The sequence below is a fragment of the Streptomyces sp. NPDC008317 genome, assembly GCF_042955955.1.
GTDB lineage: Bacteria > Actinomycetota > Actinomycetes > Streptomycetales > Streptomycetaceae > Actinacidiphila.
On record NZ_JBIBFQ010000001.1, the window covers coordinates 1,143,910 to 1,200,796 of the forward strand.

Annotated in this window: 50 protein-coding genes, 1 tRNA gene, 3 pseudogenes and 1 riboswitch (2 of these 55 running past the window's edge); of the genes and pseudogenes, 25 read left to right on the forward strand and 29 right to left on the reverse strand. The window is 71.9% G+C overall.

Going from position 1 to position 56,887, the window contains the following annotated elements; translation table 11 throughout:
* The 3 genes in view from kdpA to ACFY9V_RS04810 are tightly spaced (each overlapping or abutting the next) and all read right to left on the reverse strand, a layout consistent with a single transcriptional unit that may run on beyond the window.
* A protein-coding gene (gene kdpA, locus ACFY9V_RS04800) for a potassium-transporting ATPase subunit KdpA (protein WP_391159447.1) crosses the window boundary here: on the reverse strand, positions 1-244 show its 5' end (the start). Its footprint begins 1,421 nt before the window's first position; only the first 244 of its 1,665 coding nucleotides appear in the window; the start codon lies at positions 242-244; its stop codon lies off the left edge, out of view.
* Positions 244-333 carry a K(+)-transporting ATPase subunit F gene (gene kdpF, locus ACFY9V_RS04805; RefSeq protein ID WP_188283652.1) on the reverse strand — a complete coding sequence of 30 codons (90 nt, stop codon included), beginning with the start codon at positions 331-333 and terminating at the stop codon, positions 244-246. Before kdpF ends, kdpA begins: the two co-directional genes overlap by 1 nt.
* Positions 330-464: a hypothetical protein gene (locus ACFY9V_RS04810; RefSeq protein ID WP_355336243.1), complete on the reverse strand. Its 135-nt coding sequence runs from the start codon at positions 462-464 to the stop codon at positions 330-332. Before ACFY9V_RS04810 ends, kdpF begins: the two co-directional genes overlap by 4 nt.
* Positions 465-854: 390 nt before the next feature.
* On the opposite strand from ACFY9V_RS04810, the gene ACFY9V_RS04815 reads away from it, so the two are divergent.
* From ACFY9V_RS04815 to ACFY9V_RS04840, 6 genes are all read left to right on the forward strand, one after another.
* Positions 855-1,664 (forward strand): hypothetical protein, encoded by an 810-nt coding sequence (locus ACFY9V_RS04815; RefSeq protein ID WP_391159450.1) that lies wholly within the window; start codon positions 855-857, stop codon positions 1,662-1,664.
* Positions 1,665-1,705: 41 nt separating this feature from the next.
* The gene (locus ACFY9V_RS04820; protein WP_355336247.1) at positions 1,706-1,906 is read left to right on the forward strand and encodes a hypothetical protein; all 201 of its coding nucleotides are present in this window, start codon (positions 1,706-1,708) and stop codon (positions 1,904-1,906) included.
* A gap of 113 nt (positions 1,907-2,019) precedes the next feature.
* Positions 2,020-2,424, forward strand: a complete 405-nt coding sequence (locus tag ACFY9V_RS04825; protein WP_391042774.1) for a nitroreductase/quinone reductase family protein — start codon at positions 2,020-2,022, stop codon at positions 2,422-2,424.
* Between the two features lie 224 nt (positions 2,425-2,648).
* Complete coding sequence (locus tag ACFY9V_RS04830) at positions 2,649-2,960, forward strand: hypothetical protein (protein WP_355336251.1); 312 nt, start codon at positions 2,649-2,651, stop codon at positions 2,958-2,960.
* A 131-nt stretch (positions 2,961-3,091) separates the two neighbouring features.
* Positions 3,092-4,372 (forward strand): hypothetical protein, encoded by a 1,281-nt coding sequence (locus ACFY9V_RS04835; protein ID WP_391159452.1) that lies wholly within the window; start codon positions 3,092-3,094, stop codon positions 4,370-4,372.
* 450 nt (positions 4,373-4,822) lie between these two features.
* A complete protein-coding gene (locus ACFY9V_RS04840) occupies positions 4,823-5,758 on the forward strand; it encodes a hypothetical protein (RefSeq protein WP_391159454.1) in 936 nt (311 codons plus the stop codon).
* A gap of 81 nt (positions 5,759-5,839) precedes the next feature.
* Here ACFY9V_RS04840 and ACFY9V_RS04845 read toward each other — a convergent pair whose 3' ends face one another.
* Positions 5,840-6,475, reverse strand: a complete 636-nt coding sequence (locus ACFY9V_RS04845) for an N-acetylmuramoyl-L-alanine amidase (protein WP_391159591.1) — start codon at positions 6,473-6,475, stop codon at positions 5,840-5,842.
* Positions 6,476-7,154: 679 nt separating this feature from the next.
* Positions 7,155-7,327: riboswitch (cyclic di-AMP (ydaO/yuaA leader) on the forward strand.
* A gap of 290 nt (positions 7,328-7,617) precedes the next feature.
* On the opposite strand from ACFY9V_RS04845, the gene ACFY9V_RS04850 reads away from it, so the two are divergent.
* Positions 7,618-8,742 (forward strand): peptidoglycan DD-metalloendopeptidase family protein, encoded by a 1,125-nt coding sequence (locus ACFY9V_RS04850; RefSeq protein ID WP_391159456.1) that lies wholly within the window; start codon positions 7,618-7,620, stop codon positions 8,740-8,742.
* A 106-nt stretch (positions 8,743-8,848) separates the two neighbouring features.
* Here the strand turns inward: ACFY9V_RS04850 and ACFY9V_RS04855 are convergent, their stop codons facing one another.
* The gene (locus ACFY9V_RS04855; protein ID WP_391159458.1) at positions 8,849-9,397 is read right to left on the reverse strand and encodes a hypothetical protein; all 549 of its coding nucleotides are present in this window, start codon (positions 9,395-9,397) and stop codon (positions 8,849-8,851) included.
* 215 nt (positions 9,398-9,612) lie between these two features.
* On the reverse strand, positions 9,613-9,915 hold the full coding sequence (locus ACFY9V_RS04860) for a hypothetical protein (protein WP_355336261.1): 303 nt from the start codon (positions 9,913-9,915) through the stop codon (positions 9,613-9,615).
* A 482-nt stretch (positions 9,916-10,397) separates the two neighbouring features.
* Between ACFY9V_RS04860 and ACFY9V_RS04865 the strand changes: the two genes are divergently transcribed.
* From ACFY9V_RS04865 to ACFY9V_RS04875, 3 genes are all read left to right on the forward strand, one after another.
* The gene (locus ACFY9V_RS04865) at positions 10,398-11,669 is read left to right on the forward strand and encodes a histidine kinase (RefSeq protein WP_391159460.1); all 1,272 of its coding nucleotides are present in this window, start codon (positions 10,398-10,400) and stop codon (positions 11,667-11,669) included.
* Positions 11,670-11,680: 11 nt separating this feature from the next.
* Entirely contained in the window at positions 11,681-12,328 is a 648-nt protein-coding gene (locus ACFY9V_RS04870) for a response regulator (RefSeq protein WP_391042790.1), read from the forward strand.
* Between the two features lie 444 nt (positions 12,329-12,772).
* Positions 12,773-13,864 carry a hypothetical protein gene (locus ACFY9V_RS04875; protein ID WP_391159462.1) on the forward strand — a complete coding sequence of 364 codons (1,092 nt, stop codon included), beginning with the start codon at positions 12,773-12,775 and terminating at the stop codon, positions 13,862-13,864.
* Between the two features lie 199 nt (positions 13,865-14,063).
* Here ACFY9V_RS04875 and ACFY9V_RS04880 read toward each other — a convergent pair.
* Positions 14,064-14,402: pseudogene (locus ACFY9V_RS04880) on the reverse strand (TMEM175 family protein); the annotation flags it as partial.
* A 75-nt stretch (positions 14,403-14,477) separates the two neighbouring features.
* On the reverse strand, positions 14,478-15,197 hold the full coding sequence (locus tag ACFY9V_RS04885) for an HNH endonuclease (RefSeq protein ID WP_391159465.1): 720 nt from the start codon (positions 15,195-15,197) through the stop codon (positions 14,478-14,480).
* Positions 15,198-15,350: 153 nt separating this feature from the next.
* On the opposite strand from ACFY9V_RS04885, the gene ACFY9V_RS04890 reads away from it, so the two are divergent.
* Positions 15,351-16,544, forward strand: coding sequence for a DNA (cytosine-5-)-methyltransferase (locus tag ACFY9V_RS04890; protein ID WP_355336269.1), 1,194 nt, complete (start codon positions 15,351-15,353; stop codon positions 16,542-16,544).
* Here ACFY9V_RS04890 and ACFY9V_RS04895 read toward each other — a convergent pair.
* From ACFY9V_RS04895 to ACFY9V_RS04925, 7 genes are all read right to left on the reverse strand, one after another.
* Positions 16,479-16,928: a DNA mismatch endonuclease Vsr gene (locus ACFY9V_RS04895; protein WP_391159467.1), complete on the reverse strand. Its 450-nt coding sequence runs from the start codon at positions 16,926-16,928 to the stop codon at positions 16,479-16,481. The two genes, ACFY9V_RS04890 and ACFY9V_RS04895, sit on opposite strands and share 66 nt — an antisense overlap.
* Before the next feature lie 127 nt (positions 16,929-17,055).
* Positions 17,056-18,012, reverse strand: a complete 957-nt coding sequence (locus ACFY9V_RS04900; protein WP_391159470.1) for a NaeI family type II restriction endonuclease — start codon at positions 18,010-18,012, stop codon at positions 17,056-17,058.
* A 107-nt stretch (positions 18,013-18,119) separates the two neighbouring features.
* Positions 18,120-18,266, reverse strand: coding sequence for a hypothetical protein (locus ACFY9V_RS04905; RefSeq protein ID WP_391159473.1), 147 nt, complete (start codon positions 18,264-18,266; stop codon positions 18,120-18,122).
* A gap of 217 nt (positions 18,267-18,483) precedes the next feature.
* Positions 18,484-19,977 (reverse strand): PrsW family glutamic-type intramembrane protease, encoded by a 1,494-nt coding sequence (locus tag ACFY9V_RS04910; protein ID WP_391159474.1) that lies wholly within the window; start codon positions 19,975-19,977, stop codon positions 18,484-18,486.
* Positions 19,978-20,291: 314 nt separating this feature from the next.
* A complete protein-coding gene (gene trmB, locus ACFY9V_RS04915; RefSeq protein WP_391159478.1) occupies positions 20,292-21,209 on the reverse strand; it encodes a tRNA (guanosine(46)-N7)-methyltransferase TrmB in 918 nt (305 codons plus the stop codon).
* A gap of 157 nt (positions 21,210-21,366) precedes the next feature.
* Positions 21,367-22,617: an L-2-hydroxyglutarate oxidase gene (gene lhgO, locus ACFY9V_RS04920; protein WP_355336277.1), complete on the reverse strand. Its 1,251-nt coding sequence runs from the start codon at positions 22,615-22,617 to the stop codon at positions 21,367-21,369.
* A gap of 278 nt (positions 22,618-22,895) precedes the next feature.
* Positions 22,896-24,311, reverse strand: coding sequence for an MFS transporter (locus tag ACFY9V_RS04925; protein WP_188283634.1), 1,416 nt, complete (start codon positions 24,309-24,311; stop codon positions 22,896-22,898).
* A gap of 970 nt (positions 24,312-25,281) precedes the next feature.
* Between ACFY9V_RS04925 and ACFY9V_RS04930 the strand changes: the two genes are divergently transcribed.
* The 5 genes from ACFY9V_RS04930 to ACFY9V_RS04950 all read left to right on the forward strand — a co-directional run bounded on the left by ACFY9V_RS04930 (position 25,282) and on the right by ACFY9V_RS04950 (position 33,100).
* The gene (locus ACFY9V_RS04930; protein ID WP_391159480.1) at positions 25,282-27,591 is read left to right on the forward strand and encodes an asparagine synthase-related protein; all 2,310 of its coding nucleotides are present in this window, start codon (positions 25,282-25,284) and stop codon (positions 27,589-27,591) included.
* 968 nt (positions 27,592-28,559) lie between these two features.
* The gene (locus ACFY9V_RS04935) at positions 28,560-29,771 is read left to right on the forward strand and encodes a DNA polymerase III subunit delta' (RefSeq protein WP_391042814.1); all 1,212 of its coding nucleotides are present in this window, start codon (positions 28,560-28,562) and stop codon (positions 29,769-29,771) included.
* 391 nt (positions 29,772-30,162) lie between these two features.
* Positions 30,163-31,257 carry a hypothetical protein gene (locus ACFY9V_RS04940; protein WP_391159482.1) on the forward strand — a complete coding sequence of 365 codons (1,095 nt, stop codon included), beginning with the start codon at positions 30,163-30,165 and terminating at the stop codon, positions 31,255-31,257.
* 96 nt (positions 31,258-31,353) lie between these two features.
* A complete protein-coding gene (locus ACFY9V_RS04945) occupies positions 31,354-32,919 on the forward strand; it encodes an alpha/beta fold hydrolase (protein WP_391120290.1) in 1,566 nt (521 codons plus the stop codon).
* 107 nt (positions 32,920-33,026) lie between these two features.
* Positions 33,027-33,100 (forward strand) — tRNA-Thr (locus ACFY9V_RS04950).
* A gap of 127 nt (positions 33,101-33,227) precedes the next feature.
* Here the strand turns inward: ACFY9V_RS04950 and ACFY9V_RS04955 are convergent.
* From ACFY9V_RS04955 to ACFY9V_RS04975, 5 genes and pseudogenes are all read right to left on the reverse strand, one after another.
* A pseudogene (locus ACFY9V_RS04955) lies at positions 33,228-33,608 on the reverse strand (tyrosine-type recombinase/integrase); the annotation flags it as partial.
* Between the two features lie 468 nt (positions 33,609-34,076).
* Positions 34,077-34,664: a CYTH domain-containing protein gene (locus ACFY9V_RS04960; RefSeq protein WP_391159483.1), complete on the reverse strand. Its 588-nt coding sequence runs from the start codon at positions 34,662-34,664 to the stop codon at positions 34,077-34,079.
* Between the two features lie 24 nt (positions 34,665-34,688).
* Positions 34,689-35,264, reverse strand: a complete 576-nt coding sequence (locus ACFY9V_RS04965) for an SAM-dependent methyltransferase (RefSeq protein ID WP_391159486.1) — start codon at positions 35,262-35,264, stop codon at positions 34,689-34,691.
* A pseudogene (locus ACFY9V_RS04970) lies at positions 35,234-35,532 on the reverse strand (transposase family protein); the annotation flags it as partial. The gene ACFY9V_RS04965 and the pseudogene ACFY9V_RS04970, both read right to left, overlap by 31 nt.
* A gap of 398 nt (positions 35,533-35,930) precedes the next feature.
* On the reverse strand, positions 35,931-37,547 hold the full coding sequence (locus ACFY9V_RS04975) for an RHS repeat-associated core domain-containing protein (RefSeq protein ID WP_391159489.1): 1,617 nt from the start codon (positions 37,545-37,547) through the stop codon (positions 35,931-35,933).
* Positions 37,548-37,645: 98 nt separating this feature from the next.
* Here ACFY9V_RS04975 and ACFY9V_RS04980 point away from each other — a divergent pair, with 98 nt between their 5' ends.
* Positions 37,646-38,239 (forward strand): hypothetical protein, encoded by a 594-nt coding sequence (locus ACFY9V_RS04980; RefSeq protein WP_391159491.1) that lies wholly within the window; start codon positions 37,646-37,648, stop codon positions 38,237-38,239.
* A gap of 11 nt (positions 38,240-38,250) precedes the next feature.
* On the forward strand, positions 38,251-38,445 hold the full coding sequence (locus tag ACFY9V_RS04985) for a hypothetical protein (protein WP_391159494.1): 195 nt from the start codon (positions 38,251-38,253) through the stop codon (positions 38,443-38,445).
* Positions 38,446-38,603: 158 nt separating this feature from the next.
* Here ACFY9V_RS04985 and ACFY9V_RS04990 read toward each other — a convergent pair whose 3' ends face one another.
* Positions 38,604-38,900 (reverse strand): hypothetical protein, encoded by a 297-nt coding sequence (locus ACFY9V_RS04990; RefSeq protein ID WP_391159495.1) that lies wholly within the window; start codon positions 38,898-38,900, stop codon positions 38,604-38,606.
* A gap of 283 nt (positions 38,901-39,183) precedes the next feature.
* Between ACFY9V_RS04990 and ACFY9V_RS04995 the strand changes: the two genes are divergently transcribed.
* Positions 39,184-39,945 carry a DUF1524 domain-containing protein gene (locus tag ACFY9V_RS04995; RefSeq protein WP_391159497.1) on the forward strand — a complete coding sequence of 254 codons (762 nt, stop codon included), beginning with the start codon at positions 39,184-39,186 and terminating at the stop codon, positions 39,943-39,945.
* A gap of 354 nt (positions 39,946-40,299) precedes the next feature.
* Here ACFY9V_RS04995 and ACFY9V_RS05000 read toward each other — a convergent pair whose 3' ends face one another.
* Both ACFY9V_RS05000 and ACFY9V_RS05005 read right to left on the reverse strand, forming a co-directional pair.
* The gene (locus tag ACFY9V_RS05000) at positions 40,300-40,470 is read right to left on the reverse strand and encodes a hypothetical protein (protein ID WP_391159500.1); all 171 of its coding nucleotides are present in this window, start codon (positions 40,468-40,470) and stop codon (positions 40,300-40,302) included.
* A gap of 116 nt (positions 40,471-40,586) precedes the next feature.
* A complete protein-coding gene (locus tag ACFY9V_RS05005) occupies positions 40,587-42,515 on the reverse strand; it encodes a vWA domain-containing protein (RefSeq protein WP_391159503.1) in 1,929 nt (642 codons plus the stop codon).
* 318 nt (positions 42,516-42,833) lie between these two features.
* Here ACFY9V_RS05005 and ACFY9V_RS05010 point away from each other — a divergent pair, with 318 nt between their 5' ends.
* Complete coding sequence (locus ACFY9V_RS05010; protein WP_391159506.1) at positions 42,834-43,085, forward strand: hypothetical protein; 252 nt, start codon at positions 42,834-42,836, stop codon at positions 43,083-43,085.
* Between the two features lie 389 nt (positions 43,086-43,474).
* Positions 43,475-45,418, forward strand: coding sequence for a TIM-barrel domain-containing protein (locus tag ACFY9V_RS05015; protein ID WP_391159508.1), 1,944 nt, complete (start codon positions 43,475-43,477; stop codon positions 45,416-45,418).
* 196 nt (positions 45,419-45,614) lie between these two features.
* Here ACFY9V_RS05015 and ACFY9V_RS05020 read toward each other — a convergent pair whose 3' ends face one another.
* The 4 genes from ACFY9V_RS05020 to ACFY9V_RS05035 all read right to left on the reverse strand — a co-directional run bounded on the left by ACFY9V_RS05020 (position 45,615) and on the right by ACFY9V_RS05035 (position 48,547).
* Positions 45,615-46,043, reverse strand: coding sequence for an SH3 domain-containing protein (locus ACFY9V_RS05020; RefSeq protein ID WP_355336303.1), 429 nt, complete (start codon positions 46,041-46,043; stop codon positions 45,615-45,617).
* A 225-nt stretch (positions 46,044-46,268) separates the two neighbouring features.
* Positions 46,269-47,027: an SDR family oxidoreductase gene (locus tag ACFY9V_RS05025; RefSeq protein ID WP_391042875.1), complete on the reverse strand. Its 759-nt coding sequence runs from the start codon at positions 47,025-47,027 to the stop codon at positions 46,269-46,271.
* Between the two features lie 115 nt (positions 47,028-47,142).
* Positions 47,143-48,108 (reverse strand): alpha/beta hydrolase fold domain-containing protein, encoded by a 966-nt coding sequence (locus ACFY9V_RS05030; RefSeq protein ID WP_391159510.1) that lies wholly within the window; start codon positions 48,106-48,108, stop codon positions 47,143-47,145.
* A 121-nt stretch (positions 48,109-48,229) separates the two neighbouring features.
* Positions 48,230-48,547: an antibiotic biosynthesis monooxygenase gene (locus ACFY9V_RS05035; protein ID WP_355336309.1), complete on the reverse strand. Its 318-nt coding sequence runs from the start codon at positions 48,545-48,547 to the stop codon at positions 48,230-48,232.
* A gap of 143 nt (positions 48,548-48,690) precedes the next feature.
* On the opposite strand from ACFY9V_RS05035, the gene ACFY9V_RS05040 reads away from it, so the two are divergent.
* The gene (locus ACFY9V_RS05040; RefSeq protein ID WP_391159512.1) at positions 48,691-49,620 is read left to right on the forward strand and encodes an AraC family transcriptional regulator N-terminal domain-containing protein; all 930 of its coding nucleotides are present in this window, start codon (positions 48,691-48,693) and stop codon (positions 49,618-49,620) included.
* A 71-nt stretch (positions 49,621-49,691) separates the two neighbouring features.
* Here the strand turns inward: ACFY9V_RS05040 and ACFY9V_RS05045 are convergent, their stop codons facing one another.
* Both ACFY9V_RS05045 and ACFY9V_RS05050 read right to left on the reverse strand, forming a co-directional pair.
* Positions 49,692-51,482: an exo-alpha-sialidase gene (locus ACFY9V_RS05045; protein ID WP_391159515.1), complete on the reverse strand. Its 1,791-nt coding sequence runs from the start codon at positions 51,480-51,482 to the stop codon at positions 49,692-49,694.
* 303 nt (positions 51,483-51,785) lie between these two features.
* On the reverse strand, positions 51,786-52,541 hold the full coding sequence (locus ACFY9V_RS05050) for an FCD domain-containing protein (RefSeq protein WP_355336437.1): 756 nt from the start codon (positions 52,539-52,541) through the stop codon (positions 51,786-51,788).
* Between the two features lie 392 nt (positions 52,542-52,933).
* On the opposite strand from ACFY9V_RS05050, the gene ACFY9V_RS05055 reads away from it, so the two are divergent.
* The 3 genes from ACFY9V_RS05055 to ACFY9V_RS05065 form a co-directional block, all read left to right on the forward strand.
* Positions 52,934-54,550 carry an ABC transporter substrate-binding protein gene (locus ACFY9V_RS05055; RefSeq protein ID WP_391159516.1) on the forward strand — a complete coding sequence of 539 codons (1,617 nt, stop codon included), beginning with the start codon at positions 52,934-52,936 and terminating at the stop codon, positions 54,548-54,550.
* A 128-nt stretch (positions 54,551-54,678) separates the two neighbouring features.
* On the forward strand, positions 54,679-55,629 hold the full coding sequence (locus ACFY9V_RS05060; RefSeq protein ID WP_391159519.1) for an ABC transporter permease subunit: 951 nt from the start codon (positions 54,679-54,681) through the stop codon (positions 55,627-55,629).
* Position 55,630: 1 nt separating this feature from the next.
* Positions 55,631-56,887 carry the 5' portion of an oligopeptide/dipeptide ABC transporter ATP-binding protein gene (locus tag ACFY9V_RS05065; RefSeq protein ID WP_391159521.1) on the forward strand. The gene runs 888 nt beyond the window's last position, so the window shows 1,257 of its 2,145 coding nt (coding positions 1-1,257); its start codon is at positions 55,631-55,633; its stop codon lies off the right edge, out of view.

Sequence of the window (56,887 nt, forward strand, 5' to 3'; positions counted from 1 at the left end):
GCTGGAATGCGAAGAGGAAGAGCACGGACACCACGGAGAACGCCAGCACGCCCCGCAGATACGCCGACCACTTCTGGTCCGCGTCGCCGTCGACACCGCCGAGCCGGTAGATGCCGCGCTCGACGCGCAGGTGCTTGGCGGTGGTGAGGATGCGGGCGATGTAGTCGCCCAGCGGGCGGTAGGACAGCGCCAGTGCCGCGATCAGGACGGTGATCTGGAGCCAGCCCGCGAGAGTGTCGTTCACTAGAACTTCTCCGGGAAGATCAGGGCCAGCACGAGGTAGACGAGCAGGCAGGCAGCCACGACGAGGCCGACGACGTTCTCGGCGCTCACAGCTTCTCGACCCCCTTGACCACCAGGGCGAGCACGGCGAACACCGCGACCGTCACGAGGACGAAGACAACATCGGACATGGGCGAGAACCCCGGATCGTGTGGAGAGGTGAACGGAAGGACATCGCTCATGAGACGGCCTGACCGGGGCCCGTCCGGCGCTGTTAACGCTTCCCTGGCGCGGCGGACGGCCACGTTGACACCGTCTTGACGGCGCAGGCCGTGTCCTGCCGGGCTCTGCCGGGGTGTACGGCCGCGCCGCAGGTCAGCGGGGCGGCGCGCGAACGATTACGGCAGCCGGGTGAGCGGCGGCGGGCTGGCGTCCGGGGCCCGGCGTCAGGGGCGCGGAGGCGCGGCGGGCTGGCGTCGGGGTCGCGGCGGCCTGGCGGCCCGGCGTCGGGGTCTCGGGGTCGCGGCGGCGCGGCGGCGCGGCGTCAGGGTCGCGTCAAGACCGCGGGCGGGGGCGTCAGGGCCACGTCAGCGGTCGGTACGGGGCCGCCGGACGCTCGTAGCGTCGGAGACATGGGATACGGCGAGGCGGTCGAGACGGCGCGGTCGGGGGCTTCCCCGGTGTCGGCCGGGCACGCGCCCGCGGCCGGGCACGGGTACGGGCCCGCGGCCGGGTACGGGCACGGGCCCGGTTCGGCGTACGGACGCCCGCGCCCGCGCGGCGCCGCGCACGTATCAGCGCACGTATCCGCGTACGGGCGGCTGCCCGGTCAGGTGCGCGTCCATCGGCCCGCGACGGCGTACGACCACGGATGGCGCGCCGGATTCCGGGTCGCCGTCGGCGTGGCGGGCGGCCTGCTCGCGGCGCTGACCGCGGCGGACTGGGCGCTGGGCACCCTCGACCCCGTGCGGGCCGCGTTCTGGACCGCGCTGGCCGCCGCCGTCTTCGGGGCGCTGTGTCCGCCCCTGGTCACGGCGGGTGACGGCTGGCTCCGGGTGCGGGGCATGCTGCGCGGCCACCGCGTCCGTACCGACCGCCTGGTCCGTATCCACCTCTTCCCCGGCCGCACCCCCCGGCTCGTCCTCATCGACGCCGAGGGCGGGCGCGCCGCCTTCGACCCGCGCGTGCTCGCGGCCAACCCCGGCCTGTGGCGCCTGCTGGAGGCGGGCGGGCGGCGGTCGTACGGCAGGGGGCTGCTGGTCGCGGGGCTGCCGGTGCTGGACGGGCTGGCGGCCGAGGCCGCAGGGGGCGCGGGGCGGGAGCCGGGACCGGAATCGGGCGCGGAACCGGGTCTGGAATCGGGTGCGGAATCGGGTGCGGAATCGGGGCGGGTGCCGGGTCCGGGGTCGGGCGGCGGGCCGGGCCGGTCGGGTCGCGGCTGATCCGGGGTGCGGACCCGGGGCAGGCGGGGCAGGCTGGTGTCATGGACACTCCGCCGATCACCGTGCACCCGCCGGGCCCCGGCGGCGGGCGGCGGGTCACCATCCGCGGCACCGACGTGGGCCGCGCCCACCGCATAGCCGACCTCGTCGAATTCCTCCGCCGCGCCGGTCTGGACGACATAGAGGTCGAGGAGACCGACCTGATCCAGTGGGTCGGCGGCGACGCGGACACCTGGTCGTAGCCGATACGAGGCCGTCGGCCGTACGGCCCACGGCGCACGTGTCGGTGCGGGTAGGTTCGGACCCGGCGTAACGCCCAACGGGGGCGTCGGCGACATCCTGGAGGACCGGGCCGGTGTCAGAGCGAGTCGAGCGCAATCAGTTAATCATTGATCAATTCCGCGCCAATGGAGGCCAGTTGGGCGGCGGAGGTCTCCCTCTGCTGCTCCTCACCACCACCGGCGCCCGTACCGGCCGCCGCCTCACCTCCCCGATGGCCTACGCCACGGACGGCCCGGACCTCGTCGTCTTCGCCGCCAACGGGGGCCGTCCCACTCACCCCAACTGGTTCTACAACCTCCGCGCCGACCCCGCCGCCCACGTCGAGGTCGGCACCGAGTCCTTCGACGTCACGGCCACCATCACCGAGGGCGCGGAGCGCGACCGGCTCTGGGCGCAGCAGTTGCGCGCGGCGCCGTTCTTCGCGGACTTCCAGCAGCGTGCGGGGCGCACGATTCCGGTCATCACGTTGAGCCGCTGATGTCGCTAGGGCGCTGAGCCGCTGAGCCGCTGAGCCGTTGGCCCGCTGGATTTCGGGCCCGCGCCGCCGAGGCCCGACGTGCGTCCTTCGGGGTGTTCCGTGATCGCCGCCGCTGCGTGTCAGTTCCGGCGGTGGCTCGTTGACCAGGGCGTGGCCCCGCGAATATGCGGCGGGCATGGTCGGTGTCAGCGGCGGGACTCGGTCCCGGACCAAGGAGGTACGTGATGGGCGCAGAGGTGCGGGACATGGTCGGCGGCGTGGGCAAGCTGGGTGCGCGGGCCGCCGTGCTGGGCGCGGTCGCGGGAGCGGCGCTGCTCCCGGCCGGTGTCGCGCACGCGAGCGTCCTCGGGGTCGGCGACGCGGTGTTCGGCAACGCCTGCGTCAACCAGGACCACGGCGTGCGGTCGGCGGGCGCGACGGTCGCGGGCAGCGGGGTGGGCGGCGGCAACCAGACCGGTCTGCCGCTCAGCCTGCCGCGCAACCACTGCGGCGGCAGCGGGATCGTCTGCACCGCCGTCTTCATGTCGTCCGTCTGACCCGGGCGGGAGCGGCGGAGCGGCGAGCGGCGGCCGGTCGGATGACGGCAACGGCGGGCACAACGGTGGTCACGGTGGCGGGCGTTGGTACGGGCGTGGGTACGTGCGCTGCGCCGGGTGTCGGTACGGGTGTGGCCGCGAGTGCCGCGCCGGGCGACCGGGCGGTGGCCGAACTGCTCGCCCTCAGCGGGCAGGCGCTGCCGTCGCTCCGCCGGTGGGCGGCCTCGGAACCGGACTGCGGCCTGGCCCGTGCGCTGCTCACCCTGGCGACCGGCGACGGCCTCGGCGACGCGGAGCTGAAGGCGGAGTTGGCCGTCGCGTACCGCGACGCGCAGGCGGCCGGCGAGCGCGAGGCGAGCGTGGTGTACGGCGTGTTCCTCTTCACGCACCGGCAGTACGCGCTCACCGCGGACCACTTGGTGGCGCACTTCGCCCGGTGGCCGGCCGACGAGGTCGCCGGGCTCATGCTCGGCGCCTTCGCCGCGGACGCGGACCCGGCCGGACGCGCGCGGGGCGAAGCCCTCGTCGAGGAACAGGCCGCCCTCGCGGGCCCCGCCAACTGGCCCTGGACGAGCTGGCTGGCCGCCGCCCGAGCGGAGCAGGGGCGGGTACGCGACGCCCACCGGCTCGCGGTACGCGCCCTGGAAATCTGCCCGCGCTCGGGCGTCGCCGCCCACGCCCTCGCCCACGCCGAGCACGAGTTGGGCACCGGGCGGGCGGGCACGGAATTCCTCGACGCGTGGCTCGCGGCGGACCCCCGCGCGGTGCAGTCGCGCCATCTCACCTGGCACGCCGCGCTCCACTCCATCGCCTGCGGCGACTTCGCCGACGCCCGTCGCCGCGCGGACGCGGCCCTGTCCAGGTCCGACGTCGGCATGCGGGCCGCGACCAACTGGCGCCTGCTGCTGGCCGGACAGGAACCGGCCGGGCGCAACGACCGCGCGCACGTACGGGAGTTGCTGGCCGGACCGGGCGGCATGGCGGAGGTCTTCCACACCTTCAACCTCGCCCTCGCCCTGGCCGTGGAGGCCGCGACTGACGACCTGCACGCCCTGGCCCGCCGCGCCGCCGCCGACCCGCGCACGGAGTTCCGCGACGTACTGGCCCCGGTGGTACGGGCGTTGGCGGAGATCACCGCGGGCCGCCCCCGGGCGGCGGCCGACCTCCTCGCCGACCTGGGCGAGGCGGCGGACCGGATCGGCGGGGTGCGCGTGGAGCGCGAGATCATCCACGACACCCTCGCCCGCGCCCTCGCGGACGCCGGAGAACCCGCCCGCGCCGCCGCCCTGCTCCACGACCGCGTCACGGCCCGCCGCCACCACGTATACGAAGACCTTCTCCTTACGCCGGGCGGCCCGGTCGTCTCCGCTGACCCGGCGGCCGACCGCCGACCGCCACCTACTCCGGCGTGACCGCCACACCGCCGACCGCGTACCCCCGCGCCGTCCGTGGCCGTCCCGTCCGCCCGGGCGGCCGACCGCCCCTCGCCCCGCGCGTCCCCGTGCGCCGCACGCCTGGCCGCGTCCCGGTGGCCTTACGCGTGCGTGCGCGCCACGCCCAGGGTGGCTCCGACCGGGCGGCCGCACCAGCCGCGCGGGTGCGGGCGCGGGTGCGCCCCGTACGTCGGCGAGGCCCGCGTACGGGTGGCCCGTCGCGGGTGGCGACGCACCGTTTGCCCGCGCACCCGCGTGCGCGACGCGCCACGTACGTCGGTGCGGCCCGCATACCGGTCGGTCTCACGCGTGGTCACGTACCCGCGACCGGGCCTCGTGGCCGTGAGCGCCACGCGCCCACGTACCCCCGCCATGCCGTTCATCGCCGGGCAGCAAGCCCGGCCCGCCCCGACTTCTTCGGAGAGTTACATGTCCGCTGCCCACTTGATCGTCGTGTCTTTGCCGGGCAGTGGGACGCCGGTGGTGGCCGGGATCACCGGCGCGCTCGGGTATGCCTCGCTCGGCACGATGAGCGGAGATCAGTCGGCCGGGACGCGGCAGCCCGGTCCTGGCGAGGTGTATTCGCTGCTCACGGCCGCCTACGGTCCCGAGAGGGCCGCCCGCCTGCTGAACCCGAATCCGAGTCCGAACCCGAATGCGGAGCCCGCTTTTCACGAGGCGGTCAGCGCCCTGTGGCGGGTGTGGTGGACGCGCCTGGGCCAGCCGGTCACGCACGGCTCACCCGTGGACCCCGGCGCCGAAGCCCGGCTGGCCCGGCTGCCCGCCGCCGAACTGCTCGATCTGCTGCCGGGCAGGGGCTGTTGGTACGTCACCGGCCTGGACCTGCGCCGGGCCGACGCCGACCTTCTGCGCGTCTGGCACTCCGGCGGACGGCCGCCGATCGTCTTCCACCACCGGGACATCCGCGACCGGATCATCAGCCAGATCCGCGCCCTCACCCGGCCCGAGGGCCAGGTGGGCTCCCTGCCGGAACACCTCGTCTACCGCGACATCCTCACCGCCCTGCCGACGCTGGACGCCCGCATCACCCTCGCGCTGACCGACCCCGGCTTCCCCGGCATGCACGAGGCCCGCCGGAGCCAGTGGCTCCTCCGCCACCCGGCGGTCTGCGTGATCACCGACGAGGAACTGGCGGGCCCCGCGCGCGAAGAGGCACTCGCCCGCCTCCTGCGCGCGACGGGCCACACGTCCCTCCCGGCCACCGCACTCCCCCCGCTGGCCGCCCCCGGCGACGTACCGCCGGACACCGGCCGCGCGCTCTTCACCCCCGCCCACGACCGGCTCCTCCGCCTCCACCACGGCGACCTCCTGCCTCCCCTGGACGCGGCCACGTCCACGAGGTGAAGGCCGCCGTGCGCTCGGGCACCGTCCCCCGAATCCGCGCCGATTCCGCGCCGATTCCGCGCCGATTCCGCGCCGGAGGCGTCAGGTGCCGTTGACCAGGCGGATGTAGCGGACCCAGTCCCAGTTGGGTCCGGGGTCGGTGTGGTCGGTGCCGGGGACCTGGACGTGGCCGATGATGTGGTCGCGGTCCTTGGGGATGCCGTACTTGTCGCAGATCTCGGCGGTGAGGGCGGCCGAGGAGTGGTACATCGCGGTGGTGAAGTAGGCGGGCTGGTCGACCCAGCCCTCGTGCTCGATGCCGATGCTGCGGGTGTTGTAGTCCCAGTTGCCCGCGTGCCAGGCGACATCGCGCTCGCGGACGCACTGGGCGATGGCGCCGTCGCCCGAGCGGACGACGTAGTGGGCCGCCGCCGCGTGGGAGGGGTCCTGGAAGAGGCTGATGGTGTCGGTGAAGGACTCCTGGGTGACGTGGATCACCACGAGGTTGATCGGGTAGGTCGAAGTGCGGTTGGACGCCGTGTAGTTGCCGGAACTGGCCGGGGTCCAGGAGGCCGACGGGTAGTCCACGGTGGCGGCCGACGCGCGGCCGATCCCGGACGTCAGGTCCGCCGTGACGCCGACGGTGACGGCGGCCCCGAAGGCGAGGGTGCCGCGCAGCAGCGAGCGCCGGGTGGGCGTCTCCGCCGCGAGCGGGACCCCGGCGGGGGCGCCGGGTATGCGCCCGGGTGAGCCGGTGGGTTCGGCGCCGGAGACGACCCCGGACGGGACCGGGACCCCGGACACGACCCCGGACGTACCCGTGGACGTCACGCCGGGCGTGCCCGCGGACGTACCCGTGGACATAACGCCGGGCGTGCCCGCGGCGTCGACTTCGCGCCCAACCTGGCCGGATTCACCGGCCGGGCTCAACGGGCTTGACGGCGCGGGTACTTGGGGGTCGCTGGGGCGTGCCATGAAAAGCTCCCTTGGGCGTCATGGAGAGGACGAGTGCATGACAGATGTACGGGGCCTGCTCATGGTGGGGTCCGGGTGCGTGACCTGCCAAGCGATTCGCGAATTGGCAGAGGTCCACACCGGTGGCGAGACCGCAGCGGCCCCGTCGCCGCCCGTTGCTTGGCTGCCGGACCCCGGCCGTCGGCCGACGCCGTACACGGCCGTGCACACGGAATCGGCGCCGCGCCCTGACCGTACGTAATCGAACCGTCCCCCTGTGCATAACAACTGACACACACTCACATCACTACCCGGCCACATCCGGTGCCGGGTTTACCCGTATCACGCACTCCGTGACTGTTTGGTTCCCGACGTCAACTCTTTGATTCGGCTTGGAAAACGACCCCGGCTCTATTAACGTTCGATAACGCAGCGCGGTTGTCACCACCGCCACAGAGGCGGCACCGCGCGCTTGCCGAATCCCGTCCGCGGGAACCGGGGACCCGCCCTCCTGCTCGCCACACCCTGGCGTACGGGAGGGGTCCAATGGGGTGAATCGGGCAGCATCCAGGCCCGTAGGAGACCTTCCTGCTCCGAACCCGTCAGCTAACCCGGTAGGCGACAAGGAAGGAAAGGAGTGCGCCCGCGTGGCGTCCAACCAGCCTGCCTACGCTCCCGCCCCGGCGGCCCCAGCGGCCGATCCCCCCGGCGAGTGGGACGACTGGAATTCTCCAGGGGATTCCGCCGCCTCTGCCGAAGCCACTGCTTCTGCTTCTGTTGCCTCTGTCTCTGCCACTGCCGAAGCCGCCGCGTACGTCGCGGCCCAGGGCGACGCCGGTGCCGTGGGCGCGCAGGGCGGATACGGCGCGTACGGCGTTCAGGGCGCGAACCGTCACCGGCTTCCGCGCCAGCGCTCCGTCGGCTCCGTGGCCCGTGGCTCGACCGTCCTCGGCGTCGCCGCGATGGCCGCCGTAGGGGCCGGGGGCGTGGCCGTCGCGGCCGACGCCGTACCCGCGCCCATAGCGGTCCCGGATCTGCCGGAAATTCCCGACTCCCTTGACCTGCCCCCGAGTTCGACCGGGGTCTCGCCCGCCGGTTCCCCCGGCGTGTCGGCGCTGCCCACGGCCGGTGACTTCTTCGGCGCGGCGGTACGGGACGTGTCGGCCCCCGACACCTCCGTGAGCACGACCTCCGTGAGTACGACCTCCGTGAGTACGACCTCCGTGAGCACGGCCGCCGATACGGCCACGGACTTGGTTCCGGACCCCGACTTGGCTCCGGCTACGGACTTGGTTCCGGCTACGGACTTGGCCCCAGCTACGGACTTGGCGCCGGTTTCGACCACGGCTCCGACCGCCGTGGTGGCCGCCTCCTCCGTCGACGTCGCGCCGTCCGCCGCCCCCGTGCCCACCGACCCCGGTGAGGCCCTGCGCGCCCGCATCATCGACGAGGCCACGCGGCAGCGGGACGCCGCCGCGCGGGCCGAGCGCGAGGCGGCCGAGAAGGCGGCGGCCCAGCAGGCCGCCCGCGAGGCCGCCGCGCAGAAGGTACGCGAGCAGGCCGCCGCCGCGAAGGCCGCGGCGGAAGCACAGGCCAAGGCCGATGCCGAGGCCGCCGCCAAGGCCGAGTCCGAGCGCCTGGCCCACCTCGCGGTCTCGTACCTCAAGCCGCTCGCCTCGTACACGCTCACCGACAGCTTCGGCGAGGCCAGTTCCCTGTGGGCCAACACCCACTCCGGCCAGGACTTCGCCGCTCCCACCGGCACCCCGGTGCACGCCATCCACACCGGTACGGTCACCTCGGCCGGGTGGGCGGGCTCGTACGGCTACCGCGTGATCCTCACCCTCGATGACGGCACCGAGCTGTGGTACTGCCACCTCTCCACCATGGTCGTCACCTCCGGCGAGGTCATCACCGGCGACACCATCGGGCGCGTCGGCGCCACCGGCAACGTCACCAGCCCCCACCTCCACCTGGAGGTCCGCCCCGCCGCCGGGGCCGCCCCCATCGACCCGGCCGTCTGGCTCCGCGCCCACGACATCGCCGTCTGAACCATCTGGGACGGTCCCGCTCCACCCGGGACCGCTCCTCCGGTTAACCCCGACGGCCCTGGCGCTCCCCCCCGACGCCAGGGCCGTTGGCATGCGGCCGGTTCGGTCAGCCCTTCCGGTCCAGCGTCGCCGACAGCACGGCGATACCCGTCCCGCCCTCGTCGAACTGGCGCAGGACATCCGCCAGCGTGGCGGCGGCATCGGTGTGCTCGATGACGAGCAACGGCTGCGCGCCGTCGTCCTGGACCGCCGGCACGAAGTCGGTGACGATCTCGCCCCGCAGCAGCACCAGACGGTCGGCGTCGAGCGGATCGCGGACCAGCCCGGCGAGGTGCGTCCGCAACTCGTCCGTCTCGCCCAGATCGGCGTCCAGCACCGCGTGGTGCGACAGCACCGTCACGGCCAACCGCTCGCCGATCCGCTCATAACGCGCCGAGAGGTCGTCCGGCAGCAGATAAAAGACGCCCTCCTCGCCCTCGTGCCCCCGGTTCAGCAGCAGACGGATCATCCGCTCCGCCGGGTCGGGCGAGTCCAGATCGAGGTCCAGAATCACTTCCACGCCGTCCGGATCCACCGACGGGATCGCGCCGATCCATATCCGCGCCGACCCGGAACCGGCGGCCCCGCCGCCGCTCGTGACATCGTCGTCGTCCATGCGCGGCATTCAAACACGCGGCTCTCAGCCGCGCGGGCCCGTCACGGCCGGGGCGTGGTCTCAGGGGTGGCGGCGATGTCGGCGTCGGCCCGCGACCGCCCTGGACGGGGCGCCCGCGTCGGCGTTCATACGCGCGGCTCTCAGCCGCGTCGGCCCGTCACGGCCGGGACATGGTCTCAGCGGCGTCGCCCGCGTCGGCGTTCAAGCACGCCGCCTCAGCCGCGTCGGCCCGTCACGGCCCAGGACGCGGCGGCCACGCCACCGGCGACGGTGAAGACGGCGGGCCAGGCGCCGAGCTTACGGGCGAGAGGGTGCGAACCCGCGAAAGCCGCCACGTAGACGGTGGTCAGCGTCGTGGCGACCGCCGGTCCCGAGCGCGCGTGCCACTCGCGGGCCGCGAGCGTGCCCGCCGCCGCGAGGGCCACGCCCCCCAGGGCCCGCTTCCGCGTCCACCGGGCCACCCCGTAGCCGCCGATCAGCCCGCCCGCCGCCACCACACTCGCCGGAACCCCAGCCATCCCGTCCTCCTCCTCACGCACCAACCCCGAAGCCTTGCCTCCGAGGCTAACCGCCCCTCGTCCGCCGCCTCCGCGAGGGGGTCCGCGACCAGGGGCGGCGAGTCGCCCTGTCCGGTGTTTGGGGACGGGCGCCGGGGTTGGCGGGTGTGCCAGTGGCGGTGGGTCAGCCCGTCCGGTGTTTGGGGACGGGAGCCGAGGCTGGCGGGTGTGCCAGAGGTGGTGAGTGAGCCCGTCCGGCGTTTGAGGACGGGAGCCGAGGCTGGCGGTGTGCCAGATGCCATGAATGAGCCCGTCCGGCGTTTGAGGACGGAGGCCGGGGCTGGCGGTGTGCCAGATGCCATGAATCAGCCCGTCCGGCGTTTGAGGACTAGCCCCAGCGGCAATGAGCGCCCACCCGTCGGCCACGCCCCGCCGTCCGGCACCCGAGGGCGGATAGGGGACGGTTCCCCGGGCGAGACCCCCGCCGCCCCTACCCTCGGGGAATGACCGACGCCGACCTCCGTACGGAGGGCCGCCCGGAGGGCCGTACCGAGGCCCGCCCGGAGGGCCGTACGCCCCGCGACTGGGCCGTGGACGCGGCCGCGCTCTGCTTCGCCGTACTGGTCGGCATGGTGGTGTACGGCGTCGCGGCGCAGCACGAGGACCGGCCGGTGTGGATTCAGGCGGTCGACCTGCCGCTCGGCGCGCTCGCGTGCGTGTCGCTGTGGTGGCGCAGGCGGTACCCGATGGCCGTGGCGCTGCTGGCCGTACCCGCGTTGGCGCTGTCCAACAGCGTGTTCGGCGCCGGGATGGTGATCACGGCGAGCCTGGCGCTGTACGAGCCGCTGCGCCGTTCGCTGCCGGTGCTCGGACTGTTCGTGGCCGCGTCGGTGCCGGACGCGCTGCTGCTGTCGGACCCGCACGGCACCGACTGGACGGCGGCGGCCTTCTCGGTGGCGTACTACCTCGTCTTCTTCGCCTCGGGCAGCGCCCTGCGCAGCCGACGCCAACTCCTCGTCCGGCTGCGGGAGGACGCGGTACGCGAGCGCGCCGACCACGCGCGGCGGCTCGCCGACACCCGCCGCGCCGAACGGACCGCCATCGCACGGGAGATGCACGATGTGCTGGCGCACCGCATCTCGCTGCTGTCCGTGCACGCGGGCGCGTTGGCGTACCGGACGAGGAGCGCCGGCGGCCCCGCTCTGGACGCCGCCGAGATCGAGGCGAGCGCCCGCGTCATCCGGGACAACGCCCATCAGGCGCTGGAGGAGTTGCGGGAAGTGCTGCTCGTGCTGCGGACGGAGGACGAGGGCACGGCCGCGCCGCAGCCACGGCTCGCGGACGTGGCCGTACTGGTGGGCGAGGCGCGGGCGGCCGGCCAGGACGTGGAGTTCCACGACGACGTGGACGCCGCGCTCGCGTCCGACCTGCGCCCGCAGGTCCAGCGCACCGCCTACCGCGCGGTGCAGGAGGCGCTGACCAACGCCCGTAAGCACGCGGCCGGTTCACCCGTGACCGTACGGCTGAGCGGCGCGCCCGGCGCGGACCTCACCGTCGAGGTGACCAACCCGCTGGCGTACGAGGCGACTTCGGGGCCGCCGCGCCCGATCCCCGGTTCCGGCACCGGTCTCGTGGGCCTCGGCGAGCGCGTCGCCCTGGACGGCGGGACCCTCGAACACGGCCGCGCCGACGGCGTGTTCACCGTACGGGTACGGCTACCGTGGCCCGCGACATCAGCGCGTGATCCCCGGCAGCGGGGGAAGGGCGAGGCGTGAGGGGCGACGGCATGATCCGGGTACTTCTGGTCGACGACGACCCGCTGGTGCGCGCCGGGCTGAAGATGATGCTGCGCGGCGCCGACGGCATCGAGGTCGTCGGCGAGGTGGGGGACGGCGCTGCCGTACCCGGGGCCGTACGGCAGCACGGTCCCGACGTCGTCCTCATGGACATCCGCATGCCGGTCATGGACGGCATCACCGCCACCCGCGCCCTCACTGGGCGCGACCCCGCGCCCCAGGTCATCGTGCTGACCACCTTCGGCGCCGAGGACACCGTCCTGGAGGCGGTACGCGCGGGCGCGGCGGGCTATCTGCTCAAGCACACCGAGCCGGAGGAGATCGTCGAGGCCGTACGCCGGGCGGCTCGCGGCGAACCCGTCCTGTCGCCGTCCGCCGCCCGTGCCCTCATCGCCCACGCGGCTACCGGCTCCTCTTCCCGCGCCGACGCCGCCCGGCAGCGGCTCGCCGACCTCTCCGAGCGCGAGCGCGACGTCGCCCGGGCCGTCGCCGAAGGGCTCTCCAACACCGAGATCGGCGCGCGGCTGCATGTGTCGGTCGGGACGGTCAAGGCGCATCTGTCCAGCGCGCTGGGGAAGGCCGGGGTCGAGAACCGGATTCAGCTCGCGCTGCTGGCGCATGACGCGGGGGAGGAGTGAGGGGGCGGTGCTCTCGGCGGTCCCGTCCCGTAGCGCCTCCGGCGGGGATGCGGGCCGGTGGGTGTACGGGGCCGGTCGGTGTACGCCTCCGGGCGGTCGGCCGACGGGGCCGGTCGGTGGTTGACGGGTCTGGCCGGTCGGACGGCGGGTCTGGCCGGTCGGCCGAGGCCGTGAACGGGGCGGGTGCCTAGCGTCGGAGGTATGCCTTCCGATGACGCAGTACGGACGTCTTTGCCGCGGGCCGCCGCTTCCGCCCCGGACCCGGGGGCCGAGGCTGGCCGGGTGACCGTATCCGAACCTGGGGCCGACTCCCGGCCGGGGACCGTATCCGACCCCCGGACCGTATCCGCGTACCGGCCGCCGGCCGACCCGCGCCCGCACGACCGGCGCCCGCATGACCCGCGTCCGCAGGACCGGCGCCCGTATCACCGTCTCCGGCTCGCGGTGGCCCTCTTCTTCCTCTCTCCCCTGATCGGGGAGTTCCTGCTCGGCAACCAGCCGGTCACCGCGCTGCCGTCCGTCCTGATCCTCGCGCCGATGTACGGCGGCGGCACCGTACTGATCCGCGAGTGCGCGCGGCGCCTCGGCCGGGGCTGGCCGACGATGATCGTGCTCGCGGCGGCGTACGCCCTGGTCGAGGAGGGGCCGATCGACCAGATGCTGTGGAATCCGCACTACGGCGGGTTCGACATGGCGGGCGCGTACGCGGGGACGTACGTGCCGTTCCTCGGGACGAGCGTCGGGATGATCGAGGACGTGCTGTCGATCCACACGGTCTGGAGCGTGTGCGTGCCGATCGCGATCGTGGAGACCTTCGCGTGGGGCGGCGGGCGCGCGGGACGGGAGATCCGGCCGTGGCTGGGCAACATCGGCCTGCCGCTGGTCGCCACGGCCTTCGTCGCCGACTCGCTCTTCCTCGCCGTCGCGCAGCAGCACAGCGAGCACTTCATGGCCTCGCCCGCGCGGCTCATCGGCTGCGGCGCCGTCATTCTCGTACTGATCGCGCTGGCCTTCACGCTCCCCGCCCGCCCGGCGACCCGCCCGACGGCCCGTACGCCCCGCCCCTGGCTCGTCGGCGCCGCGGCCTTCGCCGCCACGTCCCTCTACTGGGCGCGCGGCGGCCTGTTCCCCTCCGGCGTCCCCGACTGGACCGACCCCGCGCTGTGGCTGCTGGCCGTCGCCGCCTTCGTATGCCTCGCGCTCCGCTGGTCCCGCAGCCCGGCGTGGTCCGCCGACCACCGCTTCGCGCTCGCCGCGGGCGCCGTCCTCACCTACGCCTGGGTCGGCTTCACGCAGTCCCCGACCCTCGACGTCCCCCTGTCCCTCGCTCTGACGGGCAGCGCCGTCTTCGCCCTCGCCGCCCTCGTCCTCCTGGCCGCCGCCGCCCGCGCCCTCACGCGTCGCGCAACTCCCGGTCGCCCCGCCCCCAGAAACGCCGGTACACCCGCCGGGCCAGCAGCGGACCGAGAATCCACAGCACCCACGCATGCGTCGTCGCGAAGAACACCGGAATGGACAGACCGAAACCGACGATGACCCCGTACGACCCCTCGTTCCCGTCCACCCCGGCGCCCGTCCCCGTGGGGTTCAGCGTCTTCAGGTAATACGTCAGGGCGAGCAGCGTGACATTCGCCAGCACCTGCAACAGCGCGTAGAAACCCCACCGCAGCGCATGCGTGGCGACGGTGTCGTGCCCCTCCTCGATCAGCATCTTCGTCGCGAACGGATTCAGGATGATCATCATCAGCCACACCATGTTGATCTTCCGCAGCCGCGTATCGACCCGCAGCGCCGTCCTGAACACCCTGTGGTGCTCGCCCCACGCCATCGCGATCACCACGAAACTGATCAAAAACGCCAGGTAATGCCCGTCATCCGCCCGCACCGAGTGCCAGAACTCCGACACGTCGTGCCCCTCCGGCACCGGCAACTCCAACGCGAGCAACGTGATGGCGATCGCCACCACCGCGTCCGAAAACAAAATCAGCCGCTCCGCCGCCCGCGTCTCATGCCCTTGCTCGTTCTCCGAAATATCCGTCTCCCCACACACCGCGACGCCCCAAAGACCCCGCACTCACCACTAAAACCGCCCCAGTAGACCACCCCACCCCACCCCCCACAGTGCGATGCCGCACCTACGCAAGGAGGGTCAGTTCGTCAGAAGTGCGCGGAGAGCCGTCGGGGTCCGCCACGGCTCCTCGGGGCTTGCACTGCGGTGGCACATGCGGTGGCAGTTCGAGCAGAGCAGGGCGAGGTCGTCGAGCGACGTGGTGGTCTCCCCGGAAACGTGGAGCGGGAGCGTGTGATGCACCTCGATGTAGCCGTCGCCAAGGCTGCCGTATGTCTCAGCGAAGCTGAAGTCGCACACTTCGCAGCGCAGGCTGCCGCCGGCTGCGAGCACGGACTTGATCTTCCTGGCCCGGAGCTTCGGATCCCGCTCCCTCGCGTGGTGGAGCCGAGCGAGCAGCCGGCCTTCCGGCGCGGCTTCGTCGTCTGGATCCGGTGGCTCGGCAGGGAGCTGAAACGGACCGTTGACGGCTACATTCCGAATCCGCTCGGCGGCGGCCAGCATCTCCTCGGGCCGGGCGATGAAGGCGGCCACGACTTCCTTGTCCAGGCGTCCGCCCCGGGTCGGCGGGCCCTGGTAAGACGGGTGAGCCGTGGCCAAGTCCGCCGTCTTGCGGCTGACGCTTCCCGTGGAGCGGAACTTGACGCTGCGGGTCTCGACCGGGTGGAGGGGGAGCACTTGCAGCAGGTCGGACAAGTCCATTACCTGGAGGTCGTTCTCGCGAAGTTCCTTCCAGCCGTTCTGCACGACGAGGGCGCACGCGAGGAGGAGTTCATCCCGCTGCCAAGAAGGGTTCCGCATGCGCCTTATCGTAGGACTGCTCGCTGTGGCGTGACGGGTGCCCGAAGACTGCCGTCCGCTGCGCGACACTTGAGCGGATTGTCAGTGGGGTCTGCCACCCTCTGTGACAGTGAGATGCAAGACGCTCACACGGCGCGACTGGGATGAGGGTGCATGACGAGCATTGAGCCACAGTTCACCTCGGTGGAGATCTGCGCCGGAGCAGGCGGCCAGGCGGTGGGCCTGCACCGGGCGGGGTTCAAGCACCTTGCCCTGATCGAGATCGACCCGCATGCCTGCCAGACGCTCAAGGACAACGTCGAGGGCAATCCGAAGTGGGACGGCTGCAAGGTCATCGAGGCCGATCTCACGAAGTTTGACCCACGCCGGTTGAAGCTCAAGCCAGGAGTGCTTGACCTGTTGGCGGGCGGCGTCCCGTGCCCGCCGTTCTCGGCGGCAGGCAAGCAACTGGGCCACGAGGATGAGCGTGACCTCTTTCCTACGATGCTTGACCTGATCGGCTTCCTGCAGCCGAAGGCCGTGATGATTGAAAACGTCCGGGCACTGCTGGAACCGCCCGAGAAGTTCCGTAAGTACCGCGAAGACGTCATCGAGCACCGCCTCAAAGAGGCTGGATACACGATCTGCTACTGGAAAGTGCTGGAAGCACGGGACTACGGGGTTCCGCAGCTTCGGCCGCGGGCGATTCTCGTAGCGATGAAGCCGGAGTATGCGAAGCACTTCGCCTGGACTGAACCGGAGCACACCAAGCTGCTCACGGTTGCGAAAGCCTTGGCGAAGTCCATGCGTGAGCGCTACCAGGCCAGCGGGCAGGACCCTCGCTGGAAGGGTCTTTACACCGCCCGCTGGGAGACCGCTTACAAGAAGTGGCTCAAGGCCGCGAAGACCGGCACCGTGGCGCCCACGCTGGTGGGCGGATCAAAGAAGCACGGCGGAGCGGATCTCGGCCCCAGCCGGGCGAAGGAAGCCTGGCGGAAGCTCGGTGTGTGCGGGCTGGGCGTCGCGAACGATCCGTCGGACCTTCAGGATCCGGAGCGGGACCTCTACGCGGAGCGCGGTCCCAAGCTGACCGTGCTGCAGGCAGCGACCATCCAGGGATTCCCCGAGGACTGGAAATTCTCCGGCCGGAAGACGGCGGCATACCGCCAGGTGGGGAACGCCTTCCCGCCGCCTGTCGCCGAAGCCGTGGGCAAACAGATCGTCGCCGCCTTGGCCGCGGGGAAGCGTGAGAAGGACGCGCAGATCGAGAAGGACTCCGCTCTCTTTGAAGTCTCCGCCCCGTCAGCTCCTGCTCGCACGCATCTTGTCAACCGTGGCGGCGATCGTGAGCGCGCAGGCGTCCGGTGACTCGTGCTCCCAAAAGCGCAGCGCCGTCCAGCCGGCTTCAGCGAGCCGTTCGTTCGTATCCTGGTCCCGCGCCATGTTCCTGGCGACCTTCTCTGACCAGTAGCCCGAATTGGTCTTCGGCGACACATAGTGCTCCGGGCAGCCGTGCCAGTAGCAGCCGTCGATGAAGACGGCGACCTTTGCCGGCCGGAACACCAGATCCGCCGTCCGGCGAAGGTCGGGCAGGGGGCGCGCTGAGACGCGATAGCGCAGCCCCCGCGCATGCACCAGGCGCCGTATCAGCCACTCCGGCCCCGTATCCCGGCTCCGGATAGCCTGCATGTTCCGTCGGCGGCTCTCAGAAGAGGCCCAGGAACCCGGCGGTGGGGACCAGTCGTCCGTCAACCTGCTCTCCCCCTTGAGGCGCGTACGCTCCGGACGCACAGTTCGGCCTTCAGTTGTCCAGAGGCACTCAACGGTACCGAGCCTACGGGTGGGCTGGCCGAAGACATTGCGCTGGCAGTCAGCCCGTTCACTTGGTGTGGGTAGGGAGCAGCGGAGCCGCCTGGGGCGGTTCGCCCGGCAGGGCGCAGGCCCAGCGGCGTTCACTGAGAATGACGGTGGGCCGGAGGGTCTCCGCCGGTCCGACCTCAACGACACGAACGCTGACGAACTCGCCTTCGCGGGGTACCGGTATGCCCAGTTGCTCGGCGATCCGCCTGTGGCTCTCGTAGTCGCCGATGATGAGAATGCCGTCCCTGCGCAGTGCGCTCCGCGAACCCCCATTGCCGCGGACCCGCTTCATGTAGTCCTTCTGCTGCGCTACCGTCCGCACGACGTTCCGTCCGATCCGGCGCTTCTGGACTCTGCGGAAGAGTTCGTTCAAGCGCGCCTGCCCAGATGAGGATGCGAACACTGCTTTCCGGTCGGTCGGATCCATGTGGAGCAGCACATTCTCCGGGAGTTCCGCATCGCGCCATAGCCACGTGATCTTTTCCCGTTGCTTGGAGTTGACCGTCTGCTTGAGGTCCCGGTTGTTGCCCTGGTTCAGCAACTCCGCCCTGATGCGCACCAGGCCGGCGCTCCACCGGCTCTTGTAGTCATCAGCCCAGACGAGCAGGCACAGATGGCCAATTGCCTCCGGCGGAATCATCCAGCCGCCGAAGGTCTGGGAATACTTGCAGTCCACGTCGACGCCCGCGATTTTGTAGTCCATGGCGTCACCGTCAGCAAACCGGAACTCCCGCTGGAGATTGATCTCTACGACCGTGCCCGCATGCGTCTTCTCCGTTTTGAAGAGCGTCTTCCAGTCGTAACGGCCTGTGCTCTCCCCGTCGAGGAGTTGGTCGATGGTGTTCCGGAGCACTGTTGCGAACCGGAAGCCCGAGGGATCCGCCGCCCGGAGCGCTTCCACGACGGCCGCAAGCTCGGGGTCGTCCTGGTCGGCAGACGCGATGTTCGTGGCAGCCGAGTGGTCGAGGGGGAGCAAACGTATACCTCCTTCAGCCTGAGCGGCTTGCGAACGGCCGGGGCCGACGGGGACGTTGCCGTCGCCGAAGGCGCAGTCGTGCTGGGCGCGCTAACGGGGCCGTCAGCCTACCGATGCTCCGGGCCCTGCGGGTAAGGGCGCGAGACGGCGGCGGGCAGCGGCAGGTTGGCGCCTTGGGCGACCACGGTGGAGTTGTCGCCCGTACCCCGCTCGACGATCACCACGGCCGTCCCCGACGGCGCGGGGTTGACCACGAGGTGCGTGGTGGCGACGCACGCGGCGGCCAGGTCGGCGCGCAGGAACTCACCGGCGTTCGTCGTCCCGCGTGCCGCACAGCAGGACCGCGTAGCACGACCTTCGGCCAGGACCTGGAAAAGGGCTCGAGAGGTCGGGCAGCAGGGCGGCTACGGTGTTCGACGCCTTGCGGGCCGAGTCGCTGGAGCCAGGCTCTTGCGCAGGCTCGCGCGGAGATTAACGGTGCTTGCCGGGTCCGGGGGCGCCCCACGTGCCCGGCGCCTGCGCGTGCCATCCGCCGGGCGCACCCCACTGGCCGGGCGCCTGGCCGTCCCACGGCCGGGGGCCCCACATCGGGGCCTGGCGCGGATGCGGGAAGGGCGCCGCCCAGGCGGCGGGCGGGAGGTGCGGCGTCGCGGCCTGGGCGAGCGGGATTCGCACCAGGGACTTGCGCTGCCAGAGATGATGGAGGAGTTCGGCTTCGCGCGCGGTGAAGTCCGGCGCGGGCATGCCGCGGGTGGCCGCCGCGCGCAGGAAGGCGAGGTGCGTGGCGAAGGCGGTGTAGTCGCGTACCGCGCGCGCCCCGCTCTCGCCGTAGTAGCGGCGCGCGGTGTCGCGGGCCTGGCTGCGGGCCTTCATCGAGGCCAGGGCGGTCGGCTCTGGGAGCGTCAGCCAGCCGGCGGCGGCGTAGACGGGGAGGTTGGTGCGGATGGTGCGCAACTCGCGGGCGCGGGCCCAGAAGGCGAGCCAGACGACGAGGCCGAAGACCGGGATCATGACGGCCACGTAGACGGTCAGGAAGCCGACGGGCGAGAGCATCGAGGAGCTGTTCCACAGGCCGTGCAGCACCATCGCGAGCAGCCAGCCGCCGAGCGGCGCGAGCCAGCGCCACACACTGCGCGGGCGGCTGGTGGCGGCGATGGCGAAACCGATGCCGGTCATCGCCGTGAAGAGCGGGTGCGCGAAGGGCGTCATCAGGACGCGGACGAAGAAGGTCGCGGCGGTCGCCGAGTCGAGTACGGAGGAGCCGAGCGCCTTGTCCTCGCCGAAGGCCGAGCCGATGTACAGGATGTTCTCGGTGAAGGCGAAGCCGGTCGCGGCCAGCCCCGCCAGCACGATGCCGTCCACGACGGACTCGATGTGACGGCGCCGGAAGAGGAAGAGCAGCAGGAGCGCGGCGCCCTTCGCCGTCTCCTCCACCAGCGGCGCGACGAAGGTCGCACCCCAGTGGTCGGTCTGCGTCGGAGTCGCGGAGAAGGTCGTGGCGATCAGCTTGGCGCCGTACTCGTTGGCGAACAGCGCGACGAGGGTCGCCGCGCACGCGCCCCAGGAGAAGGCGAAGACCACGTTCTGCCAGGGGCTCGGCGCCACATGGTCGAGCCACAGGAACGCCCAGACCAGCAGCGGCACCGGCAGGACGGCCAGCACCAGGCCGACCAGGAAGCTCTCGGTGCCTATGTGCTGGCGCACGACCGCGAGGATGATCACACCGCAGACGGCCAGCGCCGTGAACAGCGCGCCCGTACGGACCGCCCGGCTCTCCCAGAACGGACGGCGGGGCGCGTACTGCCAGGTCTCGGGAGCGGGCGCGGGCGCGAATCCGGGCGGCGGCCCGGCGGTCCCGGACTGCGGTCCCGGCGCGGCGGACCCGGGCGGCGGCCCCGACACGGGCAGGGCAGCGGCCTCCTGAGGACCCGCGGCCCCGGCAGCCGGGTGCGAAAACGTGGACACCCGTCGACAGTACGGGGGCCGGGCGGCCGTACGCGAGGGTGCGTCGGCATCGGTTCGCGCAGGTGACCGCCGCTGCCCGGCCCGAACGGGCGGGTCAGGGGCGGTTCCGGCGGCGGCTCAGGGACCGGGCCAGGGACGGGGCCAGGGACGAGACCAGGGGCGGGCCAGGAGACGGTTCCCGGAGCGCGCGCCGGTCGCGTACGCCGGACGTCCCCGCGCCCGTACGCGCCCCGCGCCCGTACGCCGGTCGCGCCCCGCGCCCGTACGCCCGTCGCGCCCCACGCGCCTACGCAGCACGCCCCCCGCCGCCTCCCTCAGATACGGGTGAACAGCAGGTCGCGTACGACGTGCCCCTTCGCCAGCCCCTGCCGCTCGAACTTCGTCATCGGCCGGAAGTCCGGCCGGGGGGCGAAACCTTCCGCCGGGTACCGGTTCGCCAGCCCCGGCTCCGCCGCCAGCACCTCCAGCATCTGCTCGGCGTACGGCTCCCAGTCCGTCGCGCAGTGCACGACCGCGCCGGGCCGCAGCAGCGGCAGCACCATGGCCAGGAAGTCCGGCTGGATCAGCCGCCGCTTGTGGTGCTTGGCCTTCGGCCAGGGGTCGGGGAAGTACACGCGCAGCCCCGCGAGCGAGGCGGGCGGCAGCATGTCCCGCAGCAGGACGACGGCGTCGCCGTTGGCCACCCGGACGTTCGTCAGGCCGAGGCGGTCGGCGAGCGCCAGCAGATTCCCCTGGCCGGGGGTGTGCACATCGACGGCCAGGATGCCGGTCGCCGGGTCCGCCGCCGCCATCGCGGCGGTCGCGTCCCCCATCCCGAAGCCGATCTCCAGCACCACGGGCAGTTCGGGGTCGCCGAAGAGCGCGCCCTGGTCCAGCGGCGCGCCGTCCAGCTCCACCCCCCACGCCTCCCAGTGCCGCTCGATCGCCGCGGCCTGCGCCTGCGTGATCCGCCCCCGCCGGGCATGGAACGACCTGATCCGGTGCTCCTCCCGCGACCCCGCCGGATCGGGCGCGGGCCCGCTGGGAAAGCGCTGCTGCTTGCCGACGCCGGAGACGGCCTTTCCGGCAACGGCTTCCGTGACGGATACGGCGTCGGCTTCCGTGACGGATGCGGTGTCGGCTTCCGTGTCGGCTTCCGCGACGGAGACGGCTACGGCTAGGGCTACGGCATCGGTCTCGCGTACGGCGGGCGCGCTCGTACGCGTGGCGGGGGGAGTGGGTGACGTGGACACAATGCCGTCGATTCTACGGGGCGCCCGCGGCCCCCGGAGCGGCTGCCAGCGGCGTACGGGCTCACGTACCGGTGCGCGGACGCGCCGCGTAAGGCCAGGTCCGGGGCCGTACGGCGGCCGGGGGCGCAGGCGCGAACCGTGAACGCCGTCCGCGGGGCTACGCGGCGCGCAGGGCCTCCAGGGCCCGGCGGGCGACCTCGCGGCCGATCGGGAGCGAGGCGGTGGCGGCGGGGGAGGGGGCGTTGAGGACGTGGACGAAGGGGGCGGTCCCGGCGAAGAGGAAGTCGTCGACGAGGGTCCCGTCGGGGAGTACGGCCTGGGCGCGGACTCCGGCGGGGGCCGGGACGAGGTCGCCGGGGCGCAGCGCGGGCAGCAGGCGGCGGGCGTCGGCGGTGAAGGCGCGCTTGGACAGCGAGCGGTGGATCTCGCCCGCCTCCTGGCGCCAGTGGCGGCGGGCGATCCGCCAGGTGCCGGGGAAGCGGGCGGTCGCGGCGAGGTCGCGCAGTCCCACGGTGCCGCGCCGGTAGCCCTCGCGGGCCAGCGCGGGCACCGCGTTCGGACCGAGGTGGACGCCGCCGTGCACATCGCGGGTCAGGTGGACGCCGAGGAAGGGGAAGTCCGGGTCGGGCACCGGGTAGACAAGACCGCGCACCAGCCCGCGGCGGACCGGGATCAGCTCGTAGAACTCGCCGCGGAAGGGCACGATCCGCATGCCCGGGTCGTCCCCGGCCAGCTCCGCGATCCGGTCGCTGTGCAGCCCCGCGCAGTTGACCAGCACTTTCGTACGGATCTCGGGGCGCGGGCGGCCCTCGGCGTCGCTGCTGCGGACGGCGACCAGGCCGTCGGCGCGGCGCTCGATCGTACGGACCCGCTCGCCGTAACGGACCCGGCAGCCCGCGTCCCCGGCCAGCCGGGCCAGGGTGGCGGCGACCTCGCGGAAGTCGCAGATGCCGGTGGTGGCGACGTGGATGGCGGCCAGCCCCGCGACCTTCGGCTCGTACTCGGCGATCTGGGCCGGGCCCAACTCCCTTACCGGGATGCCGTGTTCGCGGCCCCGCTGCACCAGGGCGTGCAGCCGCGGGAGTTCGGCCTGGGCGGTGGCGACGATGAGCTTGCCGGTGGTCTCGTGCGGGATGCCGTGCTCGGCGCAGAATTTGCCGATCTCGGCCGAACCCGCCAGCGCGTACTGGGCTTTGAGGGAGCCGGGGCGGTAGTAGATGCCGCTGTGGATCACTCCGCTGTTGCGGCCGGTCTGGTGGCGCGCGGGGCCCGGTTCCTTCTCCAGGACGGTGACGCGGATGCCGGGGGAGGCGCGGGTGAGCGCGTAGGCGGTGGAGAGGCCGATGATGCCCGCGCCCACGACAAGGACATCCTCCGGGCGGGAGGCGGGTGCGGTGCTGCGGGTCATGACGCCTCCTGCCTGTGGGGCCCTCATAGCCCGGCGGCCCGCTCCTCAAACGCCGTACCGGCCGGAAACCGCCGGACGGCCCGGAATTCGCTGCTGGCGCATCCGTGCTTCTGGGCACACCTGTCCTGCTGGCGCATCCGCGCTGCCGGTACGCCCGTGCTGTCGGCCTTCCCGCGCTTCTGGCGCGGCCACGCTGCCCGCCCGCCCGCGCCGCCGGTCCGCCCGCCCTCGCCGCCGGTCCGCCCGCCCGCGCCTGCCGTCCCGCCCGGCTGAATCGTTTACGCCGGGGCCGCGAGCAAGGGCCTGGCCCGTTCCCGCAGCTCCAGCACCCGCGGCTCGTCGTTGTACGGCTCCAGGCGGTGCAGCAGGTCGCGGACGTACTCCGTGGTGCGGGCCGAGGAGATGCGGCCCGCGACCTCGACGGCCTTGGTGCCCGCGGCGCACGCGGCGTCCAGGTTCCCGGACTCCAGTTCGGCGACGGCGGAGACGACCAGGCGCAGGCCGTGGGAGCGGACGAACTCCTCTGTGGGCCGGGCGAGGGCCTGCTCGGTGAAGCGCTGCACCTGGCGCGGGACGCGCAGGTCGCGGTAGCACTCGGCGGCGTCGGCGGCGAGCCGGTCGTAGGAGTAGAAGCCGAGCCACTGCGGGTCGGCGTCGCCCTCGCGGGAGCGTTCGAGTAACGCCTCCGCGGCGGCCAGCGAGGCCCCGCAGGCGGCGGCCTCGCCCGCCTTGGCGTGCGCGCGGGCCTCCACGAGGTGGAAGAAGCTCATCGTGCGGGCGGTCGCCAGACCGCGGTTGCGCTCCAGCGCGGCCTGGGCGAGGTCGACGCCCTCGTCGGAGAAGTTGCGGTACGTGGCCTGGAGCGACATCGAGGCGAGCACGTAACCGCCGAGCGGTACGTCGGCGGCGGCGCGGGCCATCCGCAGCGCCTGGATGTAATACCGCTGGGCGGCCTCCTGTTGGCCGGTGTCGAAGGCCATCCACCCGGCGAGGCGGGTGAGTTCGGCGGTCGCGCCGAACAGCGCGCGGCCCACGTCGTCGCTGTAGGAACCGAGCAGCAGGGGCGCCGCCTCGACCCGCAGGCACTCCGGGACCATGCCCGAACGCCAGTCGCCGCCACCGTACTTGGAGTCCCAGCGGCGGGCGTCCTCGGCGGCTTCGCGGAGCTTGGTCACGTCGTTGTGACCGACGTGGTTCATGCCCGGCGCGGGCGCGTCGCGGGCCACGGTGGCGTCCGCGGGGGTGATCAACCAGCGCGAAGCGGGGGTCACGTAAGCGCTCACTGCGAAAGATCCGGCCAAGCTCTGCCAGATGCCGGTGCCGCCGGGTCCGCGCCGTCCGGCAAGATCCAACCGCCACAGATCGGTGGCCGATTTCACCGCCTCGCCGACATCGCGCGGGAAGGCGAGGCCGACCTCGGGCGCCGGGTCCGCGTCGGCCAGACCGATCTCGTGCAGCGGCACGGGACGGCCGAGCTTGGCGCCTATCGCCGCCGCGATCAGATGCGGCGCGGCGCCCTGCGGGACCATGCCCTTGGCCACCCACCGGGCGACCGACGTCTTGTCATAACGCAGGGTCAGGCCGCGTTGGGCGCCCAAGTCGTTGACCCTGCGGGCCAGTCCGGCGTTGCTGATGCCCGCCAGAGCGAGAAGGGTGCCGAGCTTCTCGTTCGGCCCGCGGTGTTCTCTGTTCACTGCGGTTCACCTCGTGATGCCGCTGGGGGGCAGGCCGGCCGGCCTGGTCTTGTCGTGGGGTACGGGGGTCACCCTCCCCTGGAGCCCGATTCAGCCACCGCGGTGACCGCTCGGCGGCCGGTGCGGCGCATGCGCCGGACACCCGAGCCGCGCGTACGTGTGCGAACCGGGTACACCCAGCGTAGTTCGCCGCATCCCGACCGTTAAGAGTCTCGTCCCGGATGGCGAGATTCCTGCCCCTTACTCGCCACCTCATTGGACCGTGCTCCCGGTATATGTGGCCGTGCGCCCGGCCGTGCGCTCTGTGCCGTCCGGGACGGCGGCGCTTGCATGGGGTCCGTGGGTCGGCCCGCGGCCCCGGCAGGCGGCTATGGCGGTGGTACGGCGGGCCAGGGGGTTCCGTTGCCACAATCCCCGCGGGCGGCGGACCGGCCCGGGAGGTGCGTCAGCGCCCTCCCGGGCCGTGGACCTCCCCTTGCGCCGAAGCCTCCCCGCGACGGCGCGCCCGCGCCCGGCCCCGCCCGCGCCGCCCGGCGTCCGCGGGAGGTGCTCCACCAGCGGTCCACACCTGCTCCACACCTTCTCCACGGCCCTCACCACTGTCTCCTTCACCACATTCACCGCCCCCGCCCGCGCCGGAACGTGCCCTTAATGTCCCGCATGCCGACCTCGAACGGTCCTCAACCGGTCCCTGGTCGCGTACGTGGCTTTCCGGCATATCAACTCCGGCATGTGCCGCAGACTTTGGCGCGAATCAGACGTTTCGGCTGATGCGTGTTTCACACTCGCCTCGCGGCTGCCCTCAGCGCGCGACCCGGCGCTCCTTGGTGCACCCATGCGCCGCTTTGCGCGCCTTCACGTGGCAGCATGGTCTTTCGGACGTCAGACGTGGCAGCGAAGCGGTAGAGCAGTGGGGCGGCGGCAGAGCGGCCCCCCGCGTACCGGCTGTCCACAGCCTGTGGAGGCGGCGATGCGGTGGTTGGTGGGGTGGAGCAGTGCCACCGCGGGTCCCGTTCCCGGCAGCAGGACCCGTACGCTCCTGCCCGTCGGTGCCCAACTCCTGTGGTCGGAACCGGATCCGCTGTGGGCCGTCGGTGACTGGCGGCCCGACGAGGTCCGTGTCGTCCAGGCCGATCCGGGCGGCGGCGCCGCGTACGCCTTCGGCGGCGGCAAAGGTGCGGCGTACGGCTCCGCGGGCGCGGCCTACGGGGACGGTTACGGCGACACGTACGGCGGGGCGGGTGCCGCGTACGGCGACGGCGGCGCGTACCGCAACGGCGGCCGGGGCGGCGGCGGTTCGAACGGCTCCCACAGCAACGGCTCCCATGGCAACGGGCACGGCGGGGGCGCCCCGCACACCGTCGCCCGGCTCGCCGTACTCGGCCGATGCGGCGCCAGCGACGCCGAGTTGCGGCTCGGCCTGGTCGCCGCCCGCGGCGGCGCGCTGCGCCATCTGACGGCCTGGTCGGGCAGTTACACCGCCGTACTCCAACTCGGCCGCCGCATCACCGTGTTGGGCGACCTCGCCGGGGCCAGGCCGGTCTTCCACACCCGTTGGGCGGGCGGTACGGCGTACGCGACCGCCGCCCTCCCACTCGCCGACCTCATCGAGGCCGGGCTCGACGTCACCCACCTCGCCGCGCTCCTCGCCTGCCCCGACTCGCCCGAAGCGCTCGGCGACGGCACCCCGTACCTCGGCGTCCGCCGCGTCCCGCCCGGCCACGCGCTCATCCTGCGCGACGGTGCCCCGGAGATCAGCGGCTACGAACAGACCACCTCGCTGGCCGTCGGCCACCAGCCCACCAACAACGCCGACGCCACCGCGGCCGTCGAGGGCATACGGGACGCGCTCGTCGACGCCGTACGCGCCAGGCTCTCCCAGGCCCGCTTCGTACCCGACCCCGGGGACGGGCCCGCGCCCGGCATCGGCGCCGACCTCTCCGGCGGCAGCGCCTCCGCGACGCTCGCGCTGCTCGCCGCGGGGCTGCCCGGCAACCCCGGCATGCTGCCCGGCGCGCCCGGCTCCCTCGCGGGCGAGCGGCTGCTCGCCGTCACCTTCAACGACCTCGCGGGCGGCGGACCTCCGGGGTCCTCCGGCGGGGAGCCCTCGGGCGGCGGACTCCACTCCAGGGAAGCGCAGTTGGAGCGGGCGCGGATCATGGGCGCCGACCCGCGGCTGCGGCACGTCGTCGTCCCCGGCGGCCCCGAGGCGCTGCCGTACGCCGACCTCGGCGGCGGCGCGCTCACCGACGAGCCCGCCCCCTCCCTCGTCGACGCCGAACGCAACCGGCGGCGGCTCGCCGCGGGCGGCGCCGACCACCTCATCGGATACGGCGCCCGGCAGGTCCTCGACGCGCATCCCGCGCGGCTCGCCGACCTCCTGATGGACCGGCGCCGCCGCCACCTCGTACGGCCGGTGGCCGCGCTCACCCGCGCCGACGGGGCCCTCGGGCACCCGGCGCTCGTGCCCTTCACCGTGCCGATCACCGTCTACCGGGCCGCCCGGCGGCTCGCCCGCACCCCGTATCAACAGGGTGTGGAGGACGCGGCGGCGCGGCTCCAGCGACACGAGTTCGGCTCCGCCAGCAGTGGGCCGCTGGCCGCGTCCCTCGCCGCGATGACCTGGGTACGGCCGGGGCCCGCCGCCCGCTGGCTCACCGGGGAGGCGCTGGCCGAGGTGTCGGTACGCCTCCAGGACGCCGCGCGGCGGCCGTGGCCGATGGACCGGCCGGGGGAGCGGCGCGCCCGCGCCGTGCTGGCGCGTACCGCCGCGGATTTCCGCGCCTTCGAGCAGGCCGCGGCGGTGCCCAGCCAGCGGCTGCACGCGCCCTTCCTCGACAACCAGGTCGTCCGGGCCTGCCGGGCGCTGCCCGGCGCCCTTCGCGTACGGCCCGGCGCCCGGGCGGACGTCCTGCGCGACGTCCTCGAAGGCGCCGGGGTCCGTGACCTGCCGCCGGGGTGGGGCGCCAACTCCCACTCCACCGCTGCCGCGGCGGCCCGCACGGGGTTGCGTTTGGCGCTGGACGACCTTCTGGACCTTTTTGACGCGCCGCTGCTTGCCGATGCCGGGCTCATCGACGCTCGGGTGGTGCGCTCCGCGCTGGTCGCTGTCGCGGACGGGAGTGGGGTGCCGGCGGATCTCGACGGGTTGGGCGACCTTGTCGCCACTGAGGTCTGGCTGCGGCGGCTGCTTGCGCGGCGGGGGTCGTGCTGGACCGATCCCGCCACTCCCACTGATCCCCGCGCCCTCTCTTCCGGCGTCCAGCGCCTCTCTCTCTGACCTCGCCTTCTCCCTCTTTTCCTTCTCCTTTCCCGCCCGCCCACCCGTGCGGGTGTTTTCTTCGTCTGCGGGTGCCGCTTGTGCCTGGTCGGTGCCGGTCCGGGGCACCTCCTCGAAATGCGGCTACCTGCTCTTTGCTCATCCGGCACCCTTCTTGTCACCGCATTTCTGCGGGGGCACCCCGGCCCGTCCCCTCCCGGTACGTCGGCGTCCGCCTGTCCGGTGGGGGTTGCCGGGGAGGGTAGGGGGTCTTTTCGGCGTGCCGCCCTGCGCCGGTAACCCCTCCCGGTGGGCCGCGGAGCTTGGGCCCTTCCCCAAGCGCCCAACTACGCCCCTGCGCCCACCCCACTCCGACACCCCTCACCCCTTAGGTCCCGCACCTCCCCCCACCAGGCTGGAGGGGGTGGTGTGAGGCCCCCTTCCGCCGCCCCGCCGGAGGGGGTGGCGTGAGGGGCCCGACTCCACCCACCCCCTTCCGCCCGCCCCGCCGGGAGGTCGGGGGGCGCAGGGGTCGGGCTCCCACCCACCCCCCCTGCCCGGCCACCCCAACGGACCGTCTTGCGTACAGGTCCGGCACCCCACCCACCCCCCCTTCGCCCACCCGCCCCCTCCTCCCGCCCCGGCTGGACGGTCGGTCGCGCGGGGGCCGCACCCCCTGCCACCCCCTCCCCCCAGCCACAGCGGACAGGCGGGCGCCGGCGGACCGGAGGGGACGGTGCGGGGTGCCCCCGCAGGGGGACGAACGGGCAAGGGCAGAAGCGAGTGGAGGTGGCCGCAGGTTCGTCGCCCGAGGAGGTGCCCCGGGCCGGGACCGACCAGGCACAGGCGGCACCCGCAGACGAAGAAAGCACCCGCACGGGTGGGCGGGCGGGAAGGCCCAGGCACCGCAAAGGCGCCCACCCCTGTCAGTGGGGTGACGCAGAATGGTCCTCGGGGAACCGACGGGGACAAGGCGAAGGGAGGTCGACATGACGGTATGGGACGACGTCGTCGGCCAGCAGCGCGTAGTCGCGGAGCTATCAGCGGCGGCGGCAGACGCAAACGCCTTGGTGACGGCCCACGAAGAAGGCCGTCCACAACCCGAGGCGTCAAGAATGACGCACGCCTGGCTGTTCACCGGCCCCCCCGGCTCGGGCCGATCCACCGCCGCCAGAGCCTTCGCCGCCGCACTCCAATGCGTCAGCCCCGACCGAGCCCTCGGCGCCGCCCCCGGCTGCGGCTTCTGCGACGGCTGCCACACCACGGCCGTCGGCACCCACGCCGACGTGGAATTCGTCCGCACGGACCTCCTCTCCATCGGCGTCAAAGAGACCCGTGACCTGGTGCGGCGCGCCGCGCTGTCCCCGGCCGGAGGCCGCTGGCAGGTCATCGTCATGGAAGACGCGGACCGCCTGACGGAAGGCGCGGGCAACGTACTGCTGAAAGCCGTCGAGGAGCCCGCCCCCCGCACGGTGTGGCTGCTGTGCGCGCCGTCGGTGGAGGACGCGCTGCCGACGATCCGTTCGCGGTGCAGGCTGTTGAGCCTGCGTACGCCCTCGGCCGAGGCGGTCGCGGACGTACTGATGCGGCGCGACGGCATCGACCCGGCGCTGGCGGAGCGGGTCGCGCGGGCGACCCAGGGCCACATAGGGCGTGCGAGGCGGCTGGCGACGGACGAGCAGGCACGGTCCCGCCGCGCCGCGGTGCTGCGCGTACCGCTGCGGGTCGCGGACATCGGCGGGTGCCTGCGCGCGGCGCAGGAGTTGGTGGACGCGGCGCAGGAGGACGCGAAGGCGGTCGCGGAGGAGGTCGACGGCAAGGAGACCGAGGAGATGCGGGCGGCCCTCGGCGCGGCGGCGGGCGCGGGCAGCCGGATGCCGCGCGGCACGGCGGGCGCGATGAAGGAGCTGGCGGACCGGCAGAAGCGGCGTTCGACGCGTACGCAGCGCGACACCCTCGACCTCGCGCTCACCGACCTCGCCGGTTTCTACCGCGACGTGCTGTCGTTGCAGCTCGGCTCGGCGGTCGGCATCGCGAACACCGAGGTCCGCGAGGGCATCGAGCAGATCGCGTCGTCGTCCCGGCCGGAGAACAGCCTGCGCAGGATCGAGGCCGTGCTCGCCTGCCGCGACGCCCTGGACCGTAACGTCGCCCCGCTGCTGGCGGTGGAGGCCATGACCCTGGCGCTACGAGCGGGCTGAGGGCCGAGCCGCGGCTCGGGGTCCGTCCGCCGGAAGGGTCCCCGGCGGCCGGAGGGTTCATCCGCCGGAAAGGCACCCCCTTGGTCCGTCCGGGTGATCCCGCCCCCGCCCCCGTAACGTCTCCCACCCCACGGCCCGCAGCCGTTGCAAGGTGCAGACAGCGTTCCCGCGCTTCCGCCGCCGTACGGAATCACCAACCGCCCCGGGGGGCATCCCACCCCGAGGACCGACCCGAGGACCCGACCAGGCCCAAGGGTCCGGCCCAAGGCCCCGGTCCAAGGCCAAGGCCAAGGCCCAAGAACCTGGTCCAAGGCCCCGGCCCGAGGACCAGCCCCCCGTACCCGGCCGCACCGTCCCAGCGGGAGCGCACCCGCACCCGAGGGGTTCCGCCGTGGCCGACGTCGTCCTGTCCGTCCTGCTGCTCGCGGCGACCGCCGCCGCCGTACTGCTGGCCCACCGCGCCCTGCGGCACTGGTGGTCAGAGCGCGCCGGGCGGCCGTACGAACTGCCCGCCGACCGCCTCGGCACCGCCCTGCGCGCGGGTGCGGCCGGGGTCGCGGCGCTCACCGCCCTGTCGCTCGCCGTGCCGCTGCTCAGCGACTCCCGCGACACCGGCCGCGCCGACCGGGCCCCCGCCGGGGAGTCGGCCGAGGCCACGGCCACCGTGCCGCCCGCCCCCAGCCGTACCCCCGCCCCCGCCCCGCCGGCGCCCGAGATGCGTACGGTCGGCCACCCGGCGGGCGGCACCCTGATGGAACTGCGCGACGGCATCCGCGTCTGGCTGCCGCCGCGTTACGAGTCGGCGGGTGCGGCGAGCCTCGCGTACCCCGTCGTCCTCGCGCACCTGCCCGCCACCGGCGCCCCCGACCTCTTCGAGGGCTTCGCCGTACAGGCCAAGCGCGGCCTGGCCAATCCGTTCCTGCTGGTCATGCCGCGCGACTGCGGTCAGGACCCGGTCGCCGTCCTGGCGGAGGCCGCCCGCCACTTCCGCGCGCTGCCCGCGAGCGGCGCGCACGCCGTCATCGGCCTCGGCGCGCAGGCGCCCTGCGCGGTGCACGAGGCGCTGAGCCACCCGGGCCGGTACCGCGCCGCCGCCGGGATCTCCGGTACGTATCCGCCGCTCGCCCCGGCAGCGGGCCCGCACCCGGCCCTGCTCCTGGCCGCCACCACCGGCGAACTGGCCCCGCGCGCCTCGGCGTTGCGCCTGCGCGCCGCCCTGCGCCCGCGCGGCGACCAGGTCCGGATCATCGACGGCGTACGGGTGCGGCGCGAGATGTACGCGCTGGTCGCGGGGTATCTGACGGAGAAGCTGGAGGGGCCGAGCCGTAAAGCCGCCTCGGCCGTATCGAAGCCGCGCGGCACCTCGGCCGTACCGGAGGCGCCCGGCACCTCGGCCGTATCGAAGGCCGGTCACGCGACAGCCGTACCGGAAGCCCACGCCGCGACCGGGGCGGCGCCCACCCCCACCCCCCTCAAACGCTCATAATCGTGCGTATCACTCGTAAGGGGACAGCTTGAGCGTCTGTCCCCGCCCCCCGGCCGATACGCTCGCAAGCACCCGACGGGAGGATCCGAGCCGCCGATGCACTCCAAGCGCCTGCTCCGCATCCCGGCCACCGTGATCGCGGTGACCGGACTGCTGCTGTCCGCATGCACCTCAGAGGGGGGCGGGCACAAGGCCGCGGCGTCGTCGCCGGTCCCCGCCACCACCTCGCTCAAACCGCTGCCGTCCGAGAGCCCCGCGGACCTGGCGCCGTACTACGGACAGAAGCTGTCGTGGCACGACTGCGGCGTCCCCGGCTTCCAGTGCTCGACCATGAAGGTCCCGCTGGACTACGCGCACCCCGTCACCGCCGACGACCTCAAGCTCGCCGTCGCCCGCAAGAAGGCGACAGGCCCGGGCAAACGCCTCGGCTCGCTGCTGGTCAACCCCGGCGGCCCCGGCGGCTCGGCGATCGACTACCTCCAGTACGCGGCCCTCGGCTACCCGACCGCGGTCACCTCGCGGTACGACATGGCCGCCGTCGACCCGCGCGGCGTCGCCCGCAGCGAGCCCGTCGAATGCCTCAGCGACCCGCAGATGGACGCGTTCACGGCCGTCGACACCACGCCCGACGACAACGCCGAGGTCAACAAGCTCGTCACCGCCGACCGCGGCTTCGCCAACGGCTGCGAGAAGCGTTCCGCCAAGATCCTCGGCCACGTCTCGACCGTCGAGTCCGCCCGCGACATGGACATCCTGCGCGCGCTGCTCGGCGACCAGAAACTGACGTACGTCGGAAAGTCGTACGGCACCTTCCTCGGGGCCACCTACGCCGGGCTCTTCCCGCAGCGCGTCGGCCGTCTCGTGCTCGACGGCGCCATGGACCCCTCCGTCGGCGCGCTGGAGAGCAGCCGCGCCCAGGCCGGCGGCTTCGAGGTCGCCTTCAAGGCGTTCGCGGCGGACTGCGTCAAGCGCTCCGACTGCCCGCTCGGCACGACGTCCACCGACGACGCGGGCAAGCACCTCGACGCGTTCTTCGCCTCCCTGGACAGCCACCCGCTCTCCACCGGCACCAGCCGCCCGCTCACCGAGGCCCTCGGCACGACCGGCGTCATCGCCGCGATGTACGACGAGGGCGCCTGGCCGACCCTGCGCGGCGCCCTGGCCAGCGCCCTCAAGGACGACGGCGGCCCGCTGCTCAAGCTCTCCGACAGCTACTACGAGCGCGACGACAAGGGCAAGTACAGCAATCTGATGTACGCCAACGCCGCCGTCAACTGCCTCGACCTGCCCCCGGCCCTGTCCTCCCCGGCCGACGTCGAACGCGCCCTCCCCTCCTTCCGCGCCGCCTCCCCGCACTTCGGTACGACCCTGGCCTGGTCCTCCCTCATCTGCGGCTACTGGCCCCTGCCGTCCACCGGCCACGCCCAGCGCATCGAGGCCAAGGGCGCCGCCCCGATCCTCGTCGTCGGCACCATCCGCGACCCCGCCACCCCGTACGCCTGGGCCGTCTCCCTCGCCTCCCAGCTCTCCTCCGGCCACCTCCTCACCTACGACGGCGACGGCCACACCGCCTACGCCCGCGGCTCCGACTGCATCGACACCGCCGTCAACGCCTACCTCCTCGACGACACCGTCCCCCCCAAAGACCAGAAGTGCACCTAACCCCTGACCTGCACCCCCCTTGATCCCCCAACGGTCCGAACCACCCCCCGGAACCCTGTAGACTTGGCGCCGCTGCGCCTGCCACCCTTGGCATCAAGGCGCAGCGCGCCGCCTTAGCTCAGTTGGCCAGAGCAACGCACTCGTAATGCGTAGGTCTCGGGTTCGAATCCCGAAGGCGGCTCCCGAAAAGGCCAGGTCACATAGCCCGTGACCTGGCCTTTTGGCTTTTCTAGCGCGCGTTACGTCTGGCCGCTCGGACGGCGGTGGACGGCTTGCGTGAGCGATGCGTGAGCGGGGCGCTTTTGGATCTACGTTTTGGGCTTCTTCCGCTTGCCCTTCTTCTTTGCCCTGGCCTGGGCTTCCTTCGCCTTCTTCGCGACCTTCCGGGCCTGCTCCGCCTCGGCCTTGCGTTGGAGGGGGACGAGCTTGGCGGTGGCTTCGGCGGCGTTCTTGCCGACCTCGGGCAGGACGCTCTGGTAGATGTCCCGCGTGATCCGGGTGTCGCTGTGCCCGAGCGTGTCGGAGACGACCTTCACGTCGACGCCAGCGGCGAGCATCAGCGTGGCAGCGCCGTGGCGGAGGTCGTGCAGCCGGATCGGCGGCAGGCCGGAGGCGGCGACGAGCCGTTCGAAGAGGTCGGTGACCTTGCCGGGGTGCAGCCAGGAGCCGTCCTCCTGGGTGAAGCTCGGAGGGGTCCACCATGCGGTGGACCCCTCCGAGAGAAGGGCTGCTCAGCGGACCTGACCGCAGCCGTTCCATCCGGGCCGGGCGAACCGATGCCAAGTCAAGCCCGGCGACATCGGTGCCGCGCGCCACCGGCCCTCACTGGCGAGCGTCCCGGCTCCGGCGGTGGGACTGAACCGGGCTGCGCCGGGCCGTCGGTGAGAAGGATTGCCTGCCAGACCCGTTCCTGGAGTTCGTTGATGCAGGGGCCGCATGCGTACATCGGTGCCTGGGCTCCGGCGACGTTCGCCGGGCCGATCCACAGGACGCGGGTCCACTGCTGGCCGCAGAACAGCTAGCAGTAGCTGTCGGTCCAGTCGTTGCCGTCGTCTGTCATCGCTGGCTCCGGGAGGCCGCCGCGGGCGAAGGCAGCTATCCCGGGGATGACGCGATGCTGGAGGGAGAGCTCCGTCAGCACGGCTGTGCTCCGGCAATTACTGATGCTGCGAGGCCGCCGCGGGCTCCGCGGTCTTGCTGGCGTCGGCGAAGAGGAGGGTCGGCTCGGCGAGGATGTCGCGGCTGGCCTCGGTCTTGTAGATAGTGTCGACGCTGCCGAAGCGGGCGTTCGCGTAGTCGAGGCCGAGGCGGGCCGCGGCGTCGCGGACGGACGGTTCGTCGGGTCCTTCGATCTCCAGGAAGGTGGGGAGGTCGGGCCAGGTGTCGAAGTCGAAGGCTACGTCGCCGAGCTGCCATTCCTCGCGGAAGTTCTCCTGGTAACGGACCTCACGCAGGCCGAAGTTGGTGAGGATCTCGGCCATGGCGTGGAGGTCGCCGACCTCGGTCTCGATCTCGGTCGTCCCGTGGATGGACGTGGCGTCGGTGACCTGCTTGAGGGTGAGGGTCGTGCGGGTGCCTTCGTGGCGGAGGCGTACCCATTGGGAGCCGTCGAGGACGTCGCTCTCGAAGATCTTCCTGGTGAGTAGGGTGCGGGGGAACGCCTGGACCGCGCCGAGGGCCGCGAGCTTGGCTTGGAGTCCGGCGACGTCGACGGCGAGGAACTTCGCTTCGTACTCGTGCTTCATGATCGCTTCATGCCCTTTCAGAGGTCACGGGAGAGGTGCGGGTCGCCAGGAGTACGCCCATGCGATGGGTGTGCGGGTGGGGTTGGCCGATGTGCGGCGTTCGACGTACTGGCCGGATCGCAGGGTTAGTTGGATGTTCCAGCCGTCGGAGAAGAGCGGGCTGAGTCGTTCGGGGGACGTGTAGTGCTCACTCAGGTGGTGCCGGGCCGTGACGGGCATCATGAACTCGGCGCCGAACAGGCCGTGGACGCGCACCAAGCCCTGCATGCGGGTGACGAAGTCGGCCAGGGGCCGGTGGTGGTTGGCACTGTAATGCCAGGAGCAGCTTGTCCAGACGGCGTCGTATTGCGCGTCGGCGGGCAGCCCGGCGTCGAGGAAGTCCCCTTCCACGATGTCCACGCGATCGGACAGCCCTTCCTGCTGAAGCCGCTCGATCAGGCCGGGGGCGTGGGCCTCGGTGCCGTCGGGCAGGCTGACGAGACCACCCCGAAGAGCGACCGGGTCTCGTTCGATCGCAGTGACACGGTGGCCGGTTGCCGCCAACGGCATCACCAGCCTGCCGTCGCTCGAGTGCGGCCGGGCAGGGCGGACGAGATCCACAGGACCCCGCGGCGGGATCCGTGACGACCTGGACGTTCACGCCATGGCGGCGATGCTTGGCCGAATAGTCGGCGCGGCTGTCGCCTACGCGATCGCACTCGGCGAGGGTCCCATCGAGGAGGACGAAGTCCGGGTCGTTGTCGCGCAGCATCTTCAGCAGTCCCGGGGCACGATCGGCAAGCAGGCCGGTGACGGCGGTGACGTATCCATGCGCGGTGCCGACGGATATCCCGAAGGCGACTGCAAGGCGGGCGAGGGTCTCGTGACGGGAGCCCTGTCCGTTGCGGCCCCGCCCTCACGCCGCCCCCGTCCCCCGATCGGTGACCCGCTGAAAAGGCTCAGTTAATGCTCCTCGTGACCATTACCTCAGGGCTGGGATTTTGACTTCACCCGCATGATGTAGAAAAAGGGACCTGATAGCATAAGAATGAACGCCAGAAGGAACCACCCGCCTTTGTTTCCCATGGCGATAAGTGCGATTGAAAGCACCAGCCCAAGGAATACAAATACACTAGTGAAGATGACCGAACGTCGCAGTGCCGCACGCTGTCGAATGTTCCATCCGAGATCAGGCATGCAGTTGCCCCCTCTGACTCTACTTTCATGAAGGGGCTGAGGCGACTGCGTCGCCTCAGCCCCAGAAATCTTGCGCAGAACTCAAATCAATTATCCTGAGACTTCACCTGATACATATTGGCTCCCCGTGTTGGAAAGTGCGTAGCACCTCAGTCCCGCTACAAGGGAAATTCCTTCAGTCTCAGGAGCTCCTGCCACGGCAAGGCTAGTGCACATACCTCCTACGATTCCACCAGCCATAACACCAGCCAAGTCTCCCCACAAAGCTTTTGTGTCGCCTTGGTATGCGTGATAGCCAGCTTGAGCGAGGTCGCCAACCGGTCCAGCCCACTCGCTAACGGCATCGAGGAATCCGAGCCCGTTGGGGTCGGTTTGGGTGAAGCGTTCGGTGACGGCGTCGTAGTAGCGGGCGCCCATTTTGTACAGGCCGGTGGGGTCGAGGTAGGCGCCGTAGTAGCGGTAGGGCTGGGGGACGGTCTCGCTCACGCCGCCGGTGCGGGGCATGCCGGTGGGGTTGTAGGTGTAGGTGTTCACGCGGTGCGCGGCGTTGTCGACCAGGCCGAGGACGGAGCCGTCGGCGTCGGTGAGGTAGTAGTAGCTCTTTCCCCCGGTCCTCATGGAGTTGAGTGTGCCCCCGGGCTCGCGGGTGAATCCGGTGTCGGCGCCGGTGGCGGTGGAGGCGGCGAGTCCTTCGGGGCCGTTGTGGAAGGCCGTGGCGCCGAGTTGGGTGCGTTCGGCGTTGTCGGTGCCGGCGTAGGCGGCGGTGTAGGCGGTGCCGGCGGCGGTGAGGGAGGTGAGCTGGTTGAAGTCCGACCAGGTCTCGCCTGTGCGGATGCCGGTGGTGGAGGCGCCGTTGGTTTCGTCGCCGGCCGGGTTGTAGGTCCAGCCGGTGGCGGAGCCGTTCTTGGAGGTCAGCTCTGAGGCGTCGTTGTAGGTGTAGGTGGTGGTGCCGGGGCAGGCGTCGTCGGAGCCGGCCGTGGCTGACACGGTGTTCCCGGCGGCGTCGTAGCAGTACAGCCAGATCGCGGTGGCCGACTCCTTTGCCTTGGCGAGGCGGTTGTGGGAGTCGTAGCTGTAGGTGATGGTCTTTCCGGCCTGGTTGTCGGTGCGGGTGTGCCGCAGGTCGCCGTCCGTGCCTGACTTCCCGGAGGTGTAGGTGTAGGAGAGGTCGACCAGTGTCGTGGAGCCGGCGGCGGTCTTGATGTTCGAGGGGCGGCCGGAGTTGTCCGGGGTGATGGTCTGCGTGGTGCCGCCGGGGTAGGCGACCGAGGTCAGGACGTCGTCGTTGTTGTACTGGTATGTGGTGGTCGACCCGGAGGGGTCCTTGAGCGTCTTGAGGTAGTTGGCATTGTCGTACCCGTAGACCACCGGTCCGGTGGGGTCGGTGTAGGTGACGACGTTCCCGGCCGGGTCGTACGTCAGCAGCGTTGCCGAGCCGTCGGCCAGGGTGCGCAGCGACTCGCGGTTCAGGGCGTCCGGCAGGTACGTGGTGGTGCCGGTGGCATCGGTGCGGGAGGTCTGGTTGCCGTCACCGTCGAACACGTAGCCCACGGTCGCGCCGCCGGAGGCGGTCACGCCGGTGGTGCGGTCGCGGTCGTCGTAGGCGTCCGTGGTGGTGATGCCGCGCCCGTCGGTGGCGGTGTGCGGGCGTCCGAGCGCGTCGTAGGTGTACGTCGTGACGTTCCCGCCGACCCCGCCCACTCCCATCGCGTCGGTGGCGCTGGTAGTCGCCGGGCCGGCTGTGGAAAACCGTTCGACCTCGAGTGCGGCCGCGATCGGCGGCGCTGGTCTCGTGCTCCGCGCGGATGGAGAGCATCTCGCGCCGAAGGTCGAAGACGAAAGCGCAGCAAGGGCGGGGGCTGGTCCGGCCGTCGTACACCGGACCGCAGTTGACCATGTCCGCCGCGATCTACGGCGTGCGGGAGCCGGTGCACTGGCTGCTGGAGCAGGTGGACAGCGCGTTCATGCAGCGGCAGATCGCCCGGGAGGCCGGGCGGCAGCTGCGCACCGGCACCGGCACCGACCCCGAGCGGCTGGCGGCACGGCTGCGCGCCAGGTTCGCCGCAGCCGTCCCGGCCGACATCCGGGAGCCGGGCCGGTGGCTGCTCGGAGTGGCACTGCCGCGGTGGGGCTGTGGCCTCGAGGACTGCGAGGCCGGCGTGCTGTGGTCGATCGGCGCGCGCTGCGAGGTGTGCGCCTCGATCGTCGCCGACCGCCGCCGGCCCGCCGCATCGAGCAGGGCATGTGCCCGGACCACGGCGCCGCCGCAGATCGGTCCGGGGCCTGTCCGGGCTGCGAGGACGACCGTGTCCCGCGCCATGCCGTGCAGATTGTCCCGGGCGGGTTGGACAACCGGCGGCGCGGCGCCTGCTGCAACCGCGGTGCGCGGATCTTCCTGACCGGTGCCGCAGTGTTCGACGGGCTGTGCAAGCCATGCCGCCAGGAGCAGGAGGGCCGGGTGATCGACCCGGCGCCGGGCATGAATCGGGTGACGTGCACAGGGCTGGACGGCGTGCCGTGCGACCGGCCCGCGCTGCCGACCCAGCCGGTATGCCGGGTGCACCGCGCGCAGCAAGTCGCCCTCGCCGAACGGGCCAGCCTGTGACCGCGATGCCGGGCCCGCCGTGGCCGGGGTGACGCAGCCGGTTGCGCGGCGCAGCCAGGGTTCAGGACTGCTGATCGTCGGACTCGCTACCGGGGCGCCGGTCCAGCGCGCGGATCAGGATCTCGGCTCGGATCAGGCGAACGTTGCCTGATGCGGCGCTAGCAGTGGGGCAGACCACCAGGCGACATCCAGAACCTCTGGTCACCATCCACGTACGGCCCGTAGGTCCAGCCGGGGCCCCCGGAGGAGGTATATACATCGAGGTAGGTGCCGTTCACCGTGATCCCCGAGGTGCGGTACCAGACGTCGCCGGTGGTGCCGACGGTGCCGCCGGACACCCAGCAGTCCACGTAAGCTTGCTGCCCCGGCGCGAGGATGAGGCCGTCGATCTTCTTGGAGTCCGCCCGGGGGGAGCTGTAGACCCCCGCGTGGTACTGGGTGATCAGCGTGGCCATCTGCGGGTTGGAGTCGTGAACGTTCGGATTCGGATCCGCAGACGCCTGCGAGGACGCGCCGAGGATCGATGCCCCAGCCAACACAAGCGCGCCGAGAGCCGTGATCACACGAGCCATTGAGTGTTTCTCCCAGTCCTCATAATTGTCAGTATCCGGCGATGGGTGATGCATCCCGCTCGGATGCCGTGCGGGGCCGTGGCCCGGCCACCAGGCGGCCCAGCCGACTGTCACCCTGCTAATCGAGGCTAAGAGCTTCCGTCCTGGATCCGTCCTAGATCCGTCCTTGCGCACTCGTCTGGCGGGGCTGGTGCTGGCGGGCTGCCAGCCGAAGTCCGATAGCGCGAACGGGAAGGTGCCCGCGCGGAGCGCGGGTGTCGCCCGCTCCATCAGCAGCGGGTCGGCACTGGGGGCGCTGGCGAAGCTCGCGGTGAAGCCGGACGGGCCGATCTCCGGCTACGACCGGATCGCCGACTTCGGCGCGGCGTGGACCGACGGCCGAGGCGCGTCCGACGGCCAAGGCGCGTCCGACGGCCAAGGCGCGCCCGGCGGCCACAACGGCTGCGAGACGAGGGACGACATCCTGCGGTGTGATCTCACCGAGGTGAAGCTCGAGGGCAGGTGCGAGGTCGAGTCCGGTGTCCTGAAGGACCCCTGCACCGGCCGGACGATCCGCTTCACCCGGGGCCGGAAGACGAGTCCGGCGCTGCGGATCGACCATATGGTGGCGCTCGGCAACGCCTGGCAGACCGGCGCGAAGGCGCTGTCGAAGCCGGTGCGCGAGCAGTTGGCCAACGATCCGCTGAACCTGACCACCGCGGACGGCCCGGCGAACGACGACAAGGGCGACGACGACGCCAGCGGTTGGCTGCCGCAGGCAGCGGCCGGATTCCGGTGCGAGTACGTGGCACGGCAGGTCGCGGTGAAGACGAAGTACAAGCTGTGGATCACCTCGGCGGAGAAGACCGCGATGGGCAGGATCCTGGGAGGCTGCCGCGGCCGGGTGCTGCCCACCGAGTCCAGCCACGAGGTCGCGCTGAAATCCTGACCTGCAAGCCCCGGGGCTTCGGTCGACCGGGTCGAGCGCTATGACCCGCCGAAGTCACCCGCCGTCGTCGTGGAACGCGGGCGCGGCGGTCCGGCGCGGCGCCGGTGCCACGTCCGGTTGACGGATCAGGAGCAGGCCTCGCTGCGGCGCCGGGTCGGGCTGGCGCCGACCCCCACGGAAAATTCAGTCTGGTGACCGGGGTGCTCGTAGATTCTGCCGCGGCCCCCTCGCCCAGGACGAACCCTCGTGTGCCCTTGGGGAAGGGACGGCAGACTTCCTGCGCGGGCCGGTCGTAGATCCCCACCGACGCCCCGAGCCGCATCTCTTCGCCGTCGAAACCCACGTCGGCGGCGGTCACAATGACGTCGGTGGCGTCGCCGCAGGTGAGCAGGGGCTGAGGTCGGCCCGGGTCGCGGCGTGGACGACCGCGACCCGCTCGCCCGGCAGCCAGCCGCGGGCCAGGGCGTCGCAGACCGCGTCGTCGGCAGCCGCGAACGCGGCCCGCACGTAGCGGGTGTGGCCCACGTCGGGATCTCCACCCTCGGGTACGCGCGCGAACCAGCATGGGTCGGGGAACCGTCCGCCGAGACTGGGATGCAGGCTGGCGCTGGAATGGTGGTGCGCAGGGGTCGGCCGGCCGGTCAGCGGCCGGGGCGGTCCAGGGCGGCGCGGTGGCCGCGGGCGACGGTCACGCCATGGCGGCCGTCTGCGCCGTGCGCGTCGCTGCTGCTCCCGTAGCCGCCGTGCTCGCCGCCGTCATCGGGTGGGCAGCAGGTCACGGTGTTCGTGACGGTGGCGTGCTGGTGGTGTGCCGTGAGGGTGGTCTCGTACGGCAAGGGCAGGTCCACGGGCGTGCCGTCGATCTCGGTGATTTCGGAGCGGGTGAGCGTGCAGGCGTCGTTGCCCAGGTGGACCTGTTCACCGATCGTCACCTGGTCGCCCACTGTGTAGCCGGGGCGGGCGACGCCCCAAGGCTGCGGTGTCGGTGACGCGGTGTCGGGGCCGGTGAGGGTGAGCTGGGCGTCGAGGCCGTCGGGTTGGGTGCCCTCGGGGTAGAGGTGCCCGTCGACGTCCCACTCCTTGTCGACGGTCAGGTCGGCTTCGCCGTCGTCCTCCGCGGGCCGGTTGTAGACGGTGCAGGTGACCGCGTCCTGGCGGGGAGCGTCGACGGCGAAGCCGGGGCCGGCCGCAGACGCGGTGTTCTCCACCGGTACGCGCCGGCCGGTGTCGAGGTCGGTGCACACCGCGTTCTGGCCGCCCTGGGTGACCAGCTGGTATCCGGGGTGCTGGATCTCGTCCACCGTGACGTCAGCAGAGGGGTTGGCGCCGTAGCCGGGGGTGAAGGTGACCGTGCCGGTGCCGTCGGCGGTGGTGGTCCGGGAGTCGGGCAGGCCGGTGACTCCCGGTGTGGTGGTGGAGGCAGCGAAGGTCCACCCCGGGCCGGCCGGAACCGAGCCGGTCACGTCTTCGCCGGTGGTGTCGGCCGGTGCGATCTGCTTGACCACGTTGATCGTGCCGGTGCACTTGTCCACTGCCAGGTCGTGCAGTTGGCGGCCGGCCTGGCCGAAGTCAGCGGTCTGGAAGTAGTCCGCGGCCACGGTGTTGGACCCGTCGAACGCGGTCGGTCCGGAGATCGCCCGCAGGTTCAGCCCGGACACCCCCGCGACGCCGCTGCCCACACCCAGCGCGATCACCCGGGTGTCCTTCGCCTTCACGGAGTTGGCGGAGAAGACGCCGTTCTCCACGTCAATGAAGTGGGTGTTCGACCCGTCGCCCCGGCGTTCGCCGAAACGGGTCGGGTTGCCGTCGGTCAGTACCACGGTCGCGTCGTAGTGCTCCGGTGCCTGCGCCACCGCCCACAGCGCCTGGTCCCAGTTCGTGCCCTTGCCCAGCGTCCAGTCGGCGTACAGGTCCTTGAAGGAGTCCGCTCCGGCCTGCGTGGACACCGAACGCAGCTGCGGATAGTTCACGCCCACGCTGGTGGACGGCGACGCCTCGTCGAAGGAGAACAGCGCCATCCGCGAGGGCGTGCCGGTCAGCGCGTCGGTGAAGGCGTCCGTCGCGGCCTTCAGCGCCGGCAGCTGGCTGCCGACCGAGGCCGACAGGTCGAGCACGACCGCGACGTCCAGACCGCACGACGGCGGCAGCGGCGGATTGTCCCGCGAGGACTGCCATACCCCGCCCGACCGTGTGGGCAGCCCGTTGTTCGAGCTGTACATGAACTCGCGCGTCGACCGGTAGGTGTTCCCCGCTTGCAGCGGCGGGGTCTGGAACCGATAGGGCGAGGCCACCGACCCCGAGCCGCTGCCCGGTCCGGTGCGCAGCACCGGGTTGGTGTACCACCCGGTCGGCGCCGCCGTCTGGCGCACCGTCATCACCGCGGAATGGTTCGCCTGGCCCGCGGCGGTGTCCGGGACGACGAAGCTGCAGTCCCCCTCGGCGTCGGACGTGCACCGGGCCCACGCCTGTCCGATTGGATCGGTCGCGTCCGGACTCGCGTACAGCGCGAGGCCCACTCCTGCCAGCGGCGCCGCCGCGTCCTCAGAGACCCGGTCTCCCCCGGTCCGCACCGTCACCACGCTGCTGTCCGAACCAGGTGCCGGCACAAAACGCGCGGCCTGTGGGCTCGTTGCCGCGGCAGTCACCGGAGCGGCGGCCAGTACCAGCGCGCTCAACGCGATCCAACACAACCTCTGCCTCATCGGCCTCTCCTCGACGACCAGCCACCGCCCACTGCGGCAAACCGGGATCAAAGGCACCCTAGGCACGCCGTCGGTGACCTCCGCCCGGACGCGCCCAGCACACGGGGCACACCAGCCACACGGGTCACACCGGGGACGACGGCTACCGACTACGCCGGGGGATCCGACCAGCACCGAAGCCCGACTGTGCTCGATCCTGGTGGGCGCCGTGCGCCGGCCGCGATCCGCGCCTCCTGGCCCGCCGCCGCACCGGCAGGTGACGGCGCGGCCGCGGGGGTCGTCGATGTGGACCTGGCGGCCGTGGACATCGCTGCGACCGTCCACATCCACCGCGAGCACCTCCGCCACCGGCACCTGCTCGCCGCGGCCCGCCGCGATCCCGCCGCGATCCCGCCGCGACCCCGGCGCGGCTCCGGCGCGCTCTGGTGCGGAAAATGAGCCGCGTTGCTCGATATGGCCATGTTTCGAGCTATTGTGCTCACGAATGGGACTGGCTAGCCTGCGCTGCGCAGTGATCGGGCCGTCTCAGCGGGGCCCCGCCCGGCCCTGGGATCGGATACTGAAGGCCATGTCCGTTCGACAGCCGCACCATCCAATGCAGCGACTCGACGCTGCTCACCAGGAGGAGCACCATGGCTGAACAAGGGATGCCTCGAAGGCGTTTGCTCGCCGTCGGCGGAGCGGTCGGCGTGTCGGGTGCGCTTTTGACGAGTGGTCAGTCGGCTGCTCGTGGCGAGTCGCGCGCGACCGGGCAGCCGGGGAACGGTGCGACCGGAGCCCCGGCGCCCACGCGGTTCGAGGACACCGTCGACAGCGTCAGACTTATTGTGTCGGCCGCGGCGAAGGCCCCGGGCTACACCGTGGTCGTCACCAAGTCGCCCTTCCAGATCACCACACTGCGCGATCGCAAGGTGGTGTTGCAGACCGATGCGGGCTCGTCCGCGTCGTCGGGGTCCGGCCCCGCGGTCTTCCGCACGGCCCAGGGAGCGTGGGCGACCGCCACGTCCGTTACGAGCGCGCGGTGGAGCGACGGTGTGCTCGTACTGACGCTGGCGACCACCGTACCCGGCAGCACCGTGACCTACCGGATCACTCCGGCCGCTGACCGGTACCGGATGACCTGGTCGGTCCAGGGACAGGTGGCCGCGACCAAGGTGGCCAGCCATTATCTGGTCGAGTCTGCCGGTCACTGGTACGGGCAGGGCGAGGCGGTGACCGCGACCGGTGCGCCGTACATCGACCAGCCGTGGCCGTTGGACTCCGGCAAGGTCCGGGACAAGACGATGGCGCCCGCGGAGTATCTGGTCACCGAGCCGTTCTGGTTCACCCAGCGGGGCACCGGCTTGTGGGTCAACACCGAAGACGTCATGGATGTGTCCATCAACGACGCGCAGCAGGGTGTCTTCGGCTACACGCTCACCCAGAGTTCCACGATGGACGCCACCGTCTTCGTGGAACGCAACGCCAGAGACGTCTATGAGAACTACATCGGCATCACCGGCACGCCCGCCAAGAGCGACGCGTCGAGCGCGCAGTTCGCCAAGCCGTTGTGGAACTCGTGGGCGCAGTTCTACTCCGCCGTCTCACAGGACTCGCTGCTGGGCTGGGCCAGGAGTCTGCACGACGCGGGAGTGCCGGGGCACACGGTCCAGATGGACGACGGCTGGATGAGCCATTACGGCGACTTCACCTTCAACAGCAAATTCCCGGCGCCGAAGGCGATGTCCGACGAGATCCACGCGATGGGATACGACTTCGGGATCTGGGTCACGCTGTGGATCAACACCGACGCCGACAACTTCTCCTATGCCGCCGACCACGGCTACCTCCTGAAATCGCGGACCGACCCGGCCGAACCGGGCCTGGTCAAGTGGTGGAACGGCACCGCCGGCATCGTCGACATCGCCAATCCCGAGGCCCGCGCCTGGTATGTCGGGAACCTTCAGAGCCTGCGGCAGGACTACGGCGTCGACGGGTTCAAATTCGACACCCGCTTCTACGACGAGACCTGTGCGCCGTATCCCGGTCACACCGCGCTCGACTACCTCAAGCTCGGCGCGGAACTGTGCGACCAGTTCGACCTGCAAGGCGCCGGCGTACGGATCCACTGGACCGGCTCGCAGCGGTACGGCTTCGTCACCCGGCAGATCGACAAGGGAACAAGCTGGGTCTCGCTGCGCGCGGCGGTGGCGCAGAACCTCTCGATCAGTACCGTCGGCTACCCCTTCGTCGAGACGGACATGATCGGCGGTTCACTGAGCAAGGCCCCGCCTGCCAAGCAGGTGCTCGTGCGGTGGGCGCAGGCGGCGTCGCTGATGCCGCTGATGTACTCCTCCACCTCGCCGCTCGGAGTGTCCAACGCCTACGGCAGCCAGAAGTACGATCAGGAGACGGTCGACCTCTACGTCGCCGCGGTCCAGGCGCACGAACGCCTCGCGCCGTACATCGAGTCGCAGGCCGAGCGGGCGGTGCGCACCGGGGAACCGATCATGAAGCCGCTGTTCTTCAACTACCCGCAGGATGAGGCGGCCTACACGATCGCCGACCAGTGGCTGCTCGGCGACTCGCTGATGGCCGCGCCCGTCCTCACCGATCAGACGCGGCGCGACATCCATGTCCCGCCGGGCCAGTGGTACGACGTCCTGCACCGGAGGACGATCCACGGACCCGCCGAGCTGACGGGCTACGCCGCCGACCTGAGCCGGACCCCGGTGTTCGTCCTGCTGGGCACGCACGACACCGACGCCCTGATGCATGCCGTCTCCCGCTGACGCGTCTCCGCGGGGGGCGCTCATCGGCGCAGTGTGGATGAGGGCCGTGCCGATTCACCACTGGGTTTTCGCATGCAGTTGGCCGTCGGCGTGCGTGAGCGGGTGGCCCGGTGCCGCGCCACGGCAATGAGGCCGGCCCGGAGTCGCGGGTGGGGACTTGGGCGACTCCGGGCCGGCTCGTGCGCGGGGGAGGGGGTCAGCCCTTGGCGCCCTTGGGGATTGCCTTCAGGGTGGAGAGGTCGCTGCGCAGGACGTCCTTGCAGTAGGAGACGTTGCCGGTGTTGTCGACGTACTTCGCCGAGACCCAGTTCGAGTTGTCGCGCAGCAGGTACCAGACGTCGTTGCCCGCGATGTTCTGGGCGCGGACCTTGCAGCGCAGGCCGACCTGCTGGTGGTAGCGCAGCGAGCCCTTGACGGACGAGTCCGTGCTCGGGAACTGGCGCTGGACCACGCCGTCACCGGCGACGACCGTGCCGTACGGGCGGGCCGGGGTGGCGGTCGGGGCGGCGGCCTGGGCGGCCGTCGCGCCGAGCAGCGTGGTGCCGAGTACGACGGCGGTGGTCAGCGCGCTGGCGCCGGTGATGATGCGGCCTCGGAGGGAAGGAAGAGCAGCGAATGTCGCCAAGGGACTTCTCCTGTTCCTGATGTGCAATGACACGCATGGGCACCGCTGAAAATACGCCGGACAATCTCCAACAACTAGGATAAATTGCCACGTTGGGCCGAACGTGCGCAGCCCTCACCCGTCTGCGGGTGCCGCCGCCACCCGGACGGCGGCCTGTGCGCGCAGCGGGTCCGCCGCCGGGGGGCCGGTCCAGAGGTGCTAGAGGCGCTAGAGGTTCTAGAGGCGCTAGAGGTTGTAGCCGCCCGAGACCTCGATGGTCTGGGCGGTGACCCAGCGGGACTCGGGGGAGGTGAGGGCGGCGATCATGGGGCCGATGTCGGCGGGTTCGCCGAGGCGGCCGAGCGCGGTCTTCGCGGCGAGGGCCGGGATGACCTCGGGGAACTGGGTGAAGGCGTCGTTGGCGATGCGGGTGCGGGTGGAGCCGGGGGAGACGGCGTTGACCCGGATGCCGCGCGGGCTGAATTCCTTGGCCATGTAGCGGGTCAGGACGTCGAGGCCGCCCTTCATCGAGGCGTAGACGGAGTAGCCGGGTTCGAGGCCGGCGGACGCGGTCGAGTTGCTGCTCGTGTTGACGATGGCGCCGCCGTCGGCCATCAGGGGGAGCAGCTTCTGCGTCAGGAAGTACGGACCCTTGAGCAGGACGCGCATGAGCCGGTCGAAGGTCTCCTCGGTGGTGTCCTCGATCAGCGAGGTGAGGGAGAGACCGGCGTTGTTGACCAGGTAGTCGAAGGTGTCGCGCTGCCAGGTGTCGTGCAGTACGGCGGCCACGGTGTCGCGGAAGGCGGCGAAGGTGCCGGCCTCGCCGACGTCCAGGGGCAGGGCGACGGCTGTGCCGCCTGCCTTCTCGATGGCGGCGACGGTCTCCCGGCCGCCGGCCGGGTTGTTGGCGTAGGTGAGGATGACGCCGGTTCCGCGTTTGGCGATCTCGATCGCGGCGCTCTGTCCGATGCCGGAGCTGGCCCCGGTGACGATGGCGACGTTCATGGTGGTCCTCCAGATGGGGGTGGGCTTACGTGACCGGGTGGGCCTACGCGGCCGGATGGGGTTACGTGACCGGGCCGGATTACGCGACCGGGCGGGATCACCCGGCCGGGCGGGCCTACGCGGACAGGGCGCGGGCGAGCCAGTCGGTGCGGGTCCTGCGGGCGGTGGCCGCGATACGGGCCTGCGGGTACAGCGCGTCGAAGCCGTGGAAGCCGCCCGCCCAGACGTGGAGCTCGGCCTGGCCGCCGGCCGCCCAGATCCGGGTGGCGTAGTCGGTGTCCTCGTCGCGGAAGACCTCGGCGGAACCGGTGTCGATGTAGGCGGTCGGCAGATTCGACAGGTCGTCGGCCAGGGCGGGCGATACGTACGCGGGTACGTCGTCGCCGACGAGGCCGCCGAGCAGGCAGCTCCAGCCGAACTCGTTCATCTCGCGGGTCCATACGCCGGGTTCGTTCGCGTACTGCCGGCTGGAGGCGGTGGTGTTGCGGTGGTCGAGCATGGGGCCGATCAGCACCTGGGCGGCGATGGCCGGGGCCTGCCGGTCGCGGGCCGCCAGCGCCACCCCGGCGGCGAGGCCGCCGCCCGCGCTGGCACCCGCGACGACGATACGGGCGGGGTCGATGCCCAGCTCGGCCGCGTGCTCGGCGACCCAGAGCAGCCCCTGGTAGCAGTCCTCGACGGGGATCGTGCCGCCGGACTCCGGCGCGAGCCGGTACTCGACGGTGACCACGACGGCGCCGCACGCGTCGAGCCACTCCAGCGGAATGTCTATCTGGGAGAAGCGGTCGCCCATGACCATCCCGCCGCCGTGCATCCAGTAGACGCAGGGCGCCGCGGTGGTACGGCCGCCGGTGGCCGCGGGGCTGAAGACCGACAGCGCGATCGGTTCGCCGTCCCGGCTCGGGACGGTCACCTCGCGGCGGTCGATCGCGCGCCCTTCCAGGAGCGGTTCGACGGGCGCCGAGGAGAAGGGGCGGACCTGCGCGAGCACCTCCGGGCTGAGCCCGGACATCAGCGGCAAGTCGGCGAGCAGGTCGTGCAGTTCGGGGTCGAGGCCGGGGCGGGGGCGGGGCGTGGTCATGGGCGGTGCCTTTCTCAAGAGGTGGAGAGGGTGGTGGTGGCGGACTGGCGCATCAGAAAGCGGGAGCCGACGGATGAGCCGGTAAGCGGGAGCCGGCGGATGGGAGGTCGGAGCAGGCGGATCAGAAAGCGGCCTTGCCCCGCACCGGCACGTAATCCGTGTAGTCGGACTCCTTGGCCAGCAGCGGGCCGATCCGCGCCACGATGGCCTGCGCGGCCTCGCCGGCGAAGACGCGGTGGTGGTCCTCCTCGCTGGTCCAGCCCTCGGTGACGTGGACGACGTCCGGGTCGGAGGCGGAGCGGGAGACGAGGTAGACGACGCAGTGCTCGCTCGCGCCGGGGCTGCCCTCGTCCAGACCGGTCAGCAGTAGCTCGACGAGCTGGTCGCTCATTCCGGCCTTGGCGGTCAGCGTGGCGTTGAAGCCGTAGTTCGCGTTCATGGAATCCTTCTTCTCTCCGTTGGAGTGCGGTGATTCCATTGAACCGCTCTGACCTGCGGAAACGTTAGAACGTTCCTCGCTCGTACTTGCACGATCCTCGCCGCCACGGGAGCCAGGGCACGGTGGGGTGGTGCAATGGACGTATGACCCGTGAAGAACACCTGGACGAGCTGCGCGGCCTGCTGGCACGGCACGCGCCGCGCTCCGGCTGGACCACCGCCATCGACGGCGTCCTCGTCTCGAAGGTCGACCGCCCCGACCCGCCCGCCCCCTCGATGTCCGGCACGGTCCTGGCGGTCATCGCCCAGGGCGCCAAACGCCTGGCCCTGGGGGAGCGGGTCTTCGAGTACGGGGCCGGGCAGTACCTGATCGCGTCCGTGGATCTGCCGGTCACGGGACAGTTCCTCCAAGCCGACGCCGAGGAACCGGCGTTGGGGTTCGGCCTGGTCCTCGAACCGTCCGCCGTCGCCGAACTGCTGCTCCAGGCCGGGCCTGGCAACTCCCCCCGCACCGGGGGCGGTACGCCGTCGGGCATCGTCGTCAGCGACGCGCCGCCCGCGCTGCTCGACGCGGTCGTCCGGCTGCTGCGCCTGCTCGACGAGCCGCACGACCGGGCCGTCCTCGCGCCCCTCGTCAAGCGCGAGATCCTGTGGCGGCTGATCACCGGCGAACAGGGCGCGGCGGTACGGCAGTTCGGTCTGGCCGACAGCAGCCTCAGCCATGTCTCGCGCGCCGTGCGCTGGATCCGCGAGCACTACGCGCAGCCCTTCCGCGTCGAGGACGTGGCGCGGCAGTCCGGTATGAGCGTGTCCGCCTTCTACCGCAACTTCCAGGCGGTGACCGCGATGAGCCCGATCCAGTTCCAGAAGCAGATCCGGCTCCAGGAGGCCCGGCTGCTGCTCACCACCCACCCGGGCGACGTCACGGGGGTCGGGCAGCGCGTCGGCTACGACAACCCCTCGCAGTTCAGCCGCGAGTACCGTCGCCAGTTCGGCGCGCCCCCCAGCCGGGACGCCGCCCGCCTGCGCCGGACCGTCGGTACCGTCCGCACCCCGGCGGGCGTCCTCCCCTGAGCGGGGAAGCCGCCGGGCCGGGGCGCGGCGGGATGGCCCCCGGGTGAGGGCGCTCACCCCAACGGCGTGGGTCAGGGCGCCTGTTGGACCCAGGGCAGCGTGAAGGCGGCGAAGACGATGCCGCCCGTGTCGCCGATTTCGTAGAGGTCGGCGATCGAGCCGCCCTGGAGGACGGCCAGGGTGGAGTAACCGGCGGCCTTGGACTTGATGAGCGCCTGGTGGGGCCAGGTGGCGCCGTCGTCCTGGCTGACGCGGACGGTCAGTTCGGAACGGGCGGTGGAGGCGTTGTTGCTGAGGAGCGCGACCGAGGTGGTCGTGGGGGCTCCGTTCGCGCCGAGTTGGGAGGGCTGGAGGTAGGAGATCTCGTCGGCGTTGCAACCGGGGTCGACCAGGCCGGCGTTCCAGGCCGGGCCGAACGCGCTGGCGACGTCGGTCGCTCCGGCCGGGGAGGCGTCGCCCGCGGTGGCGTACCAGCGGTTGCCGCCCGCGTTGGAGCGGAGGTTCTGGACGACCTTGCCGTTGCCGCGCTGGACGACCTTGCTCTCGTTGACGCCGGTCGCCGCCGCCGGTCCCGCGTGCCAGGTGGCGCCGTGGTCGTCGGAGTAGATGTCGCCCGCGTGGTCCACGCCGTTCTCGCGGTACACGATGGGCTGCACCAGCCGCCCGCTGGCCAGTTGGGTGCCGTGGCCCGAGGAGGCGAAGAGCCCGGCCCAACCGGTGCTCTTGACCTGGGGGTTGAGGTCGACGGGGGCGCTCCAGGTGGCGCCGTTGTCGGTCGAGGCGATGTAGCGGATGTGCATCGCGGTCGTGTCGGTCGCGGAGTTGGAGCCGGCCGCGGAACCGTAGTAGCCGATGCCGGGCGCCGGCGAGTAGTTGATGAAGGCGAACACCTTGCCGTTCGCGCCGACGGACCGGTCGACGAGCAGGCTGCTGTCCCCGTATCCCTCGTGCGTGGTGGGCGCGTGGGCGACGACGGCGGGCGCGGTCCAGGTGGCGCCGCCGTCGGAGCTGCGGCGCAGGGCGACTTGGATGTTGTTGCTCGCGCCGCCGAGGTCGGCGCTGCTGTCGACCCGCGCGTCGGCCATGGCGATGACGGTGCCGCTCCTGGTGACGGCCATGGCCGGGATGCGTACGGAGGCGGCGGTGCCGGTGTACGTCTCGTACGTGCTGCCGTCCGCCGAGAGCCGGTTGAGGCCGCTGATGGGCGTGGCCGGGCTGAACAGCGTCTGGGCGTTCAACCCCGGTGTGCCGGAGGCCAGTCCGCAGGTGGCGGTGCCGGATTCGGTACGGCTGTAGCCGGTCGGCGTGGTCGTGGTGAACGTGTACGGCGTGCCGTTGGCGACCGTCCAGTACAGCGAGTCGTCCGAGGCTCCGGCGGCGACGGTCCTGGTCCAGGGGGAGCCGCCGCGGCCGGGCCAGGCGACGGTGAAGGTCTGCTGGACGGGGGAGCGGTTGACCAGCGTCACGCGCAGGGCGTGAGTGGCGGGCGGTGAACCGTCGGCGGCGCGCGGGCAGTCCATGCCGACCTGGGAGCCCAGGGCTCCATCGCAGTTCAGCGTGCCGGACAGGGTCGTGTCCAGGCCCTGGGGCGTGGTGACGCGGAAGGAGTACGCCGTGCCGCTCGCCTTGGTGAAGAACAGGTCCGAGCGGTCGCCCGCCGCGACGGCCGGCGTCCAGGTGCCGTTCCCCGGCCACGTCACGGTGAAGGTGGTGCTCGCGGCGGTCGGATTGCCGAGGGCGACCCGTATCCGGCTGCTGACGCAGTCCTGGCTGACGACGGCGGTCTGGGCACCCGGGGTGGCCGGGTACCCGGGCGTCGCCGTGGCCAGCGGTGCGGCCGCCGCCGCGACGACGACCGTCACGGGGAGCAGCGTCCGGCCGACCGCCCGCGCCGCTCCCCTCCGGCCCGATCCCCTTCGCGCTGATCGGGCGTACGGAGACACAGGCGGCACGACCGGTACGGACGGCACGGATGCCACAGACGGCACGGGTGCCACGGACGGTACGGGCACTTCGGGGGAGGCGGGCGGCAACGGCGGCGGCACAGGGGACTCCTCAGCTCGCGGCGGACACCGCGCTCGACAGGACGTATCTCAGGTCTGACACCTGACGAACGACATCAGATGTCTGCTGTCGAGGGACCCTAGGGCCGGGGTCCGACCCCGTCAAGATCCGGAGCGCCGCCTCGGCGCGATGACCGCACGCTCCCGTGCCTCCGGCGTCCCCGCCTTCCCCTCCGCCGCCGCCCGCGCCTCGGCGATCCGCCGCCGGACCGGCGCGTAGTGGTCGGAGACGGCCGCGGCGAAGGCCGCCGCGTCCCGGTCGCGCGCGGCCTCCACGATTCGGTGGTGGTGGTGGACGGTCTCCACCTCCTCCGCCCTGCTGATCCCGGTGAGCTGCGGGGCCACGACGATGTAGACGTCCCAGAACGCCGCCGAGAGCTGGCCGATCAGTTCGTTGCCGAGCGGCGCGACCAGAAGGGCGTGGAAGGCCCGGTCGGCCTCGACGAAACCGGTCCCGTCGCCGCTGCCGGACGCGTTCATGTCGTCCACCAGCGCGGCGAGGGCGTCCAGGTCGGCGGAGTCGAGCGCGGCCACGATGCGGTCGGCCATGCCGCGCTCGAACAGCTCGCGCATGTCGGCCAGCTCCAGCATGAGCTGCATGTCGTCGTCGCGGTCGAGCATGCCACGGAACGTGAGGCTTTCCACGAGCGCGGACAGTCCGAGGCGGCCGACGTAGGTGCCGTGCCCCCGGCGCACCTCCACGATGTCGAGGACGTCGAGGGTCTTCACGGCCTCGCGGACGCTGGAGCGGCTGGCGTCCAGGGCCTCGCACAGCTCGTTCTCGGTGGGCAGGACGTCCCCCGGACGGAGCCCATTGTCCAGGATGTAACGTTTGATGCCCTCGCTGACCTCGTGCATCAGCAGGCGACGACCCCGTCCGTTGCCCGCATCGCGAGTTCCGTCCACCTCTTGACCCCTCTCGTTCCAACGACTACGGTCCAACCCTATCAGCCATCAGACATCTTATGTCTGATGTTGCACAGAGTGGTCGTCCCACCGGCGTACTCTGGCCGCCCGCGCCCCACTCCCGCCCGCGGAACCGCCCTCCCGGCGTCCGCGGCGGCCCGGCCGGGCACACACCACCGGCCGGGCATACGACGGCCGCACCACCGGCCGGGCACGCGACGGCCGCACCATCGGCCGGGCACGCGACGGCCGGTCCGCAGTCCGCCGGGCCCCGCGACCGGCTTCCGCTTCGCCCGTCTCCACCGTCCACCTCATTCCTGCTCACCCCTGCCCGGAGGTTCCCCGTGTCTTCTCGACGGACACCCGCCAGAGTCGATCGCCGCGCATTCCTGCGGTACACCGGCGCGGTCGGCGCTGCCGCCGCCTTCACCGGCGCCCTCGCCGCGTGCGGCGGACCCTCCTCGACCAACGCCCCCGACTCCGCGGCCAGCAAGGGGACCGGCGGCGGGACCGGCGGCGCCACCATCACGGCGGGGATCTCGTACGCCCTGTCCACCGGCTTCGACCCGATGACTTCCTCCGGCGCCACCCCGGTCGCGGCCAACTGGCACATCTTCGAGGGTCTGGTGGACCTCAACCCGGTCTCGCTCACCGCCCGCCCTGCCCTCGCCACGGCGCTGCCCGTCCAGGTCGGCCCGACGACGTACCGCGCCACCCTGCGCGACGGGGCCACCTTCCACGACGGCTCCCCGGTCACCGCCGATGACGTGGTCTTCAGCTTCGAGCGCATCCTCGACCCGAAGAACGCCTCGCTGATGGCGCAGTTCCTGCCCTTCCTGCGCTCTGCGCGGGCGGTGGACGCCCACACGGTCGAGTTCGCGCTGAAGTACCCCTTCGCGCTCTTCCCCTCCCGCATATCCGTCGTCAAGATCGTGCCGAAGAAGATCGTCCAGGCCGACGAGAAGGGCTTTGACGCGAAGCCGGTCGGCTCCGGACCGTACGCGCTGGTGTCGGCCACCCGCGAGGACAAGATCGTCTTCAAGAAGTACGCGCGGTACAACGGGCGCTACCCGGCCAAGGCCGAGGCGATGACCTGGAATCTGCTCTCGGACGCCTCCGCGCGGGTCAGCGCCGTGCAGTCCGGCCGGGTCGCGGCCATCGAGGACGTGCCGTACATCGACATGGCCGGCCTCAAGCGCAAGGTCACCGTCGAGTCGGCCGCGTCCTTCGGCAACCTCTTCCTGATGTTCAACTGCGCGAAGAAGCCGTTCGACGACCAGCGGGTGCGCCAGGCCCTGCACTACGCGCTGGACACCGACAAGATCATCGCCACCGCCATGTCGGGCCAGGCCACCCCGGCCAGCGGCTACCTCCAGCCCAGCCACCCCGACTACGTCAAGGCCGCCACGGTCTACGGCCACGACCCCGCCAAGGCCAAGGCGCTGCTCCAGGCCGCGGGCGTCAGCGACCTGAAGGTGACCGTCCTGACCACCGACACCTCCTGGGTGCAGGACATCGCCCCGCTGGTCAAGGAGAGCTGGGACGCCGTCGGCGTCAGGACCACGCTCAGCATCGGCCAGTCCTCCGCCCAGTACGCGAAGATCGACACCGGCGACTTCGACCTCCTCGTCGCCCCGGGCGACCCCTCGGTGTTCGGCAACGACGTCGACCTGCTGATGCGCTGGTTCTACGTCGGGACCTGGCCCGAGACCCGCTACCGCTGGTCGGGCACCGCCCAGGGCAAGCAGGTCGTCTCGCTGCTCGACCAGGCCGCCCGCACCACCGACGACGCGACCCGTACGAAGCTGTGGTCCCAGGTCACCGACATCGTCGCCGAGCAGGCGCCGCTCTACCCGATCCTGCACCGCAAGCTCCCGACCGCGTGGGACGGGCACGCGCTGGCCGGCTTCAGCCCCGTGCCCACCACCGGTCTGTCGTTCCTCGGCGTGTCCCCGGCGTGAGCCGCCAGGACCGGGGCCCGCGCGCCCGGTGCGTGAGCGGCTCGTACCTCCCGCGTACGAGCCGCCCGCGCTCCCCGCGCGGGTCCCGGACCCGCCAGTCGTCCAGGACCTACTGCTAGGAACGCCCGATGTTCGCTTTCCTTCGGCTCGCGCTGCGCCGCGTGGCGATCATGCCGGTGATGATCCTCGGCATCACCTTGCTGGTCTTCGTCGTGCTCCAGTTCTCTCCCGTGGACCCCGCCTACAACGCCCTGGGGGAGAACTCGACGGCCGCCGCCCGCGCGGCGTTCGCGCACGCCAACGGGCTCGACGACCCGCTGCCCGTCCGCTACGCGCACTTTCTGAACCAGTTGCTGCACGGCGACCTCGGAGTGACCGTGCCGCCGAGCCAGCCGGTGGTCGACCGGATCACCGTCGCCTTCCCGCTCACCTTGCAACTGACGCTGCTGGGGCTGCTGATCGCGATCGTGCTCGCCGTCGCGCTCGGCGTGGTCGGCGCGGTGTACCGGGACCGCTGGCCCGACCACGTCTTCCGCGTGGTGTCGATGGCCGGTGTCGCGGTGCCCTCCTTCTGGCTGGGCGTGCTGCTGATCCAGCAGTTCGCCCTGGACAGTTCGCTCTTCCCGACCGGCGGATACGTCAACCCCGGTGACTCCTTCACCGGTTGGCTGCGCTGCATGACGCTCCCGGCGGTCTCGCTCGCGGTCCCGGTCGCGGCCTCGCTCGCCCGGCTCATCCGCACCTCGATGGTCACCGAACTCGACCGCGACTACGTCCGCACAGCCACCGGCAACGGCCTGCCACGGCTGCTGGTCATCCGGTCCGTGCTGCGCAACGCGCTGGTCACCCCGCTCACCGTGCTGGGCGTCAAGGTCGGTTACCTGCTCAGCGGCGCCGTCGTCATCGAGACGATCTTCGACCTTCCCGGCATGGGCAAGCTCATCCTGGAGGGCGTCACCGGCGGCGATGTGGCCCTGGTGCAGGGGACCGTCCTGATGATCGCGCTCGCCTTCCTGGTCGTCAACGTCGTCGTCGACCTGCTCTATCTGCTGGTCAACCCGCGCATCAGGACGGTGTGAGATGTTCCTGTTCACTGGCCCCCAACGCGTCGTCGCCAAGCTGTCGCGTCCCGGCATCCGTTTCCGCGCGCTGCCGCTCGCCGCACGGATCTCGCTCGTCGTCCTGGCCGTCGTGGTCCTGGCCGCGGTGTGCGCGCCGCTGGTCGCGGACAATCCGCTGACCACCGGCATACCCGTCCAACCCCCCGGCTCCCGGCACTGGTTCGGCACCGACCGGATCGGCCGGGACATCTTCGCCCGGGTCGTCTACGGCGCCCGCTACTCGCTGGTGATCGGCCTCGGCTCCACGGCCGTCGCCGTCGTCGTCGGCGCGGTCCTCGGTTCGCTCGCGGCCACCTCGCCCAAGTGGGGCGACGAGTCGGTGATGCGGGTGCTGGACGTCGTCATGTCCTTCCCGCCGATCGCGCTCGCCGCCGTCCTGGTCACCGTCTTCGGCTCCAGCGTGCCCGTCCTGATCTTCACCATCGCCGCGGTGTACGTCCCCTCGCTCGCCCGCGTCGTACGGGCCAACGTCCTCGCGCAGTACGGCGAGGACTACGTCGCTGCGGAGAAGGTCATCGGCGCCCGTCGCGCCTACATCGTGCTGCGGCACGTGGCCGTCAACTGCGCCGCGCCCGTCATGGTCTTCGCCACCGTGCTGGTCGCCGAGGCGATCATCTTCGAGGCGAGCCTGTCCTTCATCGGCGCCGGCGTGAAGGACCCCGAGCCGAGCTGGGGCAACGTGCTCTCGTACGGGCGGCAGATCCTGCTGTCCGGCGGATGGTGGGCCACCCTCTTCCCCGGCCTGGTGCTGCTCGTCACCGTCCTGGCCCTGAACATCCTGTCCGAGGGACTGACCGACGCCTCGGCGGCGCCGGGAGCGGCGGCCGGAGCGGCGCCGGAGGCCGTACCCGCGGCGGCGGCCGTATCGGGGGCGGCCGTACCCGCGGCCGCGGCCGGAGTCGCCCCCGCGGCCACCGCCTCCGGTACGGACCGCCCGGCCGGTGACACCGCGCCCCAGGACACGCCGCTTCCCCGCCGGACGCGGGCGGACGACGACGAACGGGCCGCCGCCGTACAGCGCAGCCTCGTCCTGCTCGCCGAACGCATGACGCGGAATCCGCCGCCGCTCGCGGCGGTGCCCGCCACCGCCGCGGAACTGCTCTCCATCCGGGACCTGTCGATCCGCTTCCCCGACCGCTACGGCGACGTGCCGGTGGTCGACGGCATCTCGCTCACCGTCAGGGAGGGCGAGACCCTCGGTCTGGTCGGGGAGTCC

Coding starts and splice junctions, on each gene's coding strand:
- ACFY9V_RS04810 (WP_355336243.1), bottom strand. CDS start 464: ATGAGCGATGTCCTTCCGTTCACCTCTCCACACGATCCGGGGTTCTCG.
- ACFY9V_RS04815 (WP_391159450.1), top strand. CDS start 855: ATGGGATACGGCGAGGCGGTCGAGACGGCGCGGTCGGGGGCTTCCCCG.
- ACFY9V_RS04820 (WP_355336247.1), top strand. CDS start 1,706: ATGGACACTCCGCCGATCACCGTGCACCCGCCGGGCCCCGGCGGCGGG.
- ACFY9V_RS04830 (WP_355336251.1), top strand. CDS start 2,649: ATGGGCGCAGAGGTGCGGGACATGGTCGGCGGCGTGGGCAAGCTGGGT.
- ACFY9V_RS04840 (WP_391159454.1), top strand. CDS start 4,823: ATGTCCGCTGCCCACTTGATCGTCGTGTCTTTGCCGGGCAGTGGGACG.
- ACFY9V_RS04855 (WP_391159458.1), bottom strand. CDS start 9,397: ATGGACGACGACGATGTCACGAGCGGCGGCGGGGCCGCCGGTTCCGGG.
- ACFY9V_RS04860 (WP_355336261.1), bottom strand. CDS start 9,915: ATGGCTGGGGTTCCGGCGAGTGTGGTGGCGGCGGGCGGGCTGATCGGC.
- ACFY9V_RS04865 (WP_391159460.1), top strand. CDS start 10,398: ATGACCGACGCCGACCTCCGTACGGAGGGCCGCCCGGAGGGCCGTACC.
- ACFY9V_RS04870 (WP_391042790.1), top strand. CDS start 11,681: ATGATCCGGGTACTTCTGGTCGACGACGACCCGCTGGTGCGCGCCGGG.
- ACFY9V_RS04885 (WP_391159465.1), bottom strand. CDS start 15,197: ATGCGGAACCCTTCTTGGCAGCGGGATGAACTCCTCCTCGCGTGCGCC.
- ACFY9V_RS04890 (WP_355336269.1), top strand. CDS start 15,351: ATGACGAGCATTGAGCCACAGTTCACCTCGGTGGAGATCTGCGCCGGA.
- lhgO (WP_355336277.1), bottom strand. CDS start 22,617: ATGACCCGCAGCACCGCACCCGCCTCCCGCCCGGAGGATGTCCTTGTC.
- ACFY9V_RS04930 (WP_391159480.1), top strand. CDS start 25,282: ATGCGGTGGTTGGTGGGGTGGAGCAGTGCCACCGCGGGTCCCGTTCCC.
- ACFY9V_RS04935 (WP_391042814.1), top strand. CDS start 28,560: ATGACGGTATGGGACGACGTCGTCGGCCAGCAGCGCGTAGTCGCGGAG.
- ACFY9V_RS04945 (WP_391120290.1), top strand. CDS start 31,354: ATGCACTCCAAGCGCCTGCTCCGCATCCCGGCCACCGTGATCGCGGTG.
- ACFY9V_RS04960 (WP_391159483.1), bottom strand. CDS start 34,664: ATGAAGCACGAGTACGAAGCGAAGTTCCTCGCCGTCGACGTCGCCGGA.
- ACFY9V_RS04975 (WP_391159489.1), bottom strand. CDS start 37,547: ATGGGAGTGGGCGGGGTCGGCGGGAACGTCACGACGTACACCTACGAC.
- ACFY9V_RS04980 (WP_391159491.1), top strand. CDS start 37,646: ATGGAGAGCATCTCGCGCCGAAGGTCGAAGACGAAAGCGCAGCAAGGG.
- ACFY9V_RS04990 (WP_391159495.1), bottom strand. CDS start 38,900: ATGGCCACGCTGATCACCCAGTACCACGCGGGGGTCTACAGCTCCCCC.
- ACFY9V_RS05025 (WP_391042875.1), bottom strand. CDS start 47,027: ATGAACGTCGCCATCGTCACCGGGGCCAGCTCCGGCATCGGACAGAGC.
- ACFY9V_RS05030 (WP_391159510.1), bottom strand. CDS start 48,108: ATGACCACGCCCCGCCCCCGCCCCGGCCTCGACCCCGAACTGCACGAC.
- ACFY9V_RS05035 (WP_355336309.1), bottom strand. CDS start 48,547: ATGAACGCGAACTACGGCTTCAACGCCACGCTGACCGCCAAGGCCGGA.
- ACFY9V_RS05040 (WP_391159512.1), top strand. CDS start 48,691: ATGACCCGTGAAGAACACCTGGACGAGCTGCGCGGCCTGCTGGCACGG.
- ACFY9V_RS05050 (WP_355336437.1), bottom strand. CDS start 52,541: ATGCACGAGGTCAGCGAGGGCATCAAACGTTACATCCTGGACAATGGG.
- ACFY9V_RS05060 (WP_391159519.1), top strand. CDS start 54,679: ATGTTCGCTTTCCTTCGGCTCGCGCTGCGCCGCGTGGCGATCATGCCG.